56 protein-coding genes and 2 pseudogenes (2 of these 58 cut by a window edge) are annotated in these 56183 nt (G+C 64.0%); 22 read left to right on the forward strand and 36 right to left on the reverse strand.

Annotated elements, in window-relative coordinates; all coding sequences use genetic code 11:
* Together VDP74_RS04190 and VDP74_RS04195 are read left to right on the forward strand one after the other, a co-directional pair.
* Nucleotides 1-85: the final stretch of a flagellar hook-length control protein FliK gene (locus VDP74_RS04190; RefSeq protein ID WP_322998374.1), read on the forward strand. 1241 nt of this gene lie to the left of the window's left edge; the window shows 85 of its 1326 coding nt (coding positions 1242-1326); its start codon lies off the left edge, out of view; its stop codon occupies nucleotides 83-85.
* The gene (locus VDP74_RS04195; RefSeq protein WP_322998375.1) at nucleotides 66-365 is read left to right on the forward strand and encodes an EscU/YscU/HrcU family type III secretion system export apparatus switch protein; all 300 of its coding nucleotides are present in this window, start codon (nucleotides 66-68) and stop codon (nucleotides 363-365) included. Before VDP74_RS04190 ends, VDP74_RS04195 begins: the two co-directional genes overlap by 20 nt.
* 9 nt (nucleotides 366-374) lie before the next feature.
* Here VDP74_RS04195 and fliE read toward each other — a convergent pair whose 3' ends face one another.
* Entirely contained in the window at nucleotides 375-710 is a 336-nt protein-coding gene (gene fliE / locus VDP74_RS04200) for a flagellar hook-basal body complex protein FliE (RefSeq protein WP_416232928.1), read from the reverse strand.
* Nucleotides 711-1045: 335 nt separating this feature from the next.
* On the opposite strand from fliE, the gene fliF reads away from it, so the two are divergent.
* The 13 genes from fliF (at nucleotide 1046) to fliR (ending at nucleotide 11922) form a co-directional block, all read left to right on the forward strand.
* Nucleotides 1046-2710: a flagellar basal-body MS-ring/collar protein FliF gene (gene fliF, locus VDP74_RS04205; protein ID WP_322998377.1), complete on the forward strand. Its 1665-nt coding sequence runs from the start codon at nucleotides 1046-1048 to the stop codon at nucleotides 2708-2710.
* On the forward strand, nucleotides 2697-3698 hold the full coding sequence (fliG, locus tag VDP74_RS04210; RefSeq protein ID WP_322998378.1) for a flagellar motor switch protein FliG: 1002 nt from the start codon (nucleotides 2697-2699) through the stop codon (nucleotides 3696-3698). The genes fliF and fliG overlap by 14 nt, the downstream gene beginning before the upstream one ends.
* Entirely contained in the window at nucleotides 3691-4485 is a 795-nt protein-coding gene (locus VDP74_RS04215; protein WP_322998379.1) for a flagellar assembly protein FliH, read from the forward strand. The genes fliG and VDP74_RS04215 overlap by 8 nt, the downstream gene beginning before the upstream one ends.
* Nucleotides 4472-5938 (forward strand): flagellar protein export ATPase FliI, encoded by a 1467-nt coding sequence (fliI, locus tag VDP74_RS04220; RefSeq protein WP_416232925.1) that lies wholly within the window; start codon nucleotides 4472-4474, stop codon nucleotides 5936-5938. The genes VDP74_RS04215 and fliI overlap by 14 nt, the downstream gene beginning before the upstream one ends.
* Nucleotides 5928-6377, forward strand: coding sequence for a flagellar export protein FliJ (gene fliJ, locus VDP74_RS04225; RefSeq protein ID WP_322998380.1), 450 nt, complete (start codon nucleotides 5928-5930; stop codon nucleotides 6375-6377). The genes fliI and fliJ overlap by 11 nt, the downstream gene beginning before the upstream one ends.
* A gap of 19 nt (nucleotides 6378-6396) precedes the next feature.
* Nucleotides 6397-7632: a flagellar hook-length control protein FliK gene (locus VDP74_RS04230; protein WP_322998381.1), complete on the forward strand. Its 1236-nt coding sequence runs from the start codon at nucleotides 6397-6399 to the stop codon at nucleotides 7630-7632.
* Nucleotides 7633-7708: 76 nt separating this feature from the next.
* Nucleotides 7709-8173, forward strand: coding sequence for a flagellar basal body-associated FliL family protein (locus VDP74_RS04235; protein WP_322998382.1), 465 nt, complete (start codon nucleotides 7709-7711; stop codon nucleotides 8171-8173).
* Entirely contained in the window at nucleotides 8173-9189 is a 1017-nt protein-coding gene (fliM, locus tag VDP74_RS04240) for a flagellar motor switch protein FliM (protein WP_322998383.1), read from the forward strand. Before VDP74_RS04235 ends, fliM begins: the two co-directional genes overlap by 1 nt.
* Complete coding sequence (gene fliN / locus VDP74_RS04245) at nucleotides 9186-9719, forward strand: flagellar motor switch protein FliN (protein WP_322998384.1); 534 nt, start codon at nucleotides 9186-9188, stop codon at nucleotides 9717-9719. The genes fliM and fliN overlap by 4 nt, the downstream gene beginning before the upstream one ends.
* Nucleotides 9720-9725: 6 nt before the next feature.
* Nucleotides 9726-10052 (forward strand): flagellar biosynthetic protein FliO, encoded by a 327-nt coding sequence (gene fliO, locus VDP74_RS04250; protein WP_322998385.1) that lies wholly within the window; start codon nucleotides 9726-9728, stop codon nucleotides 10050-10052.
* Nucleotides 10052-10846, forward strand: a complete 795-nt coding sequence (gene fliP, locus VDP74_RS04255; RefSeq protein WP_416232926.1) for a flagellar type III secretion system pore protein FliP — start codon at nucleotides 10052-10054, stop codon at nucleotides 10844-10846. Before fliO ends, fliP begins: the two co-directional genes overlap by 1 nt.
* Before the next feature lie 11 nt (nucleotides 10847-10857).
* On the forward strand, nucleotides 10858-11127 hold the full coding sequence (gene fliQ, locus VDP74_RS04260; RefSeq protein ID WP_298017633.1) for a flagellar biosynthesis protein FliQ: 270 nt from the start codon (nucleotides 10858-10860) through the stop codon (nucleotides 11125-11127).
* 9 nt (nucleotides 11128-11136) lie between these two features.
* A complete protein-coding gene (fliR, locus tag VDP74_RS04265) occupies nucleotides 11137-11922 on the forward strand; it encodes a flagellar biosynthetic protein FliR (protein ID WP_322998386.1) in 786 nt (261 codons plus the stop codon).
* A gap of 9 nt (nucleotides 11923-11931) precedes the next feature.
* Here the strand turns inward: fliR and VDP74_RS04270 are convergent, their stop codons facing one another.
* From VDP74_RS04270 to flgB, 13 genes and pseudogenes are all read right to left on the reverse strand, one after another.
* Nucleotides 11932-12642 carry a hypothetical protein gene (locus VDP74_RS04270; protein WP_322998387.1) on the reverse strand — a complete coding sequence of 237 codons (711 nt, stop codon included), beginning with the start codon at nucleotides 12640-12642 and terminating at the stop codon, nucleotides 11932-11934.
* A gap of 17 nt (nucleotides 12643-12659) precedes the next feature.
* A complete protein-coding gene (locus tag VDP74_RS04275) occupies nucleotides 12660-14381 on the reverse strand; it encodes a methyl-accepting chemotaxis protein (protein WP_322998388.1) in 1722 nt (573 codons plus the stop codon).
* Nucleotides 14382-14523: 142 nt separating this feature from the next.
* Nucleotides 14524-15750, reverse strand: coding sequence for a flagellar hook-associated protein FlgL (gene flgL, locus VDP74_RS04280; RefSeq protein ID WP_322998389.1), 1227 nt, complete (start codon nucleotides 15748-15750; stop codon nucleotides 14524-14526).
* Nucleotides 15751-15776: 26 nt separating this feature from the next.
* Nucleotides 15777-17459, reverse strand: a complete 1683-nt coding sequence (gene flgK / locus VDP74_RS04285; RefSeq protein ID WP_322998390.1) for a flagellar hook-associated protein FlgK — start codon at nucleotides 17457-17459, stop codon at nucleotides 15777-15779.
* 118 nt (nucleotides 17460-17577) lie between these two features.
* Nucleotides 17578-18546, reverse strand: coding sequence for a flagellar assembly peptidoglycan hydrolase FlgJ (flgJ, locus tag VDP74_RS04290; RefSeq protein ID WP_322998391.1), 969 nt, complete (start codon nucleotides 18544-18546; stop codon nucleotides 17578-17580).
* Nucleotides 18547-18550: 4 nt separating this feature from the next.
* Nucleotides 18551-19711, reverse strand: coding sequence for a flagellar basal body P-ring protein FlgI (locus VDP74_RS04295; RefSeq protein WP_322998392.1), 1161 nt, complete (start codon nucleotides 19709-19711; stop codon nucleotides 18551-18553).
* A gap of 4 nt (nucleotides 19712-19715) precedes the next feature.
* Complete coding sequence (locus tag VDP74_RS04300; RefSeq protein ID WP_416232927.1) at nucleotides 19716-20408, reverse strand: flagellar basal body L-ring protein FlgH; 693 nt, start codon at nucleotides 20406-20408, stop codon at nucleotides 19716-19718.
* Between the two features lie 11 nt (nucleotides 20409-20419).
* A complete protein-coding gene (flgG, locus tag VDP74_RS04305) occupies nucleotides 20420-21205 on the reverse strand; it encodes a flagellar basal-body rod protein FlgG (RefSeq protein ID WP_322998394.1) in 786 nt (261 codons plus the stop codon).
* A gap of 30 nt (nucleotides 21206-21235) precedes the next feature.
* Nucleotides 21236-21985: a flagellar basal-body rod protein FlgF gene (flgF, locus tag VDP74_RS04310; RefSeq protein WP_322998395.1), complete on the reverse strand. Its 750-nt coding sequence runs from the start codon at nucleotides 21983-21985 to the stop codon at nucleotides 21236-21238.
* A gap of 15 nt (nucleotides 21986-22000) precedes the next feature.
* A pseudogene (locus VDP74_RS04315) lies at nucleotides 22001-23458 on the reverse strand (flagellar hook-basal body complex protein).
* A 79-nt stretch (nucleotides 23459-23537) separates the two neighbouring features.
* Nucleotides 23538-24209 carry a flagellar hook capping FlgD N-terminal domain-containing protein gene (locus VDP74_RS04320; protein ID WP_322998396.1) on the reverse strand — a complete coding sequence of 224 codons (672 nt, stop codon included), beginning with the start codon at nucleotides 24207-24209 and terminating at the stop codon, nucleotides 23538-23540.
* A gap of 11 nt (nucleotides 24210-24220) precedes the next feature.
* Nucleotides 24221-24628: a flagellar basal body rod protein FlgC gene (flgC, locus tag VDP74_RS04325; protein WP_322998397.1), complete on the reverse strand. Its 408-nt coding sequence runs from the start codon at nucleotides 24626-24628 to the stop codon at nucleotides 24221-24223.
* A 23-nt stretch (nucleotides 24629-24651) separates the two neighbouring features.
* On the reverse strand, nucleotides 24652-25068 hold the full coding sequence (flgB, locus tag VDP74_RS04330) for a flagellar basal body rod protein FlgB (protein ID WP_322998398.1): 417 nt from the start codon (nucleotides 25066-25068) through the stop codon (nucleotides 24652-24654).
* Between the two features lie 244 nt (nucleotides 25069-25312).
* Here flgB and flgA point away from each other — a divergent pair, with 244 nt between their 5' ends.
* The 3 genes from flgA (at nucleotide 25313) to VDP74_RS04345 (ending at nucleotide 26920) form a co-directional block, all read left to right on the forward strand.
* On the forward strand, nucleotides 25313-26062 hold the full coding sequence (gene flgA / locus VDP74_RS04335; protein ID WP_322998399.1) for a flagellar basal body P-ring formation chaperone FlgA: 750 nt from the start codon (nucleotides 25313-25315) through the stop codon (nucleotides 26060-26062).
* 93 nt (nucleotides 26063-26155) lie between these two features.
* Complete coding sequence (flgM, locus tag VDP74_RS04340) at nucleotides 26156-26440, forward strand: flagellar biosynthesis anti-sigma factor FlgM (RefSeq protein WP_322998400.1); 285 nt, start codon at nucleotides 26156-26158, stop codon at nucleotides 26438-26440.
* 42 nt (nucleotides 26441-26482) lie between these two features.
* On the forward strand, nucleotides 26483-26920 hold the full coding sequence (locus VDP74_RS04345; RefSeq protein WP_322998401.1) for a flagellar protein FlgN: 438 nt from the start codon (nucleotides 26483-26485) through the stop codon (nucleotides 26918-26920).
* A gap of 25 nt (nucleotides 26921-26945) precedes the next feature.
* Here VDP74_RS04345 and flhF read toward each other — a convergent pair whose 3' ends face one another.
* The 22 genes and pseudogenes from flhF to VDP74_RS04455 form a co-directional block, all read right to left on the reverse strand.
* Complete coding sequence (gene flhF / locus VDP74_RS04350; protein WP_322998402.1) at nucleotides 26946-29312, reverse strand: flagellar biosynthesis protein FlhF; 2367 nt, start codon at nucleotides 29310-29312, stop codon at nucleotides 26946-26948.
* Nucleotides 29309-31423: a flagellar biosynthesis protein FlhA gene (gene flhA, locus VDP74_RS04355; protein WP_322998403.1), complete on the reverse strand. Its 2115-nt coding sequence runs from the start codon at nucleotides 31421-31423 to the stop codon at nucleotides 29309-29311. Before flhA ends, flhF begins: the two co-directional genes overlap by 4 nt.
* A complete protein-coding gene (gene flhB / locus VDP74_RS04360; protein ID WP_322998404.1) occupies nucleotides 31420-32583 on the reverse strand; it encodes a flagellar biosynthesis protein FlhB in 1164 nt (387 codons plus the stop codon). The genes flhA and flhB overlap by 4 nt, the downstream gene beginning before the upstream one ends.
* A gap of 94 nt (nucleotides 32584-32677) precedes the next feature.
* Nucleotides 32678-34228: a methyl-accepting chemotaxis protein gene (locus VDP74_RS04365; protein WP_322998405.1), complete on the reverse strand. Its 1551-nt coding sequence runs from the start codon at nucleotides 34226-34228 to the stop codon at nucleotides 32678-32680.
* 247 nt (nucleotides 34229-34475) lie between these two features.
* A complete protein-coding gene (cheZ, locus tag VDP74_RS04370) occupies nucleotides 34476-35123 on the reverse strand; it encodes a protein phosphatase CheZ (protein ID WP_322998406.1) in 648 nt (215 codons plus the stop codon).
* 10 nt (nucleotides 35124-35133) lie between these two features.
* A complete protein-coding gene (gene cheY, locus VDP74_RS04375) occupies nucleotides 35134-35517 on the reverse strand; it encodes a chemotaxis response regulator CheY (RefSeq protein WP_298017690.1) in 384 nt (127 codons plus the stop codon).
* Between the two features lie 58 nt (nucleotides 35518-35575).
* A complete protein-coding gene (locus tag VDP74_RS04380) occupies nucleotides 35576-36643 on the reverse strand; it encodes a chemotaxis response regulator protein-glutamate methylesterase (protein WP_322998407.1) in 1068 nt (355 codons plus the stop codon).
* 20 nt (nucleotides 36644-36663) lie between these two features.
* Nucleotides 36664-37509: a CheR family methyltransferase gene (locus VDP74_RS04385; protein WP_322998408.1), complete on the reverse strand. Its 846-nt coding sequence runs from the start codon at nucleotides 37507-37509 to the stop codon at nucleotides 36664-36666.
* Nucleotides 37510-37523: 14 nt separating this feature from the next.
* The gene (locus VDP74_RS04390; RefSeq protein WP_322998409.1) at nucleotides 37524-39254 is read right to left on the reverse strand and encodes a methyl-accepting chemotaxis protein; all 1731 of its coding nucleotides are present in this window, start codon (nucleotides 39252-39254) and stop codon (nucleotides 37524-37526) included.
* Nucleotides 39255-39310: 56 nt separating this feature from the next.
* Entirely contained in the window at nucleotides 39311-39811 is a 501-nt protein-coding gene (locus tag VDP74_RS04395; RefSeq protein ID WP_322998410.1) for a chemotaxis protein CheW, read from the reverse strand.
* Between the two features lie 28 nt (nucleotides 39812-39839).
* Complete coding sequence (gene cheA / locus VDP74_RS04400; RefSeq protein ID WP_322998411.1) at nucleotides 39840-41918, reverse strand: chemotaxis protein CheA; 2079 nt, start codon at nucleotides 41916-41918, stop codon at nucleotides 39840-39842.
* Nucleotides 41919-42187: 269 nt separating this feature from the next.
* Nucleotides 42188-43036: pseudogene (gene motB, locus VDP74_RS04405) on the reverse strand (flagellar motor protein MotB); the annotation flags it as partial.
* 17 nt (nucleotides 43037-43053) lie between these two features.
* Entirely contained in the window at nucleotides 43054-43923 is an 870-nt protein-coding gene (motA, locus tag VDP74_RS04410) for a flagellar motor stator protein MotA (RefSeq protein WP_322998413.1), read from the reverse strand.
* Nucleotides 43924-44036: 113 nt separating this feature from the next.
* On the reverse strand, nucleotides 44037-44600 hold the full coding sequence (gene flhC, locus VDP74_RS04415) for a flagellar transcriptional regulator FlhC (RefSeq protein WP_322998414.1): 564 nt from the start codon (nucleotides 44598-44600) through the stop codon (nucleotides 44037-44039).
* 3 nt (nucleotides 44601-44603) lie between these two features.
* Entirely contained in the window at nucleotides 44604-44924 is a 321-nt protein-coding gene (gene flhD / locus VDP74_RS04420) for a flagellar transcriptional regulator FlhD (RefSeq protein ID WP_322998415.1), read from the reverse strand.
* Between the two features lie 276 nt (nucleotides 44925-45200).
* Nucleotides 45201-46814, reverse strand: a complete 1614-nt coding sequence (locus VDP74_RS04425) for a glycerol-3-phosphate dehydrogenase/oxidase (RefSeq protein ID WP_322998416.1) — start codon at nucleotides 46812-46814, stop codon at nucleotides 45201-45203.
* Nucleotides 46815-46833: 19 nt separating this feature from the next.
* A complete protein-coding gene (locus VDP74_RS04430; protein WP_322998417.1) occupies nucleotides 46834-48567 on the reverse strand; it encodes an ABC transporter substrate-binding protein in 1734 nt (577 codons plus the stop codon).
* 76 nt (nucleotides 48568-48643) lie between these two features.
* Nucleotides 48644-48952: a DUF2160 domain-containing protein gene (locus VDP74_RS04435; RefSeq protein WP_322998418.1), complete on the reverse strand. Its 309-nt coding sequence runs from the start codon at nucleotides 48950-48952 to the stop codon at nucleotides 48644-48646.
* A gap of 12 nt (nucleotides 48953-48964) precedes the next feature.
* On the reverse strand, nucleotides 48965-49783 hold the full coding sequence (locus tag VDP74_RS04440; RefSeq protein WP_322998419.1) for a carbohydrate ABC transporter permease: 819 nt from the start codon (nucleotides 49781-49783) through the stop codon (nucleotides 48965-48967).
* The gene (locus VDP74_RS04445) at nucleotides 49776-50669 is read right to left on the reverse strand and encodes a sugar ABC transporter permease (RefSeq protein WP_322998420.1); all 894 of its coding nucleotides are present in this window, start codon (nucleotides 50667-50669) and stop codon (nucleotides 49776-49778) included. Before VDP74_RS04445 ends, VDP74_RS04440 begins: the two co-directional genes overlap by 8 nt.
* Nucleotides 50666-51745 carry an ABC transporter ATP-binding protein gene (locus VDP74_RS04450; RefSeq protein ID WP_322998421.1) on the reverse strand — a complete coding sequence of 360 codons (1080 nt, stop codon included), beginning with the start codon at nucleotides 51743-51745 and terminating at the stop codon, nucleotides 50666-50668. The genes VDP74_RS04445 and VDP74_RS04450 overlap by 4 nt, the downstream gene beginning before the upstream one ends.
* Complete coding sequence (locus VDP74_RS04455; protein ID WP_322998422.1) at nucleotides 51732-52814, reverse strand: ABC transporter ATP-binding protein; 1083 nt, start codon at nucleotides 52812-52814, stop codon at nucleotides 51732-51734. Before VDP74_RS04455 ends, VDP74_RS04450 begins: the two co-directional genes overlap by 14 nt.
* A gap of 133 nt (nucleotides 52815-52947) precedes the next feature.
* Between VDP74_RS04455 and VDP74_RS04460 the strand changes: the two genes are divergently transcribed.
* The 4 genes from VDP74_RS04460 to VDP74_RS04475 all read left to right on the forward strand — a co-directional run.
* Nucleotides 52948-53724, forward strand: coding sequence for a DeoR/GlpR family DNA-binding transcription regulator (locus tag VDP74_RS04460; protein ID WP_322998423.1), 777 nt, complete (start codon nucleotides 52948-52950; stop codon nucleotides 53722-53724).
* Nucleotides 53721-55214 (forward strand): glycerol kinase GlpK, encoded by a 1494-nt coding sequence (glpK, locus tag VDP74_RS04465; RefSeq protein ID WP_322998424.1) that lies wholly within the window; start codon nucleotides 53721-53723, stop codon nucleotides 55212-55214. The genes VDP74_RS04460 and glpK overlap by 4 nt, the downstream gene beginning before the upstream one ends.
* Before the next feature lie 86 nt (nucleotides 55215-55300).
* Nucleotides 55301-55771 carry a TM2 domain-containing protein gene (locus VDP74_RS04470; RefSeq protein ID WP_322998425.1) on the forward strand — a complete coding sequence of 157 codons (471 nt, stop codon included), beginning with the start codon at nucleotides 55301-55303 and terminating at the stop codon, nucleotides 55769-55771.
* On the forward strand, nucleotides 55771-56183 hold the 5' portion of the coding sequence (locus VDP74_RS04475; protein WP_322998426.1) for a lipoyl protein ligase domain-containing protein. Its footprint extends 343 nt past the window's final position; the window shows 413 of its 756 coding nt (coding positions 1-413); it begins with the start codon at nucleotides 55771-55773; its stop codon lies beyond the right edge, outside the window. The genes VDP74_RS04470 and VDP74_RS04475 overlap by 1 nt, the downstream gene beginning before the upstream one ends.

The following is a 56183-nucleotide window of genomic DNA, read 5'->3' on the forward strand; positions in this document are numbered from 1 at the left end:
GGAACGCAACCCGGAAGACCCGGACGCCGCCATCACCCCCATCACAGACTCGGATCCTGCGGAACATGAAATCGCGGCCGGCTGACCTCCACCGCCCCAGCGCGGTTGCCATCACCTACGATCAGGATGATCGCGCCCCCCGCGTGGTGGCCAAAGGCTATGGCAACCTGGCGGAAACGATCATCCGCACAGCGCGCGAACACGGGCTGTACATTCATGAATCGCCGGAACTGGTAGGGCTTTTGATGCAGGTGGATCTGGATGCGCACATCCCGCCCAAACTGTACGTCGCCATCGCCGAACTGCTGGCGTGGCTGTACGCGCTGGATACCGAAGGCGAGGGCGTCGTGAGGAAATCGTCCTAGACGCAGCCGTCAAACCGCCATGTTGGCGATTTCCTTATAGGCCTCGACCATGCGGTTGCGTACCTGCACAGTGGCCTGGAACGACAAACCGGCCTTTTGCAGATCGATCATGACGTTGCTGAGCGATACATTGGGATCGCCCATCTCGAAGGCCCGCGCCTGCGCATTGGCGGCGTTCTGGGCATGCGACACCCGATTCAGGGTCCGCGCCAGCTCGGAAGCAAAACCGCCCGCCTGATCCGCCTGCCCCACCGACGGCTGATCCGTCAGTCCCTGGGACGCGCGCGTGACCGCCCGCATCTGGGAAAGCAGGTTTTCAACACTGGTCAGGGCCTGGGAATTGATCATGTCGGAGCCATCGAAAAAAATTGCCGGCGGATGCCGACCCACGGCAATGCGGGTCAGCGTTGTACTATACGCGCTGCATCCCGGCAGCTAGACAATCAATAGCAGCGACAAGTCCCGGCAATTCGGGCAATTCGCGATATCAACCTAACTAAGCCCCAAAAACAGGGCTTTTCAGGGCTTGCCGGAACTGCAATCCCCGCCATAATGGCGGCCATCCATCTTCCATACTGCCGCATCAGCATGCACATCATCCAGACCCACGGTTTCTGGCCCGGGCGCAGCCTGGCGGCCCCCTCTGTATCTCCCGCTCGATGAACCCAATTGCCGACTGGATGAATAAAAATCCCGCCTTGGCGCGGCTGGCTGCACTGCCACGCCCCGTGCTGCTCGGCCTGGCCGCTGCTGTCGTCGCCCTGCTGGTCGTCGCGTCCATGTGGATGCGCGAACCCGACTACAAAACCCTGTTCTCCAACGTTGAGTCCCGCGACGGCGGCGCCATCGTGTCGGTTCTGAACCAGCGCAACGTTCCCTATAAATTCGCCGACAACGGTGCCACCATTCTGGTGCCCGCCGATCAGGTCTATGCGCTGCGACTGCAACTGGCCGAACAGGGCCTGCCGCGCGGCGGCAGCGTGGGTTTCGAACTGCTGGACAAACCCCAGTTCGGGGCCAGCCAGTTCACGGAACAGATCACCTATCAACGCGCCCTGGAAGGCGAACTGGCACGTTCCATCGAAGCCCTGCATCCGGTCAAATCCGCGCGAGTGCACCTCGCCATCCCCCGCCAATCGCTGTTCGTGCGCGACCGGGAAGCCCCCACCGCATCGGTCCTGGTCACTCTGTTCCCCGCGCGCAGCCTCAGCGAGGCCCAGGTCTCGGCCATCACCTGGCTGGTATCGTCCAGCGTGCCGAAGCTCAATGCCGAGAACGTGTCCATCGTCGACCAAGATGGCCACCTGCTGTCCAAACCAGGCGGCGAAGCCGGTATGGACAGCACTCGGCGCAATTTCGTCACAGACATCGAACAGCGCACCACCCAGCGCATCCTGACCCTGCTGACCCCCATCGTCGGGCCGGGCAACGTCCGCGCCCAGGTCAGCGCCGACGTTGATTTCTCCCAACGCGAGCAGACCTCCGAGACCTACCGTCCCAACGAGACTCCGGGCACGGCGGCAGTGCGCAGCAAGCAGACCAGCGATTCCATGCAAAACGGCGTATCTTCGCCCGAAGGCGTGCCCGGCGCTCTGACCAATCAGCCTCCGGCCAATGCCACAGCCCCCATCCAGACGGCTGCCGCCGCCGCACCGGCCCAGGCCGGCGCCAATGCGCAGAATCCGGCCCAGGGCACGGCTGCCCAGGCCCAGCAGAACACAGTCAACGGCGTGCCCGTGCCTGCGCCCGCCAACCGGGGATCGGCGCGCAACGACGCAACCGTCAACTACGAAGTCGACCGCACGATCAGTCACGTCAAACACGAGCTGGGCGCGATTCAGCGCTTGTCAGTGGCCGTCGTCGTCAACTATCGTGACAAGGCAGGCGAGCCCGCGCCGCTGGATCAGTCCGAAATGGACAACATCAACGCGCTGGTCAAACAGGCCATGGGCTACTCGATGGATCGGGGCGACACCCTCAGCGTGGTGAACAGCGAATTCACCAACCAGGAACCAACATTCAAGCCGTGGGAAAACCCGGCATACCAGAGCCTGGCCCTGCAGATCGGCAAAGTACTCCTGATCCTGGTGGTGCTGTTCTTCCTGTGGCGTTCGGTCGTGCGCCCTATCGTGCAGGGCTTCGCCAATGCCCAGGTCGAACGCGTCAAGAACGAGGCCCACCTGGAAACCATGCGCGAACAGCGCCGCCAGGACGAACTGAGGGCCTCCGAAATGAACCGCTACGAGGAAAACCTGGACACCGCCCGCGAGCTGGCTCAGCGCGACCCGCGCGCCGTCGCCATGGTGTTGCGATCCTGGATGGACTCCAAAAATGCCAAATCCTGAACCCGACCTGACTCGCTGCGCCATCCTCATGATGTCCCTGGGTGAGGATGCCGCCGCCGAAGTCTTCAAATACCTGTCCTCGCGCGAGGTCCAGCAGATCGGCTCGGCCATGGCCAACCTGAAACAGGTCACACGCGCCGATGTCGACCAGGTCCTGGAAGACTTCCGCCGCGAAGCCGACCAGTTCATGGCTGTGACCCTGGGGTCGGACGACTACATCCGCTCGGTGCTGACCAAAGCGCTGGGTACCGACCGCGCCGCCAGTCTGATCGAAGACATCCTGGAAGCCGGCGAAGGCACGGGTTCAGGCATCGACGCCCTGAATTGGCTGGAGCCCTCCAACGTTGCCGAACTGATCGCCGACGAGCACCCGCAGATCATCGCCACGATCCTGGTCCACCTGGAACGCGACAGGGCCTCTGCGGTGCTGGCCCTGCTCAACGAACGCTCACGCAACGACGTGATGATGCGTATCGCCACCTTCGGCGGCGTACAGCCGGCCGCCCTGCACGAACTGACCGACGTCCTGAACGAAGTCCTGTCCGGCCAGGGTGCCAAGCGCTCGAAGATGGGCGGCGTGCGCACGGCGGCGGAAATCCTGAACTTCATGAACACCACGGAAGAAGAAGCCGTGGTCAGCAGCCTGCGCGAGGTCGACGCCGACCTGGCGCAGCGCATCGTGGACGAAATGTTCGTCTTCGACAACCTGGCCGACGTCGAAGACGCGGCCATCCAGCTGATCCTGAAGGAAATCGACACGGCCTCGCTGACCATCGCACTGAAGGGTGCCAGCGAGGAACTCTGCGCCAAATTCTTCAAGAACATGTCCAACCGCGCCGCCGAGATCCTGCGCGACGACCTCGAAGCCCAAGGCCCGGTGCGCATGTCCCGCGTCGAAACGGAACAGAAAGCCATCCTCATGGTGGCCCGCAAACTGGCCGATGCGGGCCAGATCAACCTGAGCATGGGCAACGATCAGTATGTCTGACGACAAGCCTTCCATGGACCTCCAGATGCGCGCCCGCTGGCAGCGCTGGGAGATGGACTCCCTGGAATCCTTGCGGACTCAATACAAACGCCGGGCTACCGACACCGAAACCGCCCAGGCCGAAGTGCTGCGCCGCCGCGCCCAGGCTCTGTCCCAGGCACGCCAGGAAGGCCTGGACAAGGGCTACCGGGAAGGCTACGACAAAGGCCAGTCCGAGGGTCACGCCCAAGGCCTGGAGATCGGCCGCGCCGAGGGTCACGCCCAAGGGCTGGCCGCAGGGCGGGCCGAGGGCTACGCCCAGGGGCTGGAATCGGGGCATGCTGAAGGCACTGCGCAGATTCACGAGCAGGCTGCCCGGCTGGATGCCCTGGCCCAGGCCTGCGCGGGCGCGCTGAACGATCTGGAAGCAGAAGTCGGCCAATCCCTGATCCAGCTGGCCATCCGCATCGCAGAGCAGGTGCTGCACGACCAGCTGCGCGAGCACCCCGACCACATCCTCGCCGTGGTCCGGGACGTGCTGCAGTCCCGCCCGGAACCCGGGTCCCCCCTGAATCTGCGCCTGAATCCCGACGATCTTGGCATGGTCAATACCGTCCTGCAACAGAGCCCCGATCACGCCAGCTACCGCCTGATCGCCGACGAACGCATCACGCGGGGCGGCTGTCTGGCGGAAACCGTGCTGGGGTCCGTGGACGCTACGCTGGAAACCCGCTGGCAGCGCATCGTATCCGCCCTGGGCCGGAAAACCGAGGCCCCCTCGAACCCTCATCGCCATGACAGCCTCTGATTCCACTCTGGACAGTGCCGGCGCCCGCTGGCGCGCCCAGATGGAGGCCTGCGAGCAGCGTATCGAGGTCCGCCAATCCACCCGCCGCCAGGGCCGCGTCACGCGTGCCACCGGCCTGGTCCTGGAAGCCACAGGGCTGCAATTGCCAGTGGGCGCGGCATGTCAGGTGCAGGTCTCACCCGAACACGATCTGTGGGCTGATGCCGAGGTCGTGGGCTTTCACGCCGACACCCTGTACCTGATGCCGCAAAGCGACACGACCGGTCTGCGCCCCGGGGCGCGCGTGGTGCCAGCGGAAACCTTGCTGCTGGACCCCGTTCCCCTGCCCACCCGATTCCGCACGCCCCCCCTCCTGCCGATCGGCACGGACCAGGCGAGGCATCTGCCTGTCGGCATGGCCCTGTTGGGCCGGGTGCTGGATGGCGCTGGCCGGCCACTGGACGGCAAACCGCTACCCACTGATCTGGACACCGCGCCCCTGATGGCCACACAGATCAATCCGCTGACCCGCGCTCCGGTCGATACGGTGCTGGACGTCGGGGTTCGTGCCATCAACGGCCTGCTGACGGTAGGCCGGGGCCAACGCATGGGCCTGTTCGCCGGCTCGGGCGTGGGAAAAAGCGTGCTGCTGGGCATGATGGCCCGCTACACCCGCGCCGACGTGATCGTGGTCGGCCTGATCGGCGAACGGGGCCGCGAAGTCAAGGAATTCATCGAGCTGAACCTGGGCCCCGACGGCCTGGCCCGTTCGGTCGTGGTGGCGGCCCCGGCCGACGTCTCCCCCCTGCTGCGCCTGCAGGGCGCGGTCTATGCCACCCGCCTGGCCGAGTTCTTCCGCGACCAGGGCAAGCACGTGCTGCTGATCATGGATTCCCTGACGCGCTACGCCATGGCGCAGCGCGAGATTGCCCTGGCCATCGGCGAACCCCCCGCGACCAAGGGCTATCCTCCCTCGGTCTTCGCCAAGCTGCCGGCCCTGGTCGAACGTGCCGGCAACGGGGCGCCGCAAGGCGACCGCCCAGCCGGATCCATCACGGCGTTCTACACGGTGCTGACCGAAGGCGACGACCAGCAGGACCCGATTGCCGATTCCGCCCGCGCCATCCTGGACGGGCACATCGTGCTGTCGCGCGCCCTGGCGGAATCCGGCCACTACCCGGCCATCGACATCGAGGCCTCGATCTCCCGGGTCATGTCGGCCATCGTGCCGGCCAGCCAGTTCCGCTGTGTCCACCAGTTCAAACGCATGGTCTCGCGCTACCAGCGCAACCGCGATCTGATCGCCGTGGGGGCCTATACTGCGGGGAACGACCCTGAAATCGATCAGGCCATCGAGCGTTACCCATGGCTCGAGGGCTATCTGCAGCAAGGTATCGACGTGCAAGTAGGCTACCCGGATGCCGTCGCGGCCCTGGCGGGCGTCCTGGGCCAGGAGATCACCCATGAACCCTGAAACCCCCTTGGACGTCCTGATCAATCTGACCCAGGACAAACTGGACGAAGCCGGGCGCGCTCTGGCCGAACTCGGCACCCAGCGCCGCGAAGCGCAGGGCCAGCTCACTACCCTGGATGGCTACCGCAACGATTACACGCTGCGCCTGCAGAACACGACTGAAAGTGGTGTAACGGCCTCGAATTACCATAACTTTAGGCACTTTATCGCCACATTGGACGAGGCCATTTCCCAGCAAAATAGAATCCTCGCCCAGATCGACACGCGAATCGTCGCCGGCCGCCAGCAGTGGCGTGACGAAAAGCGCCGTCTGAGCTCGTACGAAACCCTGAAGTCCCGTCAGCTGAACCAGTTGCAAGCCCGGGAACAACGCCGCGAACAGCGCGCCAGCGACGAAGCCGCTGCCAGTCTGTACCGACGCCTGCGACAGCCTCACTGAGCCCGACCGAGCCATGAACATGCCCGTTCTTCCTGCCGTCCACGCCACCCCGCCAGCCGCCGATACGCCGGCGCGCGCGACCGACGCTGGCTCGCCTCAGGACACCCCTGCATTTTCAAACGTGCTGTCCAGCCAGCGCAACGCCACGACGAGCGACAAAACCCCGGCAGCCCCCTCGAAAGACCGCGCCGATACGGCGCGCTCCGATGCGAAAAAGCAAGACCCTCTGGGCCCCGACGAAACCCTGGCGCTGATCCTGGACAGCACCGCGCTGCCGCTGATGCAGCCCGTCGCTCAGATACCGGCCACGCTGCGGCACCAGGCCGGTGCCGCCCGGTCCGGCAACGACACCGCAACCGATGCGCCAGCGGCTTCGCGGCGCGGCGCCGACGCCACCGCCTTGCTGGCCGATGCCGCCGATACCACAGACACCCTGGCGGCCGCAGACGCCACACGATCCCGATCCATGCGCACGGGTTCCGTTTCCGCACAGGTGGTCCTGGCCTCGGCCACTCGGGCTCCGCTCCAGGCTGCGGAAACCGCTGCTCCCGCAGCCGGCCGGGCTGCCGCGACCAATCGCGCCGGCGCCCTGCCGCCCACCATCGCCGACGGCAAGACCGCGCTGGCCAATACGCTGGACACTGCCCTCGCCACCACGTCTGCCACTTCGTCGCATCCGCACGCAGCACGCTCGGCGGCCGCACCCGATGCGCTGGCCGGCACGCAGGGCACCCCGCTGGGTGCCACGATGCTGCCTGCCACCGCCAGCGCCACGCTGCAGGCACCGCTCCAGCCCTCCGTGTCCACGCCTCTGGGCAACCCCCAGTGGCCCCAGGATTTCAGCCGTCAGGTGCTGAATCTGGTGCAGTCGGGCACGGCATCCGGCCATACCGTGACGATGCACGTCAATCCGCCGGAACTGGGCCCGATCCATATAACCCTGCATCTGGGCGATTCGCTGACTCAGGCCTCATTCGTCTCGCCTCACGCCAACGTGCGTCAGGCCCTGGAAAACGCGCTGCCGCATCTGGAGCAGCAACTGGCTCAGGCCGGACTGTCGCTGGGCCAGGCCAACGTCAGTGATCAACAGGCCGGTCAGCAGCAGTTCGCCCAGGCCGATCAGGGCTCGGCGGCGTCCGACGGCTCGGCCTTCAGCCTGGACGGCAGCACCACCACGACAAGTGGCCCTGCGGCGCTGGCAGCCGCCCCTCGCCCGCCCAGCCGCCCAGACGCTCTGGTGGACACCTTTGTGTGAAACCTTTCTGTTACATCGGGCAGCCCAGGCATTACAATGCAGCCTCCCGATCCTCGTGACACATTGAACCGGAACCATGCTCAGGCTACTCAAATTCATCCTTCTGCTCATCGTCATCATCGGCGCTTCCGTCGGCGGCACGATGCTGTTCCTGAACAGAACGGGCATGACCAGTCCCGCCGCGCAAACCGCCAATACCCCGCCAGCCGCGCCGCCTGTGGTGCCGGCCCCGATCTTTGCCGAGCTCGAACCCTTCACCGTCACGCTGTATGGTGAAACGCGCAACCGGATCCTGTACACGGCGATCACTCTGCGCCTGGCCGACGAGCCCTCGCGCAAACAGATCCAGGACTACATGCCGGAAGTCCGCGACCGCATCCTCAAGGTCCTGTCCGCCCAGGAACTCGCCAGAATCCAGACCCCTGACGGCCGCCTGGCGCTCAGCACCGCCATCAAGAACGAACTCTCCCGCCCCTTTGCGACCCAACTGCCGGGTCCCCAGGTGTCTGACGTGCTGTTCACTGCCTTCGTGGTGCAGTAATGCCCTACCAGAGCATGCTTTCCCAGGATGAAGTCGACGCCCTGATCGCCGGGGTCACCGGCGAGGAATCCTCGGCGCCTACTCCTGCCGCTACGCCGCAAGACGGCGTGCGGCCCTACGACCTGGGTTCGCCTGACCGGGTGGTGCGCCACCGGATGCAGACGCTGGAACTGATCAACGAACGGTTCGCCCGACGCCTGCGGTCCATGTTCTTCGGCTTCATGCGCCGCAACGCGGACATCACGGTCAATGCCATCAAGATCCAGAAATACTCGGACTTCGAACGCAACCTGCCGGTTCCCAGCAATCTGAACATGGTGGCCCTGAAGCCCCTGCGCGGCACGGGCCTGTTCACCTTCGACCCCAACCTGGTCTTTCTGGTCATCGACAGCCTGTTCGGCGGCCATGGCCGCTACAACACCCGGGTCGAAGGCCGCGACTTCACCAATACCGAACAGCGCATCATCCGCCGTCTGCTCAACCTGACGCTGGAATGCTACGGCCAGGCCTGGGACAACGTCTACCCGATCGAATTCGAATACATGCGATCGGAGATGCACACCAAGTTCGCCAACATCGGCTCGGGCAACGACGTGGTGGTGCTGTCAACCTTCAACATCGAACTGGGCGCCTCGGGCGGCAAACTGAACGTCTGCCTGCCCTATTCGATGCTGGAACCCATCCGCGATATCCTGACGCGCCCCCTGCAGCAGTCCGCCGCCGACTCCATCGACCAGCGCTGGACCCAGCAACTGTCGCGTGAAGTCCGCAGCGCGGAAGTCGAACTCGGCGTCGAGTTCGCGCGGATCGAGACATCCATCGCCGAGCTGCTGCGCCTGAACGTCGGCGACGTGCTGCCGGTGGAGGTCCAACCCAATGTCACGGCCCGCGTCGGAGGCGTGCCTGTGCTGGATTGCAGCTACGGGACCTTCAACGGCCGTTATGCCCTGCGCGTCCACAAGATCCTGGCCACGCCCGGGGATTCCGACCAACTGCTAGCCCGCACAAAGAAATGAGCGACATCAAAGACGACGACACCCAGGATCCCAGCCAACCGGATCCCGCTTCGACCCCAAAAATCGAGGACGACTGGGCTGCTGCCCTGGCAGAACAGCAACAGACCGCGCACGATCAACCCACCCAGGCCGCCGGCCTGGGCGCCGAAGACGATTGGGCCGCCGCACTGGCGGAACAGACCGCCGCAGCGCCCGCAGCTGCGGCGCAACCGGCCGTGGCGCAAGTGTTCCAGCCTCTCGTCGGCCAGGCTGCCGATGCCGACAGCGACATCGACATGATCATGGACATCCCCGTCCAGCTGTCGGTCGAACTCGGCCGCACCCGCCTGACCATCAAAAACATCCTGCAACTGGGCCAGGGCTCGGTCGTCGAACTCGACGGCCTGGCCGGGGAACCCATGGACATCTACGTGAACGGCTACCTGATCGCCCAGGGCGAAGTCGTGGTCGTGGACGAGAAATACGGCATCCGGGTCACGGACATCATCACTCCTTCAGACCGGATCGCCCGGCTGAACAACCGCCGCTGATCGCCGATGGACCAGGCTCAGATCCTGCGCGTCATTCTGGCGCTGCTGTTCATCCTGGTCCTGCTGATGGCGCTGGCCTGGATGGCCCGCCGGGGAGGCTGGATCCGCAACCCGAGCCGCGCCTCCAACCTGCGCGTGCTGGGAAGCCATAGCCTGGGCGCCCGCTGTTCCCTGACCGTCGTCCAGATCGACGACGTCCGCCTGGTGCTCGGGGTGACTTCCCAGCAGATCACGCTGCTGCATACCTTGCCGGCCGCGCCCGACACACCTGCTGCTCCGTCCGCACCCGCCAGTTTTGCCGAATCGCTGGGCAAGACCCTGTCGAGGTCCTGATGTCCCCCCGGATTTTCCGCACGCACGCCCTGTCTCCCGCCGGCGCCCTGGCGCTGCGCTGCCTGTCGATCGGCCTGCTGGCGCTGCTGATCTGGCCCGGCAGTACCCTGGCCCAGGCGACGCTGCCCGCCCTGACCGCAACCCCCGGCCCCAACGGCACGGAAACCTGGTCGCTCAGCGTACAGACGCTGGTCATGCTGACCATGCTGTCGTTCCTGCCGGCGGCCCTGCTGATGATGACCAGCTTCACCCGCATCATCATCGTGCTGGGGCTGCTGCGCAACGCTCTGGGCACGGGCGTTTCGCCCCCCAATGCCGTCCTGGTCGGGCTGGCGCTGTTCCTGACATTTTTCACCATGTCGCCGGTGTTCGACCAGATCTACACCCAGGCCTACCAGCCGCTGGCCAGCGATCAGATCAGCTTCGAGGAAGCGCTGGACCGGGGTGCCCAGCCGCTCAAGACCTTCATGCTGCACCAGACCCGCGAAGCCGATCTCAGCATGTTCGCCGACATGGCCAAGGTCGGTCCGCTGGACGGTCCGGAGGCCACACCGCTGCGGGTGCTGGTCCCGGCCTACGTCACCAGCGAACTGAAGACCGCCTTCCAGATCGGCTTCACGATTTTCATTCCCTTCCTGATCATCGACCTGGTGGTGGCCAGCCTGCTGATGGCTCTGGGGATGATGATGGTGCCTCCCGTCACCATCTCCCTGCCGTTTAAACTGATGCTGTTCGTGCTGGCCGACGGCTGGCATCTGCTGCTGGGGTCCCTGGCCCGCAGTTTCTATCAATAAGGGGTATTCCCATGACACCCGAAGCCGTCATGTCCATGACCTACCAGGCCCTGCGGGTCGCCTTGGTCATGGCCGGCCCCTTGTTGCTGGTGACCTTGCTGGTCGGTCTGCTGATCAGCATTTTCCAGGCGGCCACGCAGATCAACGAAATGACGCTGTCCTTCATCCCCAAGCTGCTGGCCGTCGGTGCCGCGCTGGTGCTGCTGGGGCCGTGGCTGATCACCACCATGGTCGATTACATCCGCACCCTGCTGGATTCCATCCCTGGCCTGGCCAGTTGACTGCGATCCATGATCGATTTCCAGATCGACCAGCTCTACGCCTGGATCAGCGGCCTGCTATGGCCGCTGTTTCGCATCGCCGGTCTGGTGGCTCTGGCGCCCATCCTGGGAGAATCGTCCATCCCCGCCCGGGTCAAGATCGGCCTGTCCGTGGTGCTGGCCGTCATTATTTCGCCCCTGATCGGCCCCCTTCCCCCGATCGCACCTGCATCCTATGCAGGCCTGCTGATCGCAGCGCAGCAGGTGCTGATCGGCATGGCTCTGGGCCTGTGCATGCGACTGATCTTCACGGCCACCATGATGGCCGGGGAATTCGTCGGCCTGCCCATGGGGCTGGCCTTTGCATCCTTCTTTGATCCCGCCACGGGCGCCAACACCGCAGTGCTTTCACGCCTGATCAATCTGGTCGCCATGCTGATGTTCCTGGCGGTCAACGGCCATCTGTTGATGATCGACGGCCTGATGCGCACATTTGAACTGTTTCCCATCGGCGCCCAACTGCACGCCGATGGCTGGGGCGCCCTGCTGGACTGGAGCGCCCAGATCTGGGTCTCGGGCATACTGCTGGCCCTGCCCATCATCATCGTGCTGCTGACCATCAACCTGTCGCTGGGCATCCTGAACCGTACGGCGCAGCAGCTATCGGTGTTCGCCGTGGGCTTTCCGATCTCGCTGACGACCGGCCTGATCATGCTGGCAATCGTCATCCCGCAAAGCGGCGATTTCATGACCCGGCTGTTCGAAGACGGCTACCAGGCCATGGCGAGGATTGCCCGCAGCCTGGCAGGCCTGTAGGCCGGGTCTTCAGCGATTCTTCGACGGCAGCGGGTAGGTCACGCCTGGCACGACCTTGGAACCCGCCGGCAAGAGCGGTTGCGGGTTTGCCGCACCGGCAGGCGCCGCTTTGCCGGTCGACAACGGCGGGGGCGGCGGCACGGGAATCGGCCCCGCCTGCGAGGCGGATGCCGCCTGGCCGGCCGGTTGCTCGCCATTGCCGGGGATCACGATCATACCTTCGTCCGCAGCCTGGCTCCCCGCAGCAGGGGCGGATGCGGCAACCCCCTGCGTTCCGGGCCCGCCAGCAGCCGCCGCCCTGGCACGCTGCTGCGCCGCTTCGCGGTCGGCCTCAGCCGCAGTTCTCGGGTGGCGTAACGCTGGCACGTTCACGCTGTTTTCCATGCGCTGGAAGGTACCGTCCGGCCCGAACCTCAGCCAGACTTCCTGGCGGACGTAGAAGGCGTCGGTCGCTGCAGTACCTTTGTAGGCCCAGCGGGCCAACACCGTCTCGCCCTGCTGCCAGATGTCGGTGGGCTGGGCGCCCAGATCTTCAGATGCCTGCGCCAGGGTCGTGCGCCCCACGACGATGCGGTCCAATCCCGACGTATTCAGGCCATTGCCGGTGAAAGAGCACCCCGCCAGCACGAGGGCAGCCGCAAGCGATGCGACCGATCGCCTGATGCGGCGGACCGCCGCACCGCACCGCGCATCCGCGCGCCCTGGTTCATGATGATTCATGCTCAGAATTCCTCTCATTATTTCGTATTCGATATAGTGCGGGCAGCCGGGCGTGCGGGCCGTGCGGCAGGTGCCGGCAGGCGGGCGGGGGCAGCTGGCGTCTCGAGCTCTGCGACAGACATCGCGCCAAAGTCGAGCTGCGACGCAGCCGCCGCATCGGCTGCCTGCTGGCTAAGCTGGAACACGGCCAGCGACTGGCCGATCTCTGCCGCCAGCGTTTCCAGGGATCCGGCGGCCGTTGCCGCCTGCTGCACCAGCTGCGCATTCTGCTGTGTGACGGCATCCATCTGCGTGATCGCCAGGTTGACCTGATCGATGCCCGAGGACTGTTCCACCGTGGCTGCCGAGATCTCGCTCATGATGTCCGACACCCGGGTCACGGCCTGGACGATTTCCTGCATGGTCTCGCCGGCGCGATTGACCTGGGCCGAACCTGCTTGCACCCGGCCCACGGAATCCTCGATCAGTTCCTTGATTTCCTTTGCAGCGCCCGCGCTGCGCTGGGCCAGGGCACGGACTTCGGCCGCCACCACGGCGAAGCCGCGTCCCTGCTCTCCGGCGCGCGCGGCCTCGACGGCCGCATTCAGGGCCAGGATATTGGTCTGGAAAGCGATGCTGTCGATCACGCCCACGATGTCGGCGATCTTTTGTGAACTGCCCGAAATGCCCTGCATGGTCTGCACGGCTTCATTCACGACCTGGCCGCCGCGCGATGCGACCTGGGATGCGGTGCCGGCCAGTTGATTCGCCTGCCGGGCATGTTCGGCGTTCTGTTTGACGGTGCTGGCCAGCTCTTCCATGCTGGCGGCAGTCTGCTGCAGAGCGGCAGCCTGCTGATCGGTGCGGCTGCTCAGGTCCTGGTTGCCGATGGCGATCCGCTGGGCTCCCGCAGTCATCTGCCCCATACGCGTCCTGACGCCCAGAATCAGGGATTCCAGGCCCTCGCGCATGTCCTTCAGCCCGAACAGCAGCTGCCCGATTTCATCGTGCGACTTGGGGTGAATGAGCAGATCCAGATTGCCACCCGCCATTTTCTGCAAATGCCGCCCCACTCCCTGCAAAGGCCGCAATACGGTGCGAATCAGAGTGCGATACGCCAGCAGGGCCAAGATGACAGCCACCGCCAGCAGGCCGATGAAACCATAGTTGGCCCATTCGAACTGTTGCGCCAGGGCCTGGCGCGATGCATTGCTGCTGTTCTGAATGTACTGGTCGAACTGCCCGAAGGCTCGGTCCATGCCCCGGGCGGCGCCGCGCAGGCGACCACGCTTGACGGCCTCGAAGCCCTTGGCATCCTGCTGAGCGGCAAAGCCGCGCAGCTGATCGACCTGAGCCCAATAGTCCTTGAAGGTCGTAGCCAGGATATGCTGCAGGGATTCCCCCTGGGATCCGGTCAGGGCCTTGCTGTCCGATAGGGATTGCATGTGTTCACGGGAACGCTTCAGCAGTTGATCGGCCTGGCCCAGTTCCCATAGGCGTTGTTTTTCATTGGCGATGCCCAGGGCGCCCTCGATCTGAGTCGTCGCCTGCTGTGCGTAGATCAGCGCGTTCTTCACGTCCGAATTCGCCTGCACTCCTACAGAGGACAGCTGCCCGATCGTCCGCTGGCTTTGCTGCTGCACGACCCAGGCGCTGCCCACGGCGGCAAACGTCAACAAAGACAGAAAACCCACCACCAGTGTCAGCCGGGTCTTCAGGGACAAAGCAATCGCGCGCCCTTTCCAGAAACGAAACTTCATGTCACCTCACCTTTGTGATTATCGTCAGCATGCCATACGCACGCTGCTGTCCTTCCTAAGAAAATAGGGCCTTGTAGGCCCCATTCATCGGAAATGCGCCTGACCCGTGGTCAACGGATCAGGTCCTGAAAATCGCATGTGATCAGCTGCGGCCCAGGTTGAACAGGCTCAACCCCTGGATTGTCTGGAAGGCCAGGCCCGCACCCTCCAGGGCGATCTTCCGCAGACTGAGCTGGGTGCTGGCCTCGTAGTAATCCAGGTCTTCCAGGCCGGACAAGGCCTTCGTGAAACCCAGGTTGCGCTGTGAGCCGCTGCCATCCAGCGCCTGCAATTCGTTCATGCGGGCGCCGATGGAAGCACGTACCGTCAGAACGTTGTCGTAGTTGGACGCCAGCTGCTGCATGCTGGTGTTCAGGACGTTGCGCATCTGGGCCGTAGCCTGGGCATCGCCCTGGGACGGGGCCTCCAGGGCCGCGACCAGGGTATCGAGCGTCTTGAAGATGTTGGGGTTCTGGGTCTTCAGCGGTTCGACCGAGAACGTATCCCCTGCTGCCGGAGCGCCAGAAATCTGTACCGTGGTGCCGTTGCCCAGGTCGATTTCCGTGGCGCCGGCTGCCAGGGTCATGCCCGCATTGGTTGTCGTGGTGCCGTTCGTATTGTCCGTGATGGCAACGTCGTAGGTATTGGGCCCGGTAAACGTCACCGCATAGGAATACTTGGCATCGGGATTCTGGGCTCGATCCGAGATATACGGCCCTGTGACGATCGCCGTTCCGGCATTGCCGGCCCCCGCCGCACTGGCGTAGGCCAAGGTGCCTGGCTGCGAGCGCGCGAAAATCTCGGAACCGACGTCGCTGCCGGCGATCTGGCGGGTGGCGTCGGCCTGGATCAGACGCTGCAAGCCGTCGCCGTTGTAGTCGCCATTCGCCGTGAAGGCGGGGGCGTTGCCCTTGGAGCCGGAAAACAGGTACTGCCCATTGCCGTCGGTGGTGTTGGCAATGCCCAGGGCCGTGTCGCGAGCGTTCTTCAGGACGTTGGCCAAGGTCTGGCGATCGGCGTCCGACAGCGTGCCGTTGCCGACTTCGACCAGGCGGGTGCGTACGTCCTGCAGCAGCAGCGTCAGGGAATTGAGCGCGTCTTCTTCCGTGGCCAGATTCTGGTTGGCCACAGAGCGGTTGTCCGCATGGCGTGCGTTCTGCGCCTGCGACTGAGACAGATTGATGGCCTGGGAAGCCGCCAGTGGGTCGTCGGCCGGCGTGACCATTCTCTGGCCCGAACCGATCTGCTGGTACAGGTGCATCAGATCGGACTGCTGAGCATTGATGGTGTTCAGACCGGTCTGGAACATGAGGCTGGAACTGATACGCATGATGTATTCCTAGTGATGCGGCGCGATCAATTGCGCAGGCTGAGCAAGGTATCGAACATGGTCGAGGCCGTGTCGATCAGGCGAGCGGCGGCGCGGTACTGTTCCTGATATTGCTGCAGATTGATGTATTCCTCGTCCATATTGACGCCGGAGACAGCCTGCTGCGCGGCAAAATTCTGCTGGATCAGGGATTCCTGGGCCTTTTGCGCCGTGGAGTTGGATTGGGTCTTGACGGCCACGTTGTTGACCAGCTGGGAATAGGCCTCGTTCAGTCCCGTGGTGCCGTTGCCCAGGATCTTTTCCGAACGCAGGGCTGCCATCTTCAGGGCATTGTCGCCATTGGCGGAGCCCGCCGGGCCGCCTGCGCCGCCGTTCGCATCAGGATCCCATCCCGCCGCAGCGATCTTGGCCGGATCGGTGAGGGCGACGTTCATGCCGGCGGCCGCATCGCGCGTGGGCTGAATCAGCCAGGAATCGCCGGCAGCGGCGCCGGTGATGGTGCTCATGTCGAATTCCACGCCATCGATGGTCGCGGCCGCGCCCGGGGCAATCGACCCCATCACGGTACCTTCCGGCATGCGGGTCACGGAATAATTGGTGCCGTCGAAATCCAGACGGTAGTCCTGGGTCGTCAGCTGGGACACGTTCGTAATGTTCGCGGTCGGGCCAGCTGTCGCAGCATTTCCGGCATTGCCGATGATCTTCGGGGAGGACACCGTAAAGAAATCCGTGCCGGGCGCGCCGGACGGATCATAGCCCTGGGTGTGCTGGGCATTCATGGACATAGAAATGCCCAGGGCCAGGCGGCCCAGTTCATTCTGTGTGGAATCCAGCACATCGGTCCGGAAGGTCAGCAGGCCGCCCAGCTTGCCGCCGGTGATCAGGCTGTCCTTCATTTCGACGGGGCGCGGGTTCCCGCTGGCGTCGGTCACCGTGTAATTCACTGCCAGGCGGCTGGGGTCTGCGGCTGCGGGGTGGACCTGCAGGTAGTAGACCGAATCGCCGCCCAGCACCGTCTGGCCGTTGCCGATGGTGATGTTGAAACGATCGTCCTGTTCGTAGACCTTGATGTCCACCAGTTGCCCCAGATCGGCGGCCAACTGGTCGCGCTGGTCGAGCAGGTCGTTGGGCGGCTGGCCGGGGTTGGTGGCCTTGGCCGTGGTGATCTGGCGATTCAGGTCGTGGATGCGATCCAGATAGCTGTTGACCTGGGTGACGGTCGTCTCGATCTGGGTATTGACGTTCTGCCGCTGGCCGTCCAGAAACGCGTTGGCGTCGCGAATCTGCGAGGACAGGCTGTTGGCCCGGCCCAGCAGCTCCTGACGGGCCGCAACGTCGGCCGGCGAGGTCGCGATGGCATCCAGGCCATCGAAGAATTTCTGGATGCCGGGCGAAATGCCCACTGTGCGATCGGCTACCAGGTTGTTGATCTGGCTGACCTGGTCGCCGTAGGTCTTCAGGGAAGCGCCGCGCGTGACGGACGTGGTCAGCTGGTTGTACAGGAAATTGTCGTAGGACCGCTGCACGCTGACGGCCTGCACCCCGCGACCGATCCAGCCCCCCGACGTCGGCGTGGCACCTGCCGTCTGGGACAGCACGGTCTGACGGTTATAGCCAGCCGTGGCGGCGTTGTTGATGTTGTGCCCGGCGGTCGCCAAACGGTTTTGTGCGACCAGCAGGCCAGCCTTGCCCAGATTCGCCAGATTCATATACTGCAATCCTGTCTGTGATGCCAGCGCCCGATCAGCGCCCGCGAGAATTCGTCTTACCTGATAACGGCAGTCGGACGGGAAAATTTAGCGCCCGGCGAATCGCCGCCGCCCACCGCTAGCGGGCGTTGAAATACCCCATGATGCTGATCAGCTTGTCGGCATACGACGGGTCAGTGGCGTAGCCGGCGGCTTGCACCTTGCGGGCGGCGTCCTCGGCGTTGCGGGCCGTCATCACGTCGCTGTAGCGATCGCTCTGGCTGATCAGATTGGCGTAATCCGTGAAGGAATCCGCATAGGAATCATAGGCGCGGAAGGGCTGCAGCATCTTGCGCGGCTCACCGTCCACGTATTCGGTCGTCATGACGCGCACCACGTCGCCATCCCAATTACGCCCCGCCTTGATGCCGAACAGATTATGGCTTGTGCTGCCATCCGGGCGCAGGATCTCGCGCTGGCCCCAGCCCGATTCCAGGGCGGCCTGGCTCAGGATCAGTTTGGCCGGCACTCCGCTGCGCTGGGCCGCCACGTCGGCGGCCACCGCCATCTGGTCCACAAAGGAGCGGATGTGGTCCGGCGCCCCTTGAATGGCGCTGCGCACCTTCTGTCCCAGGTTGCGTTGGGCCAGCAGATCGATCAGGGACGAAATCGAATCAGCCACCTGCCGCCGGCCTTCGCCGATACGCGACTGCAGGCCGGGCAGGCGCGAACGGGCGGCTTCGGGCGGATTGGCCAGGGGATCCAGCGGCTGGCTCAACACGCCACCGCGCATCTGCGCCATCAGCGCATCGGCCAGGCCGATGCCAGGATTGGCCAAGGCCAGGGCCGTCTGCTCGTCGCTCAGGCTGCGCGCCATGCGCGTGGCCTGCGAATCGAACAGCGACGGCATCTGGTCCGCAGTCTGGCGGGCCTGCTTCATCAGCATCTGGATGAACATGGCTTCGAACTGCCGGGCGACCTCGCGCTGCTTTTCTTCGGAGTCCGGATTCGTCTGCACGCCGCGTTTCAAGGCGTTCAGGTTGCTGAAGTCCAGCGCCGAAGGCGTGCTGCCCGAGCCGGGCAGCGGGGTATTGGCGACGAATGCCATGGCGCTAGATGACCTCCAGATCCGCCCGCAAGGCGCCGGCGCTCTTCAGGTTCTGCAGAATGGACAGCAGATCCTGCGGCGTGGCGCCCAGGGCATTCAGGGCTCGCACGACATCGGCCAGATTGGCGCTGGTGCTCACACGCTTCAAAGAGCCGTTGTCGCTGCGCATCTCGATCTGGGTATTGTTCGTGACCACGGTCTGCCCGCCGCCAAACGGCGTGGTGGGCTGACTGACCTGCTGCTGCGGGCTGATGGTCACGGACAGATTGCCGTAGGCGATGGCGGCCTCGTCGATCATGACGGTGCGGTTCATCACCACCGACCCGGTGCGGGCATTGATCACGACCCGGGCGCGGGCCGGCGGCAGCGTCACGTTGAGGTTTTCCACCTGCGACAGAAACGCCAGCTGTCCCTGTGGATCCGTGGGCGCGCGCAGTTCGATGGTACGTCCGTTCAACGCGGTGGCCGTCTGCCCGCCAAAGCGGCGGTTCAGGGCCGACACGACGTTCTGCGCCACCGCAAAATCGTTGGTGTTCAGTTCCAGCCGTACCATGCCGTTCTGGGCATAGGTGGTCGGCACGCCGCGTTCGACGATGGCGCCATCGGGGACGATGCCGCCGTTCAGCTGGTTGACCTGGACGCTGGCGCCGCCCTGGGAGGCACCCGCCCCGCCCACCAGCAGATTGCCCTGTGCCAGGGCATAGACCTGGCCATTGGCGCCCTTCAGGGGGGTCATCAGCAGCGTGCCGCCGCGCAGGCTTTTCGCATTGCCCATGGACGAGACCACGACGTCCAGGCTCTGACCCGGCTGTGCAAAGGCCGGCAACCGGGTGGTCACCATGACGGCGGCCACGTTCTTCACCTGCATATTGGTGCCCTGGGGCACTGTCACACCCAGTTGCGACAGCATGTTGGTCAGGCTTTGCTGGGTGAACGGCGTCTGGCGCACCTGGTCGCCGCTGCCGTCCAGCCCCACCACCAGGCCGTAACCGATCAGCTGGTTCTCGCGCACACCGGTAAAGGACGCCAGGTCCTTGATGCGTTCGGCCTGGGCCGCCGCCAGGGGCAGGACCAGACCTACGCAACCCAGCAGCACGGCCGCCAGCCCACGCCGGGCGCGGGAATCACGACACAAGGCTGAAAGTGAAAACATGAATTCGGTCATCGGATCAGAACGGGGCGATATTCAGGAAGAAGCGCTGCAGCCAGCCCATGGTCTGGACCTCGTCCATCACGCCCTTGCTGCGGTATTCGATGCGGGCATCGGCCACCTGGGTGGACGACACGGTATTGCTGCCGGTGATGGAACGCGGGTCCACCACGCCGGAAAAGCGCACATATTCGCTGCCCCGGTTGATGGCGATCTGCTTTTCGCCGGCAATCTGCAGATTGCCGTTGGGCAGGACGCCGATCACGGTGGTGGTCAGCGTGCCGCTGAAGACGTTGGTCGCGCTGCTGGATCCCTTGCCATCGGACTTGTTGCCGCTGCCGACCTGGAAATTCTGCTTGGCGCCCAGATCCGTGGGCAAGATGGCCGGTTCCAGCCCGATGTTCATGCTGGCGCTGCCATTACGATCGGTACTGGTGCCCACGCTTTTCGCCGCGTTGGTCTTTTCCTGGATCACAATGGTGACGATGTCGCCGACATTGCGCGGGCGACGGTCTTCGAACAAGGGATAGTTGCCGTAGGCCGTAGGCTGGTAGATGGACCCGTTGGCTTCGGCGGAAGGCATTGCCGGCGGCGGCGGGGGCGCCGTCAAGGGGCCGGTGACGACCGGCTCGGGCGGCACCAGGGCGCACCCGGACATCATCAGGGCCGCGATGGCCACCCACGATCCTGCAAGACGACGCAAACCCTTCATGGACATCCTGATTACAGCTGTGTCAGACGCGCCAGCATCTGGTCCGACGTCTGCACGGCCTTGCTGTTCATTTCAAAGGCGCGCTGCGTCGTGATCATGTTGACCAGTTCCTCGGCCACATTGACGTTGGAGGTTTCCACGTAATTCTGCAACAGCACCCCGGCGCCATCCAGGCCCGGCTGCAGCTGATTGGCGGGCCCCGAGGCATCGGTTTCCGCGTACAGGTTCTCGCCCAGGCTCTGCAGGCCCGTGGGGTTGATGAAAGTCGACAACTGCAGCTGACCGACCTCGACGTTGGTGCCGGCCGCGCCGGGCTGCGTCACGGACACCGTGCCATCGCGGGAAATCGTAATGGACATCGCGTTGTCGGGGATATTGATGCCCGGCTGGATGGTATAGCCGCCGGCCGTGACCAGCATGCCGTTCTGATCGCGCTGGATGCTGCCGTCACGGGTATAGGCGAACGAGCCGTCCGGCATTTCGACTTGCAGGAAGCCCTTGCCCTGGATGGCGACGTCCAGCGTGTTGCCGGTCTGCTTCAGGTCGCCCTGGGTGTGGATGCGTTCGGTCGCGACGACGCGGGCGCCCGTACCCAGTTGCAGGCCGGAGGGCAGTTGATTGGCGGCTCCGACGCTGGCGCCGGGCTGGCGCATGGTCTGGTACATCAGGTCCTCGAACACGGCGCGGCCGCGCTTGAAGCCCGTCGTGTTGACGTTGGCCAGGTTGTTGGAAATCACGTCCATGGCGGTCTGCTGGGTTTCCAGACCGGTCTTGGCGATCCACAGGGAACGTATCATCTTGAGGTGTCCTGTTCAGGGCGCCGGGCGTCAGCCCACTGCCGAAAGTACGGAATTGCCGCGTTCTTCGTTGGTGCTGGCGTTCTTGATCACCTGCATCTGCAACTCGAACTGTCGGGCGTTGGAAATCATGGCCACCATGGCGCTGGCGGGGTTGACGTTGCTCTTTTCGACGAAACCGGGAGCGATCCGCACGGCCTCGTCGGCCTGGGCCGGCTGCCCGCCCGCCAGGCGGAACAGGCCATCGTCGCCGCGCACCAACTGGTCGGTGGGCGGGTTCACCAGCTTCAGTTGGGCCAGCATCTGGATGTCACGCGGATTGTCACCCGCGCCCAGGGCGCTCATCTGCCCATCGGTAGCAAAGGTAACGCTGCCGCGTTCCGGGATTTCGATGGGGCGGCCGTCGTTGGAGAGCACCGGCAGGCCACCCAGCGTGACCAGCTGGTTTTCCTGGTTGACGGCGAATTCCCCCGAACGCGTATAGGCTTCGCCCTGCGGTGTCTGCACGGCGAACCAGCCCTCGCCCGCAATGGCGGTGTCCAGGGAATGGCCGGTCTCGACCATGGCGCCCTGGCCGAAGCGGCTGCCGGGCGTGGAAGCCACCGTGCTGACGCGGGTGGGCAGTTCGCCCGCCTGCGGCACCACCGGCACGGACCGGTAAATGGCCAGCTGTTCCCGGAAACCCGTCGTCGACACATTGGCCATATTGTTGGCAATGGCCGACTGTTGTTCCAGGATGCGGGCGGCGCCGTTGGACGCCGTGTACAGGATGCGATCCATGCCGTCCTACCGTGCTTAGCGCATCGTGATCAGGGTCTGCAGGATCTGGTCCTGCGTCTTGATGGTCTGGGCATTGGCCTGGTAGGTACGCTGGGCAATGATCATATTGACCAGTTCCTGGGACATGTCCACGTTGGATTCTTCCACCGCCTGGCCCTTGATGGTGGCCAGGCCATTGCTGCCGGGCGTGCCGACGATGGGCTGGCCGGAGTTAGCCGTTTCCGCCCAGGCATTGCCGCCCACGGGCTGCAGGCCCTGCAGGTTGGCGAAGTCGGCCAGTGCGATGGTGCCCATGGTCTGTTTTGCGCCATTGGTGTAGTTGGCGATCAGTTCGCCATTGGTACCGATGGACATGCTGGCGTATTCGCCGGTGGCGTAGCCGTTCTGGACGAAGTCCTGGGAATAGCTATTGCCGAACTGGGTGGAGCCGTCATAGGCCACCTGAATCGACACAGGATCGGCCGGCGAGGTCGTGCCGCCAGGGTTGAAGGTGATCGTCGTCGGCGAACCGGATGCGAGACGGCCGGCGCTGTCGAACTGAAGTGTCGCCTGATTGGCAGGGGGAACAGGAGGAACGCCGTCGATGACGTAGTTGACTTCCCAAACACTGTTGCCGCCCACGGGTTCACGCTTGGTGTAGTACTACTCGATGCGATGCGAGTTCCCCAACGAGTCATAGACCGTCAGCGGGACCATGTTGGAGTAGGAGTCGGAATTGGTGGGGTCGAAAGCAACTGCCGTCACGGGTGCGACATAGGCGACGTTGCCCCCCGTCGTCGGAATGGCGCTATCGGGCGCGCCGCCGGTAAAAGTAATGCCGCTGGCCGGCGTACCCGTTGTATATGAGGTTCCATCTACAGGAGCACCGCCTGGCGTTGTACCGGCTGCATCACTGAACCAAGTGTAGGTGCCGCCATTGACCTCATAGTAATGAGGGGCCGGTCCGGTGCCGTCATCCAGATTGACCACACCAACGACTCTATTGACCGTCGTGCCGGGCACCACCTTTGCATTCGCATCCAGGTTCACTTTGTTGGTGAGCGTGCTGGTCGCCTGGGGCGCGATGTTCCCCACCGGAACAGTCATGCCGATCAGGTTGGTGCCGCCCGGCGCATAGCCCATCAGCTGCTGGCCCTGGGCGTTGACGATCTTGTGATCCTTGTCGGCCAGGAACTGGCCGTTGCGGGTGTAGAGCGTGGCGCCGTTGGGCTGGGTCACCACGAACAGGCCCTTGGCCCCGTCGATGGCCATGTCGAACTGGTTGCCCGAGGTGGACACGATGCCGGTCGTGAAACGCTGGTTGATCGACGCAACCTGCACGCCCAGGCCCACGCGAGAGCTGGCGTAGACGTCGGCGAAGGTGGCCGAGCCGGACTTGAAGCCCACGGTGCCGGAGTTGGCGATGTTGTTGCCGATGACATCCAGGTTTTGCGAGGCGGCGTTCAGACCGCTGAGACCTTGACCGAAACCCATGAGTAACCTCTTTCAGTGCGTACTGCGTTGAATCGTTGATGTGGAACCCGGGACGGCGCCAGTGGCTGCCCCATCGGAATTACATGACCTGCCGGATATCCAGCAGGGAAATTTTTTCACCCATGGCCAGGTTGAGCTTCAGACCTTCGGTGGTGTAGGCGATACTGTTGATGTGACCCGATGTCAGGGTCTCGGCCGAGACCGGCTTGCCATTGGAGTCGGATGCCTCGACCGACACGGCATAGGCCCCTGTGGGAACAACGGCGCCTGCGGCGTCCTTGCCGTCCCATTCCAGGGGATAGACGCCAGCCTTCTGGGCATCCATTTCCTTGGTGTAGACGACCTTGCCGGCCTCGTCGCGGATCGTGACCGTGACCTTTGCGGCCTCGGACATCAGATCGATGCCGAACGTGGTGGCAGCACCGTCTGCGCCGACCTTGATCTTTTCGCCCGGATACAGGACGCTCTTGCCGATCAGGCCGGCGGCCTGCAGGGACTGGGACATGTCCATCTGCCCAGACAGGGCCAGCAGGGTGTTGTTCAACTGCTGGATGCCCTGGACCGTGGACAGCTGCGCGATCTGCGAGGTGACTTCCGCGTTGTCCATGGGATTGAGCGGGTCCTGGTTCTGCAGCTGCGTGACCAGCAAGGTCAGGAAGCGGTCCTGGGTGTCGCCCATCAAGGAATTGGTCTGGGCGTTGGCCATGGCGCCTGCGGCATTGGCCCCGTAGACTTCGTTCACGGTACTCATGGCGGGAATCCTTATTGGCCGATGGTCAGGGTCTTGGCCATCAGCGATTTGGCGGTGTTGATGACTTCGACATTGGCCTGATAGGAACGCGAAGCGGAAATCATGTTGACCGTTTCGGCCACCACGTCGACGTTGGGCAGGGTGACGTAGCCGCGAGCGTCGGCCAGCGGGTTGGAAGGGTCATACTGGATGCGGGCCGGCGCGTTGCTTTCCTGGACGGCCGCCACGCGCACACCGCCGACGGCTTCGGATTGCGCAGATGGCGTCATCTGGAAGACGACCTGGCGCGCCCGGTAAGGCTGGCCGTCCGGACCGACGGCGCTGTCGGCGTTGGCGATGTTGCTGGCCGTGACGTTCATGCGCTCGGACTGGGCAGCCAAGGCGGAACCGGCGATCTGGAATATGCTGAGAGTGGACATAAGCGTGCGTTCCCGGAGCCGGATTACTGCTGCATGGCAGTCAGCAAGGATTTGATGCGGCCGTTCAACACCTGCAGATCAGCCTGGTATTTGGCGGTGTTGTCGGCGAACTGGACACGCTCGACGTTCATGTCCACCGTATTGCCATCCAGGCTGGGCTGCAGGGGAACGCGATAGAGTTCCTGGGCCGGGCCGGTAGAATGCGCCTGGGCCGGAATGTGGCGGGACGACGTCAGTGTCAGGGATGTATCCGGCAAACGGGGCAAGCCCGAGCCCTCGCCCATCGCCTCGCGCAGCGTGGCGTTGAAGTCAACGTCGCGCGCCTTGTAGTTGGGCGTGTCGGAATTGGCGATGTTGGTCGCCAGAATTTCCTGTCGCTGCTGACGCAGGGCCAGGGCTTTCTGGTAGAACTCGAAGTCCTTGCCGATTCGATCGATCATGGCATCAATGCATTCAGGTGAATTGAAGTGCGCATCCACCGGGCACCAAATGATCCCTGACCATTCGCGGCTTGAGCGCACAATGGCATAGTACGGCCCCCTCAGGCGCGATAAAGGCCGGAACAAACCGGGGTTTGAAGGGCTATTCAGGCAATGTCGCCGGCACTGCGTTCCGAGCCGGGTGCAGGCGCCGACACCTGGCCCCTGTCTTCATTCCCTGCCGGGCATCTTCTACAATGCGCACATGGCCACCCACCCCGCCCCGCTCTCTCCCCCCCTGCCTGGGGCCGCCGCGCGCCGCTGGCTGGCTGTCGGCGCCTGCCTGATCGCCGGCGTCCTGCCCGGCGCGGCGTCGGCGCAGGCCGCCAGCACGACCACCCAGGATCCGGCAGCCATCGTCAGCCAGGTGGAATCCCTGCTGAAGGAACGTGCGGCATCCTATCCCGGCACGGCGACGATCGTCGTCGATCCGCCGCGCATCACCAATCAGACGGCCTGCAGTCGGATGGACACCTTCCTGGCAGGATCGGGCGGTCTGCGGTCGCGGACTTCGGTCGGGGTTCGCTGCCTGGCGCCCCAGCCCTGGACGCTCTACGTGCAGGCCAGCATCCAGATCACAGGCAGCTATTTCGTGGCCAACCGCACGCTGGATCGCGGGGTGGTCGTCAGCCTGGACGACCTGGATACCCGGGAAGGCGACCTGCTGCGCATGCGCCGGGCGATCAGCGACCCAGCGCACGTGGTCGGCTGGATCACTACGCGCCGCATCCGGGCCGGCGGACCGATCGAGGACAGCGCCCTGCGCGACCCGAATTCCATCGAACGCGGCCAACAGGTACGCACCGTGGCGCGCGGCGCTGGCTTCGTCGCGTCGGGCGAAGGCCAGGCCCTGGAATCCGGCAGCCCGGGCACCCAGATCCAGGTCCGGACCCCCAATGGCCAGATCATCACCGGCACCGTGCTGGATGCCCATACGGTTCAGGTTATGATGTAACCCAGGCCTTCCATGGAAGGCTAAAGATCCGCGTTGCGCTGCCGTAACCAGGGATGCACCATTTGACCCTGTCCTTTCACCCGGAGACGAGCCTTGAAAGTCAATTCCACTTCGTCCAACCCCCTGATCAGCGGGGTTACCGGGGGCACGCGCAGCGATAACGCCGGTCATGCTTCGGCCCACTCGGCCAGCAACCGCTCTGAAGTCGACCTCAGTCCGGCGGCCCGGCAGTTGGCCGCCCTGAACAACAGCGATGCCGACGTCCAGACGGCGCGGGTACAGCAGATTCGCGATGCTCTGGCTTCGGGCGAACTGAAGATCGATGCCAGCCGCATCGCCGACAGCCTGCTGGCCAGCGTGCGCGAACTGCTGAAGTAAATCCAGTACACTGGTTGCCTGTCCCGACACAATTTGCCCACCATGAGCCACATCGACGCGCTGCTGCAGTGCGTGGACGAACAATCCGAACTGCTGAACGATTTCATCCAGGTCCTGGAAGCCGAAGGCGCCCTGCTGCTGGAAACGCCGTCGAACGAGGCCCTGGGCGCACTCACCGTGCGCAAGAACGACTACGCCCGCCGGCTGGGCGAACTGGATCAGGCTCGCGCTGCCACTCTGGCAGACATGGGCCAGGCAGATGACCGCGCCGGCATCGATGCCGTGTGCGCCCTGCACCCCGATCTGCGCATTGCCTTTGACATGCTGTTCGAACGGGCAGCCCAGGCCAGCACTCTGAACCAGGACAATGGCCAGATCCTGAAGACCTTCATGGATCACAATCAACAGGCGCTGGACACCTTGCGCGGCCTGATGGGCCAGGACCTGTACGACGCCCGCGGGCGCCTGTCCAAGAAATAAACCCGCCAGGCAACCGAAGCGGACTTCAGGCCAGCAATTCCTTCAAGGCATGCAACTTCAGCAAACCCGCAGGCGATTGGCGGGCGGACAGACGTTCGCTGCCCAGCATGCGGGCCACGACATGGGCCGCCGGGGACAGGGCCGGGTCCTGCGCCAGACGCCAGGCAGCCAGCCCCATCTGCGCGGCCAGGACGGCGCGATCCAACAGGGGTTCGCGGTCCTTTGCATCGGCCAGCCACGGCGTCGCCAGCCGCCAGGCAGCATGGCATTCCTGGCGCAGCACCAGCGCCGCCGCGACGCGGGCCGGATCGGGATCGGCCACGCCACCCACCAGGGCATGCCAGGCCCGCAGCACACGGCCATCCAGCGGATCGACCGCCCGCAGGCAGACCAGGCGCGCAAACAGCGGCGATTCACCCCGAGCCTGCAACTGCACTTGATCTGAACCAGCCCACCAGGCTGCCTGTGCGCCATCCAGGCCTCCCGGCGCCAGCAGATGGGCAAACAGACCGGCGTCCAGAGGTTGGAACGGCAGTCGCTGGGCCGCTGCCGACACCACACAGGCCTCGCCATCCTGATGAACCCGCGCCCGGGCGCTGCAGGCGGAAATCCAGACACGCCCCTGGGAGTCAAGCGCACGCAGCAGCGCCTGGCTGCCGCCTTCAAAGACATGCCAGGGCGCCGGCATGCCGATCCCCTGGGATTCGAGTTCGATCTGGGCAGACAGGGCTTCGGCCGCCGAAGGCGCCAGGGCCGAGGCCCCCTGAGGCGCATACCAGCCATCTGCCAAACCTGCCTGCTGGGTCGCGGCCGCCAGCGGCCTGCATCGATCATCGAACCAGGCAGCCCCCGACCAAGCGCCTCGCCGTCCTTGCCAGGACAGAGGCTGGCGATCATGAACGACCAGCGCCGCGCGCGATTCACCAGCGGCAGCCTGCGCCACCCGGCGCAAATGATCGATGGCATCGGCGGCGGCAGGCAGGTCGCCCGCCGCGCGACTGCGCCACAGGTCGTAAGCCTCGGACAGCACGGGATCCTGGTCCATCAGCGTCACGGCCGCCTGCAGATCGTCCAGCCCCAGGGAGTCCCCGCGCGCCGACTGCGTAAGCAACTGCGGCAACAGCACTTGCTGGCGGCGACGTTCCGCTGCGAAATCCACGCTGGGTTCGGGCTGCGTGACCGACAACAACGCGGCCAGATCAGCTTCGGTGGGAGCGAACTGCGGTCGGGCGGACTGCAGGGGCACCAGGGCCCGGTCCACCAGTTCTGCCGCCGCCAGGAAAAGCAGGTTTTCAGGGACTTTCTGCCCGTTGGAGACATAGTGGATGGGCAGCCGGTAGCGGATGGCGGTATCCAGCGACGCCCCCAGGCAGGCGGCCTCGTCGATTTTGGTGATGACGCAGCCGCGCAAGGGCGTGCCGCCATCGTGGACGTAGGACCGAGCGACTTCATCCAGGGTGTCCCCATGGCTGGATGCATTCAAGGCCAGCAGGCGTTCCACCCGCCGACCAGCGCCGGCCAGCAGGGCGGCCTGATCGGCGACGTAGCGGTCTCGCTGGCTGATGCCCACGTTGTCGATCAGCACGGTCTGGTCGGGGCGCACGGTCTGCAGCACGCGCCGCAATTCATGCACATCCTGCACCACGTGCACCGGCACCCGCATCATCTGGCCGTAGATCTTCAGCTGTTCATGCGCCCCGATCCGATAGGTATCGGTCGTCAGCAGCACCAGACTGCCCGGGCCGCTGCGCCGCACACAGCGTGCGGCCAGCTTGGCGATCGTGGTGGTCTTGCCTACTCCGGTCGGCCCCACCAGGGCCAACGCCAGGCCGGGCTGCCAAAGATCGTCTTCCGAGGCCAGGACGGGCAAGTGCTTGACCAATTCGGCGCGAGCCCACTGGATGGCGGCCCGATCGCCGGAGAGTTCCGGCAGGGTCTTGATCATGGCCCGCAGCAGAGTCGTGCTGAATCCGAAACGCAGCAGATTCTGGAACAGCGTGACAGCCTGGGGCGAGCGGCGCAGCTGATTGCCCCACAGCAATTCATCGATGCGGCTTTCCAGGGATCCCTTCAGTTCGCCAATGGCGCCAGCCAGGTCTTCCCTCGGCGGCGCGACGTGTTGCGCAGCCCGGTCCGGCGCAGAAGGCGGCAGGGAATCGGACGCGGGCGATGGCATCGGGACCTGCCCGAGGGAGGCATTCGACGCACCGGCGGCAGGATCCGTTGCTGCTGCCTGGTCGTGCTCGGGCAGCGAGGTTTCGTCGGTAGCCAGGATCTCGACCCCGCCATTGACCCGCTTGTTGGAGATGATGAGGGCCTCGGACCCCAGCGCCAGGCGCACCTGGCGCATGGCTTCCCGGTTCGTGGCACCAAAGAAACGACTGATGTTCACGCAGATCCCCCACCGATGACCGCAGTGATCCGAATCATACGCTCCTCAGGGATCTCGGCACTGGACAGCACGGCCATGTGCGGCAAGTGGTGGCGCAGGAATCGCGACAGCGAGGCCCGCAGTACCGGGGGCACGACCAGCACCGGCGCATTGCCTCGGTCTTCCTGTTCCTGTGCCAACCGCTGGGTCTCGGTCAGCAGGTTCTCGGCCAGGCCCGGTTCCAACGCCCCATTGGCGCCCAATGCCTGCGTCAGCACGCGCTCCAGACGGGCATCCAGGCCCATGACGCGCAGTTCTTCTTCGCCAGCGAACCAATGCTGGACGATGGCGCGACCCAGCCCGACCCGCACCTGGGCCAGCAGCTCGTCCAGATTCGGGCCTGCCCCGGCAGGGTTGACGCCGGCCAGGCGCGGCGCATGATCCGTAATGACTTCGAGAATGGTGCGCATGTCGCGGATGGGCACGTCCTCGTCCAGAAGATTGCGCAGCAGGCTTTGCAGCTGCGGCAGCGCAATGGTCTTGGGCACCAGGTCTTCGATGAGTTTCGGCACATCGCGGGCGACGTGATCCAGCAACTGCTGGGTCTCCTGGCGGCCCAGCAGCTTGGCCCCGTAGCGATGCATCAGGTGGTTGAGGTGCGTGGCGACGACGGTGGCTGCGTCCACCACGGTATAGCCGGCAATCTGCGCCTGTTCACGCAGGGATGGATCGATCCAGACGGCAGGCAGGCCGAAGGCCGGGTCCTTGGTCGGGATGCCCTGGATCGGGTTGGTGACACCGCCCGGATCAATGGCCAGCCACTGGCCAGTCTGCGCCACGCCTCGACCGATTTCCACGCCGAACAGCAGGATGCGGTAGTCGGTAGGCTTGATTTCCAGATTGTCGCGGATATGCACGACCGGCGGCAGAAAGCCCATTTCCTGGGCGAATTTCTTGCGCAGGCTGCGGATGCGATGCAGCAATTCGCCGCTCTGCTGGTGATCGACCAGGGAAATCAGGCGGTAGCCGACTTCCAGGCCCAGGGGGTCGACAGGCGACACGTCATCCCAGCTGGCCTCGGCAGCGGCAGCCACGGCAGCCGCCTGCTCCTGATCCGGGCGGCCGGACGCGGCCTGCTGATCGCGCTGCTGGCGCTTGAGGATCGCCCAGCCGCTGCCCCCGATGGTGGCGGCCAGCAGCAGGAACGCCACGTGCGGCATATTGGGAATCAAGCCCATCAGGGTCAGGATGCCGGCCGTGATGAACATCACATTGGGATTGGAGAACAACTGCCCCAGCATCTGCTGGCCGACGTCCTCGTCGGTCGCCACACGCGACACCACGACACCGGCCGCCGTGGAGATCACCAGCGCCGGGATCTGCGCTACCAGGCCGTCGCCGATGGTCAGCAAGGTATAGACCGTGCCGGCATCGCCCACGGACATGTCGTGCTGGGCCACCCCGACGACCAGGCCGCCCAGGATATTGATCACCATGATCAGCAGGCCGGCCACGGCGTCGCCGCGCACGAACTTGCTGGCGCCGTCCATGGCGCCGTAGAACTCGGCTTCCTGACTGACTTCCGAGCGGCGGCGGCGGGCGTCATCCTCGCCGATCAGACCGGCGTTCAGATCGGCATCGATGGCCATCTGCTTGCCGGGCATGGCATCCAGGGTAAAGCGGGCGCCGACCTCGGCGATACGCCCCGCGCCCTTGGTGATGACGATGAAGTTGATGATCACCAGGATGATGAACACCACGATCCCGACGGCGAAATTGCCACCGACCAGGAAATGCCCAAAAGCCTCGATCACTTGGCCGGCAGCATCCGGGCCTTTGTGGCCGTTCAGCAGCACTACCCGGGTGGAGGCGACGTTCAGCGACAGGCGCAGCAATGTAGCGAACAGCAGCACCGACGGGAACGCGGCGAAATCCAGGGGTTTGCGGGTGAACATCGCCACCAGCAGGATCATCACCGACAAGGAAATATTGAACGTGAACAGCAAATCCAGGATGAACGGCGGCAGCGGCAGAATCATCATGGCCAGGACCATGAGGATCAGCACCGGCCCTGCTAGCAGGCGGGCATGCCCGAAGCCTTGGTTCTTGAGAAAATCCAGGAAACTGTTCATGTGAGAAATGCGTGAGCCTGTTCAGGGCGCTGTTGCGGATCGAGTTCGGGCGGGACCTGCAGGGCCTGCGGCGCCTGCGGCAGTGTACCCGAGCCCTGCTGCCAGGTGCGGACCTGGAAGACCCAGGCCAGGACTTCCGCCACAGCGGCATACAGGGCCGAGGGAATTTCCTGGTCCAGGTCGACGTGGTGGTACAGGGCGCGCGCCAGCGGCGGGGCTTCCAGCTGGGCCACCTGATGTTCCTGCGCCAGACGACGGATCTGGGCGGCGATCAGCCCGGCGCCCTTGGCCACCACCACCGGCGCCCCGCCCTGCCCCTCGCGATAGCGCAAGGCTACGGCGTAGTGGGTCGGGTTGGTGACGACGACATCGGCCTCGGGTACTGCGCTCATCATGCGCCGCCGGGCCATGGCCCGCTGCTGCTGGCGGATGCGGCCCTTCACATGAGGGTCGCCTTCGCTTTCCTTGTGTTCCTGCTTGAGGTCGTCGCGGGACATGCGCAATTGCTTGGCGTGATTCCACAGTTGCCAGGGCACGTCGATCAGCACCAGGATGATCAGGGCCGAGGCGACCAGCAGGCAGCACAACGCCACCAGGCTGAGCCCGCGCGCCAGAGCCTCGCTGAGCGACATGTGCGTCAGGGCAAGCATGTCGCTCAGGTAGGCCCAGATGACCTTGACGGCGACGAAGCCGATCAGCACTGCCTTGGCCAGCGTCTTGAGCAGTTCGACCAGGGTCTGGGCCTGGACGAAGCGCTTCATGCCCTTCAGGGGATTGAGACGCTCGAATTTGGGTTCCAGGGCCTTGGGCGACAGCAGAAATCCCCCCAATGCCACCGAGGAAAAAATCGCCACGACCATCAGCAAGGCGAAGATCGGCAGCAGGATCAGCAAACCCTGCCAGGCCGACATGCCTGCGACGTTGAGCATGACCTGCGTATCGCGCACGATGCGGGTGTCGAACCACAGGCCGTTGCGCAACACGCCTTCCAGGGTCTGGTACACATTGCCACCGACGAACCAGAGCGCCCCGATCCCGCAAATCAGGGCCAGGAAGGTGCCGAGTTCCCGCGAACGCGCAACCTGGCCTTCCTCGCGCGCCTTTTCAAGGCGCCGGGGCGAGGCTGGTTCGGTTTTTTCGAGATCGCTGTCCTCGGCCATGCGAGCGGCTATCCGGCAGTGTTAAGACAGCCTGGATTGTAGTCTGCCAGCTGCGGGCGGGAACAGCGGATAAAAGTGCAATACCCGCGACAATTCAAGGGCTTGCCAGCTGGGCAACAGGCCCATCGACGTCAGCGGGCTGACCGGCCTGCTCGAAGCGCTGGTAATCCAGGCCGATACGCACCGCTCCCCAGCGGGTGCCGTTCAGTTCCACGGGCATGGACACGTCCGTGATGATCTCGCCCGTATCGCGCATGTAGGTCTGGCACAGCACGCCGCCCCGGTTGCGGATGGCCCCTTGACTGATCTGATCGTCGAACAGCCGCTTGTCGCGGCAGTGCGCCGTATCGTGCGCCACATCGCCCGTCGGCGGCTGGGAATAACGACGGTTGTGCGTGGGCGCATAGCCGTTCGCGTCGATCAAGATGGCATAGGATCCATGCGGAATGCGGTCCAGCACGCCATCCAGAATCTGCTGCAGGGCCCGGTCGATCTTCTGGTCGTACCCCACGTGATAGCGCGGCGGCTGGCTGCCGGGAATCTGCCGATAGGCCTGATCGAAGATGTCGGCGCCATCTGCCTGCCCCTGGCGCAGGAGCGCGGCCGCCTGATCGCGCAGCTGTCCCAGGCAGGATTCCAGATGATCGAAGGGAGTCGCCCCCGTGCGCCAGGCCGCCAGCATTTCCTGCAGGCTTTCCGTCTGGTTGCGCACGCCATGCACCTGTTCCCGCATGGACTGCATGCGCTGACGCAGCACGGCGCTATGGTCGGCGATGAGCTCGATCGAACTGCTCATGGCCTGATTGGTGTCGTTGACCTGAACCACCTGGGCGGTCACGCCGTCCAGCTGCGCGCCCACCGCCCCCAACTCGCGGACCAGCGAGCCGAACTGACCCGCAAAATCCCCCACCAGGCCGTCCGAGGCCTGCATGTCGGTATAGATGGCGCGGCTCTGTTGTTCGGAATCGGACACCAGCCCCAGGATCTCGCCCGTCTGCTGCACGATATCGCCGGTGGCGGCATTGACGCGCTCGGCCAGCTTGCCGACCTCCGTCGCCACGACCGCGAAACCCTGGCCCGCCTTGCCGGCGCGCGCGGCCTCGACCCCCGCATTGAGCGCCAGCAGATGGGTCTGCAGGGCGATGTCCTTGATCAGGCGGCTGGTGTCCTCTACGGACCGGGCGCGATGGCTGAGCTGCGTGACGACCTGGGAAAAGGCCTGCATGCGGGCCGTGACCCGGGCCACGCGCTGCTGCAGATCAGCCAGCTGTGCCTGCGTGGCCTGCAGCCCGTCGAGCTGGGTGCGAAACACCCCGGTGGCCTGCGAAACGGTCTCGCTGGTCTGCTGCGACAGCCCGGCAATCTGCACACCCTGCGCCGCCAGGTGTTCCGCCTCGGCGGCCTGAGCCTGGGCCATGGTTTCGCATTCCTGGGTATGGGTCTGTAGCCGGGCCGCATTGATGGCGATGCGGATGCTGGACTGGCGCATGACCACCAGCCGGTCACGCAGCGCCGCCAGGAACGGACCCAGCGCCCAGGCCAGCGGATTGAACGTCCAGGCCCGGTCATTCAAGGTCGCTCGGCCTCGGCGCAATTGCCGCAGCAGTCGTCCCAACCCCAGAAAGCGTGTACGTGCCCGGCCCATGTCTTGTCTCCGTCAAAGCAGCCTGTTGACCGGCTGTCATGATTGTTGTGCAGGAAACTCCGATTCCCACTTCGCCCCTTGCAGGGGGCTCAGATTCCCACCTCGCCGCCTGCAGGCGGCTCCGATTCTGTCGGCTATGGACAGTCCGCAGGGACTGTCCATAGTCCGTCAGTGTCCCACTTCGCCCCTTGCAGGGGGCTCAGATTCTGTCGGCTATGGACAGTCCGCAGGGACTGTCCATAGTCCGTCAGAATCCCAAGCTTGCGAGGAGGTCGTCTACTTGATCCTGGTTGGTGATCACGTCGTTCTTGCCCTGGGCGTTGACCACGGGACCGTTGAGCAGCTTCTGGGTTTCCTCGCGGCGTTCGACGGGCGCATTGTCGATCAGCACCTGCACCAGTTCGCTTTCGATGGCGCCGATCACCCCCAGCATCTTCATGATCACCTGGCCGGTCAGGTCCTGGAAATCCTGGGCCATGATGATGTCCAGCAGATTGTTCTGCGATGCCTGGGTCTTTTCCGGGACGCCCTTGATGAAGGCGCGGGTGTCGTCCACCAGGGAACGGGCCTGGTCGAGTTCGACCGGATGGTCGAACCAGTCCTGCCAGCGGGCATCCAGGGCCTTGGCGTCCTTTTGCATGGACTCCTGCCAGGGCTGTGTCTGTTCGGCTGCGTTGAGCACCCGGTTGGCGGCCTGTTCCGTCATCTGCGCCACATAGTGCAGACGGTCACGGGCATCGGGGATGGCATGCGCGGCGTCCTTGATGGCCTGGTCCAGACCAAGTTCGCGCATGTTCTCGCGCAGGGATCGCGTCAGCTGCGCGATCCGGTGGATCAGATCGACCGGAGGCGCCTGCAGACCGGAATTTTCCATGGGGGATTGTTCTTCAGCCATGATGCGCCCCTCAGAGTTTCTCGAAGATCTTGTTCAGTTTTTCTTCGAGCGTGGCGGCCGTGAAGGGCTTGACCACATAGCCGCTGGCCCCGGCCTGGGCCGCTGCGATGATGTTTTCCTTTTTGGCCTCGGCCGTCACCATGAGAACCGGCAGGTTGGCCAGGTTCGGATCGGCACGGATATTCTGCAGCATGGTCAGGCCGTCCATGTTGGGCATGTTCCAGTCCGACACGACGAACTCGAAACCGCCGTTGCGCAGTTTTTCCAGGCCTTGGGCGCCGTCTTCAGCCTCGTCGACGTTTTCATAGCCCAGGTCTTTGAGCAGGTTTTTGATGATCCTGCGCATCGTCGGGAAATCGTCGACGACCAGGATTTTCAAGGTTTTTTGGACCACAGATCGTTCTCCAGTCAATAAATCGGGCAGGGGGAAGGAGCAAATGCCTGCCGTTTGTTCACACACGGTGCCCGTAGGCACCCGCACTTTTCAAAATCAGTTCGCTGATGTCGTCCAGCGCGACGGCCTGTTCGGCAGCTCCGATCAGCAGGGCTTCGCGGGGCATGCCGAACACCACGCAACTGGCCTCGTCCTGGGCGAAGGTCCGCGCGCCCGCCTGGCGCATGGCCAGCAGGCCTTGGGCGCCGTCCTTGCCCATGCCCGTCAGGATGACACCCACCGCGTTCGAGCCCGCCACCTGGGCGGCCGAATGAAACAGGACATCCACCGAAGGGCGATGACGGTTGACGGGATCAGTGTATTCGAGCTTGACGACATAATTGGCCCCGGAACGCGCCAGCTTCATGTGCGCAACGCCCCCCGGAGCCAGGTAGACGTGCCCGGGCAGCACGCGCTGGCCGTCCTCGGCCTCGTGCACATGCACGGCGCACAGGCCGTCCAGGCGTTGCACGAAGGACTTGGTGAAACCCGCTGGCATGTGCTGGGTGATCATGATCGCCGGACTGTTGGCCGGCAGGGGTTCCAGCACGTGACGGATGGCCTCCGTGCCGCCCGTGGAAGAGCCGATCATGATGAGCTTTTCCGTCGTGGAGAACGTCCCCGCCAGGCGGGGTCGCGCTGCAACCTCGGCGCCCTGCGCTGCACGCGGCCGCAGCCGGGCATGAGAGGCCGCGCGGATCTTGTCGGCGATCATGTCGCCGTATTCCATCAGGCCGTCGCGCAGGCCGAGCTTGGGCTTGGTGACGAAATCGACCGCCCCCAGTTCCAGCGCCCGCAGCGTGACTTCGGAATTGCGTTCCGTCAGGGACGACACCATGACGACGGGCATGGGGCGCAGACGCATCAGGCGTTCCAGGAAGTCCAGGCCATCCATGCGCGGCATTTCGACATCCAGGGTCAGGACGTCAGGATTGTGCTGCTTGATGAGTTCGCGAGCGATCAGGGGATCAGGCGCGGTGGCGACGACTTCGAGGTCAGGCTGCGCGTTGATGATCTCCGTCATCAGACTGCGCACCAATGCCGAGTCGTCCACGCACAGAACACGAATTTTCTTTGATTCAGCCATATCAGCAAGGTTTCCCGGAATCAGGCAAGGGCATAGACCGTCTGCCCCTGCAAGCGCAGGGATTTCGTCAGATAAGTAAAGTTTTCGGAATGGCCCGCGAACATCAGACCGCCCGGCTTCAACAGGGGCACGAACCGTTCCAGAATTCGTGTCTGGGTGGGCTTGTCGAAGTAGATCATGGTGTTGCGGCAGAAGATCGCGTCGAACTTCTGGTTTATCGGCCAACCGGGCGCAACCAGGTTCAATTCATCAAACGTCACCATATTGCGGATCACGGGCTTGACCATGGCCATGCCGGACTGGCGCCCCGTGCCACGTAGAAAATACCGACGCAGGAATTCCGGCGGGATGGGCTTGATGCGATCCAGGGTATAGACGCCCTTGCGTGCCTGCGCCAATACCTGCCGATCGATATCGGTGGCCAGCACGGACAGCCCGGCATCGGACTGGCCACAGGCGTCGTGCAGCGTCATGGCCAGCGTATAGGGTTCTTCGCCGGAGGACGACGCACAGCACCAGACGGAAATGGGCTTTTGCCGGGTGCGCACGAAGTCCGCCAGGATCTGGAAATGGTGTTGTTCGCGAAAAAACGCCGTGTGGTTGATGGTGAAGGCGCTGATGAAGCGATCCCATTCGTCGGCCTGGGGATTGTGTTCCAGATAATTCAGATAGTCGCGTACCGAATTCAGGCCGGAATGATGCGCGCGCAGCCCCAGCGTGCGCGCCGCCATGTCTTTCTTGTGATCGCCCAGCACGATGCCCGCACGCCGGTGCAGGAGATCGGCTGTCCGCCCCAGGTCCTGCGCGTCGGCCTTGGGCAAGGCCGGCTGCGAGAAGTAGGAAACGGATGCGGCATCATTGATCATGGCGGGACCTGAATTCAACCCTGGCCCAGCGCCAGCGGCGGATGGGCTGCCGACGGGGTGTATCCCAGCTGCCCGCCATGCACGTCGATGACCGGGCCACCTTCCTGGATCCGGAAGGCCGCAACCGCCTCGCTGAGATGCTCGGCCTGATCCTGAAGCGAGCCGGCTGCGCTGGCGGCTTCCTGGACCAGGGCCGCGTTCTGCTGCACGACCTGATCCATGTCGGTGACGGCGGCATTGATCTGGTTGATGCCTTCGGCCTGTTCCCGGGACGCGGAGGAAATCTCGTTCATGATGGCCGTCACCCCCTGCACCGATTGGACAATGTCCTCCATGATACGGCCCGCGTCCTGGACGCGCTCGGACCCCTCGCGGATGCGGACCACTGAATCCTCGATCAGGCCCTTGATTTCCTTGGCGGCCTGGGCGCTGCGCTGCGCCAGCGAGCGCACTTCGCCCGCCACGACGGCAAAGCCCTTGCCCTGCTCACCTGCGCGCGCAGCCTCGACGGCGGCATTCAAGGCCAGGATATTGGTCTGGAAGGCAATGCCGTCGATCACACTGACGATCTCGGCGATTTTGTTCGAGCTGCCGGTGATGCCGGTCATGGTTTCAGCCACGCTGGAGACGGCCGCACCGCCCCGCTGAGCGACTTCGGCGGCGCCCTTGGCCAACTGGTCGGCCTGCGCGGCGTTGTCGGAATTCTGGCGCACGGTGCCAGCCAGCTGTTCCATGCTGGCGGCGGTTTGCTGCAAGGACGCAGCCTGCTGTTCCGTGCGGCCGCTCAGGTCGGTGTTGCCCGCAAAAATTTCCTGCGAACCCAGATGGATCTCGCCCACGCCGCTGCGCACCTGGGCCACCATGCGCACCAGGCCGTCCTGCATGCGCTGCATGGCCAGGTACAGCACGCCGATTTCATTGCGCGAAGGCACCTGGATCGTGGCCGTCAGATCGCCGGCTGCGATGCGATCGAAATGCTCGCCCGCGCGACGCAGGGGCCGCAGCACCACCCGTTGCAGAAACAAATAGGCCGCCACCGCTGCCAGCAACGCGATCACCATGGACACGCCGACGATGATGACCACCCATTCCAGGTGGGTGTCTTCGGCCGCCACGGCCTGCTGCGTCAATTCGGTCTGGTGTGCCTTCAGAGACTGATAAGCCTCGTTCAGCTTCTGTTCGACCGGATCGACGCGGCTCTTTTGCAGAGCTTCGTACTGATCGATGCGGCCTGCCTTCAGCTGCTCCAGCACGGCGGGCACGGCATCGCCGACCAGCCCGGCATACAGCTGACCGACCCGGTCCGCCCCGCTGCCGGCCGGCAAGGACGCGGCTGCCGCCCGATTGAAATGATCGATGACCTGGCCGGCGCGTTCCAGCGCTGCATGCGCCTGATCGATCAGCGCACGGGTATCGTCGCTGAGTGCCGACGCGGACGCATCGTCGCTGGCCGCATTCCAGTTGGCCGAGATCGAATTGTTCAACAGATCGCTATTGACGACGATACTGGCCAGGGCCCGGCCCATCAGGACCTGGACGTTCTCATACTGATACACCGCGTCGTCCAGCAGAGACACGGTTTCCTGTTCGCCAGCGATGCGCTTGAGCGCGTCATTGTTCATCTTCAGGGACAGCACCCCCAGCAGGGCTCCCGAAATGAGCATGACGAAGAAAAAAACAAGCACCAGGACCAGACTGGTGCGGACCTTGAGCGCACTGAAAAGACGCTTTTGACCTGCCTGCATGAATCAGAACCTCGTGGGCATGAATGTGTCTGCGGGAAGACGGACGACCGCCTGGATCAGGCCGCCGCCGCGCTTTCGACCAGCGCCATTTCCTCGCTGGTCATGAGTTTCTCGATATCCACCAGGATCAGCATGCGATCGCCCACGGTGCCGATGCCGGTCAGGTGTTCGGTGGAAAACGCCGAGCCAAACTGCGGTGCCGAACTGATCTGCGACGTCTGCAGGATCAGCACATCGGATACGCCGTCGACGACCACACCCACCACGCGCGAATTGACGGTGAGGATCACCACCACGGTCTGGGCGGTGTACTCCACATTGTCCATGTTGAACTTCATGCGCAGGTCGACGATGGGGACGATGACCCCGCGCAGATTGGTCACGCCCTTGATGAAGGACGGGACGTTGGCGATACGCGTCACGGTCTGGCTGTCATAGCCTCGGATTTCCTGCACCTTCAGGATATCGATGCCGTATTCCTGATTGGCCAGGGTGAAGATCAGAAATTCCTTGCCTTGGGTTTCGGCCTGATCCTTTTGGACGTCGGTAGAATTCATGGTGGCTCCGTGGAGGAAAGGATGGGGATCAGACGGCCGCAGCGGCCTGGCGCAGCGACGTCGTGCGGCGCAGAGCGAAGACGTCGACGATCAGCGCCACGCTGCCGTCGCCCAGAATGGTGGCGGCGGAAATCCCCGGGACTTTGCGGTAGTTGGTTTCCAGGTTCTTGACGACAACCTGATGCTGGCCGATCAAATGATCGACCATCAAGGCAAAACGCTGGTCCTCCGCCTGGAGGATGACGGCGATCGCCTTGGTCAGATCGGTTTCTGCATTGCCCACATTGAAGACTTCGTGCAGGGCCACGACCGGCAGATATTCGCCACGCACGTGCAGCATCTGCTCGGTTTCGGAGATGCGGTGGATCTGTTCAGCGCTGGCCTGCATGGATTCGGTGACGTGCGACAGGGGCAGGATGAAGGTCTCCTCGCCTACCTTGACCGACATGCCGTCCAGAATGGCCAAAGTCAGCGGCAACACGATGCGCGTGGTCGTGCCCTGCCCCTTGCGAGACGAAAGCTGCACGTGCCCGCCCATGCTCTGGATATTGCGGCGCACGACGTCCATGCCCACGCCTCGCCCGGAAATGTCCGTGACCTTGTCGGCTGTGGAAAAGCCCGGCGCAAAGATCAGCTGCCAGATTTCGTCGTCGGGCGTGGCATCGCTCACAGGGAAACCCAATGCGATGGCTTTCTTCATGATTTTTTCGCGGTTCAGCCCTGCCCCGTCGTCGATCACGTCGATGATGATCTGCCCGCCATTGTGCTGGGCGGACAGGATGAGCGTGCCTTCGGGGTCCTTGTCCTGAGAAATGCGGGCCTCGGGCATTTCGATGCCATGGTCCAGACTGTTGCGCACCAGGTGGGTCAGGGGATCGATGATGCGCTCGATCAGGCTCTTGTCCAGCTCAGTGGCCTGGCCCTTGGTGACCAGCTTGATCTGCTTGCCCAGCTTGTGGGCGTTTTCGCGCACCACCCGGGGGAAGCGGCTGAAGACGTAGTCCATGGGCATCATGCGAATGGACATGACGGCTTCCTGCAGATCGCGAGCGTTGCGTTCCAGTTGCTCGATGCCGTTGAGCAAGCGGTCATGCAGGACCGGATCCAGGGACTGCGAAGTCTGCACCAGCATGGCCTGGGTGATGACCAACTCGCCCACCAGATTGATGATCTGGTCGACCTTTTCCACCCCGACCCGAATGGTGCCGCTTTCCTTTTTTGCCTTGTGCGCAGTGGACTTGTCGCCACTGTCGGCGGGGTGATCCACCGAAGCGGGCTGGGAAGCTGCATCGGGTTCGGGTTCAACCGCAGCCGGCTCGGCGGCAGCCGGCGCGCCGGACGGGTTGACTGCGGCAGGACTCGCCGCCGGGGCAACAGTCGCCGGCTCGGTGCCGGGCAGGATCTCGTGGGTCACGTCCACCTGATCGGCATTGACGATGAAGCAGCAGACCGCCTCGAGATCGGCGGCCGACGTGCCGGTCTGCAGCCACAGGGACAGGTTGCCGTCTCGGTGATCCCGATGCAGGATGGTGCCCATCAGCGCCATCTCGGCGCACAGCGGTTCGACGTCCTTGTCCTGGATGCGGTTGATGCGCACCCGCACGGGCAAGGCGCCGTTGGCCGCAGCCGGCACGGGCGCGCCGGCAGGCGCCGCAACGGCGGGCACCACCGGTGCCGGTGTGGCCTCGGCGGCCGGGTCGCCTTGCTGATGTTCGAGGGCCAGCTGGCGCAATTGGGCGCAGATGCGCTCGTAGACCTGCTGGTCAGGCTTTTCCGAGCCGCGATACGCGGCGACTTGATCGGTCAACACGTCCTTGGTTTCCAGAAAGATGTCGATCATATCCTGACGCAAGGCCAACTCGCCATGGCGGATCAGGTCCAGAAGGTTTTCCAGTAGATGGGTCGTCTTGGCGAGTTCTTCGAAACAGCCGAACGTGCCGGCGCCTCCCTTGATGGAATGCGCCGCCCGGAAGATCCCGTTGAGTTCGTCGGAATCGGGATTCGCCAGATCCAGGTTCAACAGCAGCTGTTCCATGTTGGCCAACAGCTCGTCAGCCTCGTCAAAGAACGTATCGTAGAATTCGCTGAGGTCCACACCTGCGCTCATGATTAGCCTCGCCCTTAATTGCTGGGCGCCGGGGCGGGTGCTGCCGCCGGCGCGTCGGATGGTTGGTCTGCCGCAGGCTGCGTCGAGCCTGCCGGTGATGGTGCCGCCCCCGCAGGCACTGCTGCCGGGGCGGAAGGTTGTGCGGAACCCGGCACTGCGGGTGCGGCAGGAGCGGCAGCCGGCGCGTTGGCGCCGAGGCCCCCGCCATTCACCCGATCGGGATGGCTGAGCTCTTCCAGCAACTGCTGCACCTGCTTGCCAGTGGTGCCCGCCGAGTTCTGGGCATCAATGCGCCTTTCAGCCCGACGGTTCAGTACCAGAATGCTGATGCGGCGATTCACGGCCGCCATGGGATCGTCCTCGATCAGATTGACGGTTTCGCCCAGACCCAGGATGCGCTTGACCTTTCTTTCGACCAGGCCGCCGGCCACCAGTTCGCGGCGGGCAGAATTGGCCCGATCCGCCGACAGTTCCCAATTGCTGTAGCTGCGGTCGCCCGCAGCGTATCGCATGGCATCCGTGTGGCCGGAAATGGTAATGGAATTGGGCAACTGATTGATGGGCGGCGCCAGTTCGCGCAGGATATCGCGCATATAGGACTGCACCCGTGCGCTGCCGGTGGCGAACATGGGACGGTTCTGCTGATCCAGAATCTGGATGCGCAGGCCGTCAGGCGTCATGTCCAGCAGCAGCTGCGGCCGGAACTGCCTCAGGACGGGGTTGTTCTCGATCAGGCTTTCCAGCTGCTGTTTCAGGTTTTCCAGGCTTTCCTGGTCGAACTGATCTTCCTGATTTTCCTGATTGTCCCGATCCATCATCTGGGGCGGCGTCGGGTTCTGATTGGGGACGATGCTGGGCTCGCCTCCCGGAATCACCGACCGGCTGCTGTCGACCTTGGGGCCACCGGTGACGGCAGTGATCAGCGGCATGCGGAAATACTCGGCGATGCCTTCCAGTTCGGTCTTCGGTACCAGCAGCAACAGCCACATGACCAGGAAAAACGCCATCATCGCAGTCATGAAGTCGGCGTAAGCGATCTTCCAGCTGCCCCCATGATGCCCTTCGCCGTAAGCACGCTTACGGCGAACGACCACCCGGCCGGTATCCTGTTTGGCCATAACCCCTGTCCCCTACCTTATTTGGCAGCCTGGCTCTTGGCCTGGCGGACGTGAGCTTCCAGTTCGGCAAACGAGGGCCGGACCGTGGAGAACAGGACCTTGCGACCGAACTCCACCGCCAAAGGCGGTGGATAGCCATTCATGCTGGCCAGCAACGTGACCTTGATGCATTCCAGGACCTTGATGGCGGCTACCGACTGTCGTTCGACTGCTGCGGCAAACGGCGCGGCAAACCCGTAAGACAACAGGATACCCAGGAACGTGCCCACCATGGCCTTGGCGATCAGATCCGCCAGAATGGCCGGCGGCTGGTCGACAGCGGCCAGGGCGTGCACCACCCCCAGCACCGCAGCCACGATACCGAAGGCCGGCAGGCTGTCGGCCACGGCGCGTACCGCATTGATGGGCGTGTTGTGCTCGCTGTGCAACGCCTCGATCTCCTGGTCCATCAGGGTCTCGATTTCAAAGGGGTTCATGTTGCCGCTGATCATGATGCGCAGGTAATCCGTCAGGAATTCCATCAGCTTGGCGTCTTTCTGAACCTGGGGGTATTGCGCAAAGATGGCGCTGGCCTTGGGGTCTTCGATATCGGATTCGATGGACATCAGCCCGTCGCGGCGGGCTTTGTTCAGCAGGGTGTACAGCAGGGCCAGCAATTCCATGTACAGCGGCTTGCCGTAGGGGTTGCGCTTGATGGCCTTCGGGATGGCTTCGATCAGCAGCTTGATGGAAGCACCATTGCTGCCGCCGATGTACGCACCCAGGGCGCAGCCGCCGATCAGCAGAAATTCAAAAGGCTGGTACAAGGCCCCCATGTGCCCGCCCACTCCGATGAAGCTGGCAAACACCCCGACCAAGACAATCAGATACCCCAGGATGATAAACACGTGCGCGCGCCTTCGTTAGTCGTCAGAATGCTGTCAATGTTCGCCTGTTTTCCTGCTTTTAAAAGCATGGTTCAACAGGTCTTTTTGTCCACAAATCAGGTATCTGCCGATATTCAGGCGGTGGTGGGCGCGTGCGCCTTGCGCCGCGCCCGGGTCTTGCCTGCCCGGGGGGGCGGCTTGCAGATGGCGCAGACGAAGTCGGATTCCGGATCGTGGGCATGCGCCACGAATTGGCCATGGCACTGCTGGCAGCAGGACAATTGCACCAGACCGCTATCGAAGAACCGCACCAGCATCCAGGCCCGTGTGAAGCTGAGCACGGGCTCGCCCTGCGGTTCCCCTGGCTGCAGCCCGGCGCCCGATTGCTCCAGATACAGGCGATACGCCTGAACCAGCGCCTGCGATTTTTTGGCGGAGGTGAAGGTATCCAGGTAGCGGTAGATGTTGTAGAACAGGCTGGAATGAATGTTCGGCAGCCAGGTCATGAACCAATCCACCGAAAACGGCAGCATGCCCTTGGGCGGCGAAGCGCCCTTGACTTCCCGATACAGGCGGGCCAGACGATCATAGCTGAGCGACGTTTCCGCCTGCAGCACCTGCAGGCGGGCCCCCAGGCGGATCATGTCGGTAGCCAACAGGATGTCGTCGGCCTCGCGGGAGACGCTTTTGGTGGTCATGAATCAGGCGGTGACGGCTTCTTGACGGCTCATCAGGATGGTGGAGTGGGCCTGTTGCAGCACCCCTCCCAGGACTTCATGGGTCAGGGAATTCAGCAGCTGGGCGTCATTCAGGCGGAAGGCGCACAGCACGGAATTGGAACTGGCCAGCTTGACGATCTGGGCGGGCGAAAGATTCAGAATGATCTCCGCAACATCTGCGCCAAACCCCAGCCGGAACATGCCAGCTGCCAGGTTGTCACGCAGCAGGCGCTGCGCCAGCATCAGATAGGAAAGATTGACTTCGCGAATGTCATCCAACAACGCAGAATCAATATCAGACATGGGATCCCTTTTGAGAATGGTTGCTTTCGGGTGTGTGGGCTTGGATCTGACCTTTCGGCATCAAGCGGTCACACCAGAAGATCTTTGTCACGTTTTAGATCACTACGATAATCAAATTCAGACATCAAAGATACATTTCCATGCAGATTTGACATGAACAGGCGAAGTATATCCCTAACTGGCGACAAAATTGACGCTACTCATCAATTTAAGGGAAATTGAATTGTTTCTAAATATTATTAATTCACAACAATTATTGACGCGTCGGTAACGTCTTCAGCCCGGAACGAAACAATATTGCTCCGTCAGCGCCAAAAAGTCGTCCAACTGCCCCTCGACGCCGAGCTCGTCCTGCAATATGCAGGATACGGCAGGGGCTGCCTGACGCGCCAGCGCCGCATCCAGGAACAGCATTCTGTGGCGTCGAGCCAACACATCCTCGACGCACAGTGCATATTCATAGCGCGCAGCGTAGCGCACCATGGCCTCGGTCAAGCCCAGTCCCAGTGACACATCGGCCCCAGGCAGCGCCTGGACGACAGGCGCCTCGGTCCCGTAACCCTGCAGTCCAGGCGGCGCACTCAGGCGCGTCGCAGCCTGCTCCGGAGTCGGCGCGCCCACCAGCGGGAAGCGGGCAGTCCGGCAGGCGGGCAAGGCACCCAGCTGCCCCACCTGCACGCATTGGCGCAGGACGTCTTCAGCCATGGAACGGTAGGTCGTCCATTTTCCGCCCGTCACGGTCACCAGGCCGGATGGGCTGATCCGCACGGTATGTTCGCGGCTGATGGACTTGGTATTGCCGCCATCCTGATCGTCAGGGCGCACCAGGGGCCGCAGGCCGACCCAGACGCTCAGCACGTCGCTGGCCTTGGGGGCCCGCGCCAGGACATGGGCGGATTCCTTCAGAATGAAGCCGGCTTCTTCGGCCAGCGCATGGGGTTCGCGCTCGACCTTGTCCCTGGGGGTGTCCGTGGTGCCCAGAATCACGTGCCCCAGCCAGGGCACGGCAAACAGGACCCGGCCATCACGGGTATGCGGCACCAGCAGCGCGTGATCCGCCGGCAGAAAGGACCGATCGACCACCAGATGCACCCCCTGGCTGGGAGCCACCATGGGGCGCATCGTCTGCCCTCGGGCGGCATCGTCCAGGCGACGCACATCGTCTACCCAGACCCCCGTGGCATTGATGACGCAGCGCGCTCTCACCTGCCCGGTGCGGGGCGCATCGGCCGGCGCCAGCGCATCCTGCCAGCGTACGCCGCAGACCCGGCCGCCCTCGTGCAGAATGTCGATCACCGGGCAGTAGTTCATGACCAGCGCGCCCTGTGCGGCAGCGGTGCGTGCCAACGTCAGGGCCAGGCGGGCATCGTCGAATTGGCCATCCCAGTATTTGACGCCGCCATACAGATGGCGACTGTTGACCCCAGGCAGTTCCCGAAGCGTACTGTCGCGCCCCAGCCAACGCGTCTTGCCCAGGCTGGCCGCACCGGCCAGGGCATCGTAGATCTTCAGGCCGGCGCCGTAGAACGGCACCTCCCAGGGCCGGTAGGCTGGCATGATAAAGGCCAGGGGCTGCGCCAGGTGCGGCGCATTGTTCAGCAGGGCCCGCCGTTCATGCAGGGCCTCGCGCACCAGGCTGATGTTGCCCTGGGCCAGGTAGCGAACCCCGCCATGCACCAGTTTGGTGGCGCGCGAGGAGGTGCCGCCCGCAAAATCGCGGGATTCCAGCAGCAGGACCGACAGGCCCCGCAGCCGGGCATCCAGAGCGACCCCCAAGCCACTGGCTCCTCCCCCGATCACGACCAGGTCCACCTCGCGCAAGGCGGCGAGGGATTGCAGCAATTGGGCCCGATCCGTCGGGGCCGGAGCGTGTTCAGAGGCTTGGGACATCATGTAACACCATTAGAGCTTAACGAACGCGGCCTTCCTTCCAGGCCTGCAACAGGGAATCATACGAAACCGTTTCCGGCTTCGGATTTTCGTTGGCCAGTTTCTTCCAGGGAGCATGTTCGTCGCTGAGCCACTTGGACGGATCGCTCTGGGGATTGAGCTTGGGCGCGCAACGCATCATACCCGCCCGTTCCAGCCGGGCCATGACCTTGTCCATATCGGCAGCCAGGTTGTCCATGGCCTGCTGCGGCGTCTTTTCCCCGGCGATGGCCTGGGAAACACTGCGCCACCACAGCTGCGCCAGCTTGGGGTAGTCCGGCACATTGGTGCCAGTCGGGGTCCAGGCGACCCGGGCCGGGCTGCGATAGAACTCGATCAGGCCGCCGTACTTGTCGGCGTTCTTGGTGAAGTAATCGCTGTGAATGTCGCTGTCGCGGATGAAGGTCAGGCCCTTGATGGACTTTTTCAGGGATGTGGTCTTGGACGTAACGAACTGTGCATACAGCCAGGCCGCCGCCACCTTGTTGGCATCGTGGTTCTTGAAGAAGGTCCACGAACCCACGTCCTGGTAGCCGTTCTGCATGCCGTCCTTCCAGTAGGGGCCGTGCGGCGCCGGAGCCATGCGCCATTTCGGCGTGCCGTCGTCGTTGACGACCGGCAGGCCCGGCTTGGTCATATCGGCTGTAAAAGCGGTATACCAGAAGATCTGCTGGGCGATCTCACCCTGGGCCGGCACAGGGCCGGATTCGGAAAAGGTCATGCCTTGCGCAACTTTCGGCGCGTATTTCTTCATCCAGTCGATGTACTTGGTCAGTGCGTAGACCGCAGCGGGCGAGTTGGTAGCCCCGCCCCGGGACACGGAAGCACCCACGGGCGTGCACTTGTCGTCAGCCACCCGGATGCCCCATTCGTCAACGGGCATGCCGTTGGGGGTGCCCTTGTCGGCCGAACCCGCCATCGACAGCCAGGCATCCGTGAAGCGCCAGCCCAGCGACGGGTCTTTCTTGCCGTAGTCCATGTGGCCATAGATGGGCTTGCCGTCGAGGGTCTTGATATCGTCGGTGAAGAACTTGGCGATGTCTTCGTAAGCCGACCAGGTGACGGGCACGCCCAGTTCATAGCCGTACTTGGCCTTGAATTTTTCCTTCAGATCGGGGCGATTGAACAGGTCGTAGCGGAACCAGTACAGATTGGCGAACTGCTGGTCCGGCAACTGGTACATCTGACCATCGGGCGCTGTAGTGAACGATGTCCCGATGAAGTCCTTCAGGTCCAACCCGGGGTTGGTGTATTCCTTGCCCGCGCCTTTCATGTAATCGGTCAGCGACAGGACTTCGCCATAACGATAGTGCATGCCGATGAGGTCGGAATCGGAAATCCAGCCGTCGTAGATGGACTTCCCCGACAGCATCGACGTCTGCAGCTTCTCGACGACGTCTCCTTCCTGGATCAGGTCATGGGTGACCTTGATCCCGGTGATTTCGGAAAAGGCCTTGGCCAGGACCTTGGACTCGTATTCGTGGGTGGTGATGGTCTCGGACACCACGGAAATCTCGTTGACACCCTGGGCCTTGAGTTTCGCGGCGGCATCGATGAACCACTGCATTTCGGCCTTTTGCTGGTCCTTGTTCAGGGTCGAGGGCTGGAACTCGGTGTTGATCCATTGTTCGGCCTCGGCCATGCCGGCCCAGGCCGCCTGGCTGCCCATGGCGCAGGCGATTGCCAGCGCCATGGCGGTATAGCGGAATTTCATGATGCTCTCCTCTCGTTTGGAAATCCCCGGGTGCTTCTTGAAGGGCAACGCCGCGGGGTACGGCCATGCCCTTGTCCTAACCTTTGCGCATGACGAATATCAGGGCGCCCATGGACAGCACGAAGCTGACCCATATCGAGGGTTCCTCTTGCAGCGAAAACCAGCCCATGATCTGTTCGCCCAGCCCCAGAAAGCCCAGATTGATATATGCCGCCACCAGCAGGCCGATGAACAAGCGGTCCCCACGCGTGGTCCGCATGGGCAGAAAGCCTTTGCGCAGCACGGTGGGAGATCGAATCTCCCAGGCCGTCATGCCGGCCAGCAGCAAGGCTACACAGATGAAGAACACGGCCGTCGGCACGGTCCAGACCATCCAATCGAACATGATGTGATCTCCCTAGACCCGCCCCATGGCGAAGCCCTTGGCTATATAGTGACGGACGAACCAGATGACGATGGCGCCAGGCACGATGGTCAGCGTACCGGCCGCCGCCAGAGTCGCCCAATCCATGCCCGAGGCCGACACCGTGCGCGTCATGATGGCTGCGATGGGCTTGGCATCGACGCTGGTCAGGGTGCGCGCCAGCAGCAATTCGACCCAGCTGAACATGAAGCAGAAAAAGGCCGCCACTCCGACCCCGGATTTGATCAGGGGCAGGAAGATCGTCAGGAAGAATCGCGGGAAGCTGTAGCCGTCTATATAGGCGGTCTCGTCGATTTCGCGGGGAATGCCGCTCATGAAGCCTTCCAGGATCCAGACCGCCAGCGGCACGTTGAACAGCAGATGGGCCAGTGCCACCGCCCAGTAGGTATCCAGCAACCCCAGCGTCGAATACAGCTGGAAGAACGGCAGCAGGAAGACGGCGGGCGGGGTCATGCGATTGGTCAGCAGCCAGAAGAAGACGTGCTTGTCACCCAGGAAGGAATAACGCGAGAAGGCGTAGGCCGCAGGCAGGGCCACCGCGATGGCCATGACCATGTTCAGGCAGACATAGGCCAGGCTGTTGACGTAGCCCATGTACCAGGACGGGTCGGTCAGGATCAGGCGGTAGCTGTCCAGCGTGAATTCGCGGGGAAACACCGAGAATTCGGCCAGGATGCCCTGATTGGTCTTGAAGCTCATGACCACCATCCAGTAGATGGGCGCCAGAGCGAACAGCAGGTACAGCACCAGAAAGACCGTGCGCTTGCGCGGCAGCCAGTTGCGTTCAGTCATGACGGGCCTCCGTCGTGCTCGTACCGACCCGCAGCATCCAGTTATAGAGGACGAAACACAGCAGCAGGATGATCAGGAAATACACCAGGGAGAACGCCGCAGCCGGCCCCATGTCGAACTGCCCGATGGCCTTCTGCGTCAGGTATTGGCTCAGGAACGTCGTAGAACTGCCCGGCCCGCCCCCCGTCAGCACGAACGGCTCGGTATAGATCATGAAGCTGTCCATGAAGCGCAGCAGCACGGCAATCATCAGGACGCCACGCAGCTTTGGCAGCTGGATGTAGCGAAAGACCGCCCATTTGCTGGCGCCATCGATGCTGGCCGCCTGATAATAGGCTTGGGGGATGGCCTGCAGGCCGGCATAGGCCAACAGCGCCACCAGGGGAGTCCAGTGCCAGACATCCATCAACAGCACGGTCAGCCAAGCCTGTGCCGGATTGCCCACGTAGCTGTAATTGATGCCCAGCTGCGTCAGCGTCCAGCCGAACAGGCCGATGTCGGTGCGCCCGAAGATCTGCCAGATGGTGCCCACGACGTTCCAGGGGATCAGCAGGGACAGCGACACGATGACAAGGACCGCCGAGGCCCGCCAGCCCTTGGCCGGCATGGACAGCGCCAGCATCACGCCCAGGGGGATCTCGATGGCCAGCACCGCGCCAGAGAACATCAGCTGACGCCACAGGGCGGCATGCAGGTCTTCGTCGCGCATGACGCTGGCAAACCATTCGGTGCCGACGAACACGGCCTGGTTGGGGCCGAGAATGTCCTGGACCGAGTAATTCACGACGGTCATCAGCGGGATGATGGCGGAAAAGGCCACGCACAGGACGACCGGCAGGATCAGCCACCAGGCCTTCTGATTGACGGGTTTGACGGCTGCGCTCATGCGATGAGCTCCTCGTTCTGGTAGAAGCAGGTGTGGGGATCGAGCAGCGCCAGATGAACCTGGGCGCCGGGCGCAGGCGCCGGCGCGTCCGGTGCGATGTGGGCCTTGAGTTCCCGGTCACCCGCCTGGGCGCTGATCAACTGGCTGGTACCCACGTGCTGGACACGCTGCACGACGGCCGTGACGACGCCCGGCCCGGGCTGCGCCAGCACGCGCAGGTATTCGGGGCGGATACCCAGGATCAGGGGTCCCTCGGGCAGCGCCAGGGATTCGCCCCCGGGCAGCACGTGTTCGCCCAACCACAGAGACCGATCAGCTCGCCGTTCGACCGGCAGCAGGTTCATCCCGGGCGAACCGATGAAATGACCCACGAAAGTGTGACGCGGCCGTTCGAACAATTCAGCAGGCGTGCCCTGCTGCACCACCCGGCCGCGCGCCATCACCAGCACCTGATCGGCAAAGGTCATGGCCTCGACCTGATCGTGGGTGACGTAGATCAGTGTCAGGCCCAGTTCATGGTGGATCTGCTTGAGCTTGCGGCGCAGTTCCCATTTCAGGTGGGGATCGATGACCGTCAGGGGTTCGTCGAACAGCACCGCCGACACGTCCGGGCGCACCAGTCCGCGCCCCAGCGAGATTTTCTGTTTGGCGTCCGCCGCCAGATTGGCGGCCCGCTGGTCCAGCACGGCGGACAGATCCAGCATTTCCGCAATGCGCCCCACGCGTTCACGCACCTGAGCCGACGGCACCTTGCGGTTGCGCAAGGGAAAGGCCAGGTTCTCGCCCACCGTCATGGTGTCGTAGATCACGGGAAACTGGAACACCTGGGCGATATTGCGCTGCTGCGGCGTGTCCCGGGTGCGATCCACGCCATCGAAGCACACCGACCCGTGCGACGCCTGGACCAGGCCGGAAATGATGTTCAGCATGGTCGTCTTGCCACAGCCCGACGGCCCCAGCAAGGCATACGCGCCGCCGTCCTCGAAGGTGATCTTCAGCGGCAGCAGGGCGTAATCCGCATCGGAGCGCGCCACGCGCTGGTAGCTGTGCGCCAGATCCAGATCAATGCGCGCCATGGTGGGCCTCCTGCGGCGCGCGCACCAGGGATTCGTCTGCGCCGAACACATAAGCCCGGCGGCTGGCAAAGTGCAGCGTGATGGCCTCGCCCAGGCTGTGATGACTGACACCCGGCACCTGGGCAATCAAATTGCCCACCGGGGTCTGTGCGTGAACATAGGTGGCCGAGCCCGAGATTTCCGCCAGTTGCACCTGCCCGTCGATCCGGCAATCCTCGCCCTGATCCCGAAGCGACAGATCGGCGGCCCGCAGGCCAATCGTGACGGCTCCGGCCGGCACCACCGCACCGCCCGGCAGCAGCGGCGCATCCATGCCCTGGACATGCAGCGCCACGCCGTCGGCCCGGGCCTGGAGGAAGTTCATGGGCGGATCGCTGAACGCCCGCGCCACCCGCATGGAACTCGGCCGCCGGAAGACATCGATGGTGGGGCCATACTGCAGCAATTCGCCGCGATCGAGCACGGCCGCATATCCGCCCAGCAGCAGGGCTTCCGCCGGTTCGGTCGTGGCATACACCACGGTCGAGCGGCCCTGGGAAAACATGACCCCGAGTTCTTCGCGCAGATCTTCACGCAATTTGTAGTCCAGATTGACCAGCGGTTCGTCCAGCAACATCAGGGGCGCGTCCTTTGCCAGCGCCCGAGCGAGCGCGACCCGCTGCTGCTGGCCGCCGGACAGTTCGGCTGGCAGGCGATCCAGGAATTCCTCGATGTGCAGGGTGCGGGCGATGTCCAGCACCCTGGATCGGACGTCGCGCTGCCCGCGCAGGCGCATGGGAGACGCAATGTTGTCGGCCACTGTCATGGAGGGGTAGTTGATGAACTGCTGATACACCATGGCGACGTTGCGGCGGCGCACCGGCACGCCGGTCACGTCCTGCCCATCCACGCACACACGCCCGTTCGAGGGGGCGTCCAGGCCTGCCATGATGCGCATCAGGCTGGTCTTGCCTGCGCGCGTAGCCCCCAGCAGCACGGTGACGGCGGATTCCTGCAGTGCCAGATCCAACGGGTACAGCCAGGTATCCGCGCCCACCTGCTTATCGATCCCTGCCAATTCAAGCAGCATGGAACGGTTCTCCTCAAGGTTCTATTTTGAGCATTATTGTTCGCTTTTGATCTATTTGTCGTCCATATAAACCCTAGGATCGGTTCTCTTTGTTTCGTTGTACAGTCATTTTGTTCGAACTCCCGTCGAGATCATGAGTCCCAATCCGCGTCAGATCCGGCTGCTCAAGCACCTGCACATCGCAGGCTCGTCCAGCCTGGATGACCTGGCCAACCACCTGCAGGTCACGGTCCAGACCGTGCGGCGCGACGTGCAGCGCCTGGCCGAGGCCAACCAGCTGATCCGCTTTCATGGCGGGGCGCGGCTGCCGGCCTCGACCACGGAAAACATCGCCTACCGCCAACGTGCCCAGCTGCATGCCAACGAAAAACGGCGCATCGCGCAGGCCATCGCACGGGCGATCCCCAACGACTGTTCGCTGATGATCAACATCGGCACGACTGCCGAAGCCATCGCCCAGGCCCTGACGGGCCACACGGGGCTGCGCATCATCACCAACAACATCAACGTCGCCTATACATTGGGGCATCAGCCCGGTTGCGAGGTCATCCTGGCGGGCGGCAACGTGCGCCCCCGGGACCTGGCCATCGTCGGCGAGGCCACCGTCGAGTTCATCCGCCAGTTTCGCGTCGACATCGCGCTGATGGGCATCTCCGGCATCGAAGAAGACGGCACGCTGCGCGATTACGACTACCGGGAAGTGAAGGTGTCGCAGGCCATCATGCAATCGGCCCGCGAGGTCTGGATGGCGACCGACGCCAGCAAATTCCATCGGCCGGCGATGGTGCGAGTGGGCGATCTGGCGCAGATCGATCGCCTGTTCACCGACACCCGCCCCCCCGAGCCCTTTCCCGGCCTGCTGAAGGCCGCCGAAGTCGATTGCGTGATTGCACCCGAGGACCCCTCATGACGTACCTGCTCGCCCTGGACCAGGGCACTTCCAGCACCCGCAGCATCGTGTTCGACCGCCAGGGCCGCATCGTCGGGCTGGCGCAGCGCGAATTCACCCAGCACTACCCGCAGCCGGGCTGGGTGGAACACGATGCCATGGAGATCTGGCGCACCCAGCAGGACACGATGCACGAGGCCCTGCATCGGGCGGGGGTATCCGCCCGCGACATCCGCGCCATCGGCATCACCAACCAGCGCGAAACCACGGTGGTCTGGGACCGCCGCACCGGCGAACCCATCCATCACGCCATCGTCTGGCAGGACCGGCGCGCCGAGCCCACCTGCGCCGAATTGCGCAACCAGGGCCTGGAGGCCACGATCCTGCAGCGCACGGGACTGCGCATCGATGCCTATTTCTCGGCGACCAAGCTGAAATGGATCCTGGACCAGGTGCCGGGCGCCCGCGCGCGCGCCCGGGCAGGCGAACTGCTGTTCGGCACAGTCGACAGCTGGCTGATCTGGCAACTGACGGGGGGCCGATGCCACCTGACCGACGTCAGCAATGCGGCCCGTACCATGCTGATGGACGTGCACCGCAACGCCTGGGATGCCGATCTGCTGGACCGCCTGGACATTCCAGCCGCCATGATGCCGCAGATTCAGCCCTCGGCCGCCGATTTCGGCCAGACTGCGCCCGGCATCCTGGACCAGGCCGTGCCCATCTGCGGCGTGGCCGGTGACCAGCAAAGCGCCCTGTTCGGCCAAGCCTGCTTTCGTCCCGGCATGGCGAAGAACACCTACGGCACGGGCTGTTTCATGCTGATGCACACGGGGGAACACTTCCAGGTCTCGCAAAACGGCCTGGTGACGACCAGTGCCGCGCAGGTTGACGCCCGGCCCGCCTACGCCCTGGAAGGCAGCGTGTTCGTCGGCGGTGCCGTGGTCCAGTGGCTGCGCGATGGTCTGCGCGCCTTCACCCGCAGCAGCGACATCGAGGAAATGGCCCGCAGCGTGCCCGATTCGGCCGGCGTCATGTTCGTGCCGGCCTTCACGGGGCTGGGCGCCCCCTGGTGGGACCCGCAGGCGCGCGGCACGATCACCGGCCTGACACGGGGCACGACGATGGCGCACATCGCTCGCGCCGCACTGGAGAGCATCGCCTACCAGAGCGCCGCCCTGCTGCAGGCCATGAGCCGTGACGCGCAGGCGGCCGGCGCCGCCGAACTACAGGCGCTGCGGGTCGATGGGGGTGCCTGCGTGAACGACCTGCTGATGCAATTTCAGGCCGATCTGCTGGGCATCCCGGTGCTGCGCCCCACCATGGTGGAAACCACGGCCCTGGGGGCGGCCTTCCTGGCCGGCCTGCAGGCCGGCGTCTACGCTGACCTGCAGGAACTGGAATCCCTGTGGCGCGTCGAGCGCCAGTTCGATCCGGCCATGCCCCGAGACCAGGCGACCGAACGCCTGGCGCAGTGGGATCACGCCATCCGCCAGGCTACGGCGCGCTGACCGCGCCAATCCCGATAGAATGATGGTTCAAGCCGCCGCGCACTGCTGGGGCGCAGCGGATTTTTCCAGGCTACCGACCGCCCTCCATGTTCAAGAAAATCATTCTGATCGTCGCTGTCTTCATCGTCATCCTGCTGGCGCTCAGCTTCGGCGAGCTGGCCTTCGGCCAGGTCTTCGCCTGGATCTCCAGCCTGACCGGTGTACTGATCCGCAACCTCGACGAGCTCTTCACCGTCGTCAGCGCCTACCTGCAGGCGCACACCGGCAAAGTCCTGCTGGCGCTGCTGCTGACCGTACCGGCCAGCCTATGGATCCTCGGGTCCCGCCGCGAGTCCCTTGGCCGGCCGACATCCCAGCGGCGCATCGCCATCGTGCTGGCCATCTTCCTGGGCTGGCTGGGCGCACACCGATTCTTCCTGGGGCAGATCGGCTGGGGCCTGGGCTTTCTGGTGATGGCCTGGATCTTCATACCCCTGGCCGTGGTGCTGGGGCTGATTGACGCCATCCGCTATCTGTTCATGGACGACGAGACCTTCGCCGCCACGCAATTGCACTGATGCCGGTCACCGCACCCGCGCACTACCGGCTGCTGGATCTCGGCCTCGACCCGCTCGGCGGGCCGCTGGCTGACGAGGCGCTGCTGGCGCAGGCTGTCGACTGCCCGGTCGCCTGCCTCTGGCAGGCCCATCAGGGACTGGTCGTGCCGCGCACCTACGCCGCCCGCCCAGGATTCGCCGAGGCGCAGGCCGCCTTTGCTGCCCAGGGCTGGCCCATCCATGTCCGACAGTCGGGCGGCGGCGTTGTGCCGCAAGGAACCGGCATCCTGAACTTCAGCCTGGCGCAGGCCTTCGAGGGCCGGCCGCTGGACCATTCCGACCGACTCTACCAGCACCTGTGCAGCCTGATGGCCACCGCTCTGCTGTTTTTCGGCATCGACGCCCAGGCGCGCGCGGTGGAAGGGTCCTTCTG

This window comes from Castellaniella sp., assembly GCF_034674885.1.
GTDB lineage: Bacteria > Pseudomonadota > Gammaproteobacteria > Burkholderiales > Burkholderiaceae_B > Castellaniella.

What these genes read in the sequence shown, in the direction of transcription:
- VDP74_RS04195 (WP_322998375.1), top strand. Translation starts at nt 66, where the DNA reads ATGAAATCGCGGCCGGCTGACCTCCACCGCCCCAGCGCGGTTGCCATC.
- fliF (WP_322998377.1), top strand. Translation starts at nt 1,046, where the DNA reads ATGAATAAAAATCCCGCCTTGGCGCGGCTGGCTGCACTGCCACGCCCC.
- fliG (WP_322998378.1), top strand. Translation starts at nt 2,697, where the DNA reads ATGCCAAATCCTGAACCCGACCTGACTCGCTGCGCCATCCTCATGATG.
- VDP74_RS04215 (WP_322998379.1), top strand. Translation starts at nt 3,691, where the DNA reads ATGTCTGACGACAAGCCTTCCATGGACCTCCAGATGCGCGCCCGCTGG.
- fliI (WP_416232925.1), top strand. Translation starts at nt 4,472, where the DNA reads ATGACAGCCTCTGATTCCACTCTGGACAGTGCCGGCGCCCGCTGGCGC.
- fliJ (WP_322998380.1), top strand. Translation starts at nt 5,928, where the DNA reads ATGAACCCTGAAACCCCCTTGGACGTCCTGATCAATCTGACCCAGGAC.
- VDP74_RS04230 (WP_322998381.1), top strand. Translation starts at nt 6,397, where the DNA reads ATGCCCGTTCTTCCTGCCGTCCACGCCACCCCGCCAGCCGCCGATACG.
- VDP74_RS04235 (WP_322998382.1), top strand. Translation starts at nt 7,709, where the DNA reads ATGCTCAGGCTACTCAAATTCATCCTTCTGCTCATCGTCATCATCGGC.
- fliM (WP_322998383.1), top strand. Translation starts at nt 8,173, where the DNA reads ATGCCCTACCAGAGCATGCTTTCCCAGGATGAAGTCGACGCCCTGATC.
- fliN (WP_322998384.1), top strand. Translation starts at nt 9,186, where the DNA reads ATGAGCGACATCAAAGACGACGACACCCAGGATCCCAGCCAACCGGAT.
- fliO (WP_322998385.1), top strand. Translation starts at nt 9,726, where the DNA reads ATGGACCAGGCTCAGATCCTGCGCGTCATTCTGGCGCTGCTGTTCATC.
- fliP (WP_416232926.1), top strand. Translation starts at nt 10,052, where the DNA reads ATGTCCCCCCGGATTTTCCGCACGCACGCCCTGTCTCCCGCCGGCGCC.
- fliQ (WP_298017633.1), top strand. Translation starts at nt 10,858, where the DNA reads ATGACACCCGAAGCCGTCATGTCCATGACCTACCAGGCCCTGCGGGTC.
- fliR (WP_322998386.1), top strand. Translation starts at nt 11,137, where the DNA reads ATGATCGATTTCCAGATCGACCAGCTCTACGCCTGGATCAGCGGCCTG.
- VDP74_RS04270 (WP_322998387.1), bottom strand. Translation starts at nt 12,642, where the DNA reads ATGAATCATCATGAACCAGGGCGCGCGGATGCGCGGTGCGGTGCGGCG.
- VDP74_RS04275 (WP_322998388.1), bottom strand. Translation starts at nt 14,381, where the DNA reads ATGAAGTTTCGTTTCTGGAAAGGGCGCGCGATTGCTTTGTCCCTGAAG.
- flgL (WP_322998389.1), bottom strand. Translation starts at nt 15,750, where the DNA reads ATGCGTATCAGTTCCAGCCTCATGTTCCAGACCGGTCTGAACACCATC.
- flgK (WP_322998390.1), bottom strand. Translation starts at nt 17,459, where the DNA reads ATGAATCTGGCGAATCTGGGCAAGGCTGGCCTGCTGGTCGCACAAAAC.
- flgJ (WP_322998391.1), bottom strand. Translation starts at nt 18,546, where the DNA reads ATGGCATTCGTCGCCAATACCCCGCTGCCCGGCTCGGGCAGCACGCCT.
- VDP74_RS04295 (WP_322998392.1), bottom strand. Translation starts at nt 19,711, where the DNA reads ATGACCGAATTCATGTTTTCACTTTCAGCCTTGTGTCGTGATTCCCGC.
- VDP74_RS04300 (WP_416232927.1), bottom strand. Translation starts at nt 20,408, where the DNA reads ATGAAGGGTTTGCGTCGTCTTGCAGGATCGTGGGTGGCCATCGCGGCC.
- flgG (WP_322998394.1), bottom strand. Translation starts at nt 21,205, where the DNA reads ATGATACGTTCCCTGTGGATCGCCAAGACCGGTCTGGAAACCCAGCAG.
- flgF (WP_322998395.1), bottom strand. Translation starts at nt 21,985, where the DNA reads ATGGATCGCATCCTGTACACGGCGTCCAACGGCGCCGCCCGCATCCTG.
- VDP74_RS04320 (WP_322998396.1), bottom strand. Translation starts at nt 24,209, where the DNA reads ATGAGTACCGTGAACGAAGTCTACGGGGCCAATGCCGCAGGCGCCATG.
- flgC (WP_322998397.1), bottom strand. Translation starts at nt 24,628, where the DNA reads ATGTCCACTCTCAGCATATTCCAGATCGCCGGTTCCGCCTTGGCTGCC.
- flgB (WP_322998398.1), bottom strand. Translation starts at nt 25,068, where the DNA reads ATGATCGATCGAATCGGCAAGGACTTCGAGTTCTACCAGAAAGCCCTG.
- flgA (WP_322998399.1), top strand. Translation starts at nt 25,313, where the DNA reads ATGGCCACCCACCCCGCCCCGCTCTCTCCCCCCCTGCCTGGGGCCGCC.
- VDP74_RS04345 (WP_322998401.1), top strand. Translation starts at nt 26,483, where the DNA reads ATGAGCCACATCGACGCGCTGCTGCAGTGCGTGGACGAACAATCCGAA.
- flhA (WP_322998403.1), bottom strand. Translation starts at nt 31,423, where the DNA reads ATGAACAGTTTCCTGGATTTTCTCAAGAACCAAGGCTTCGGGCATGCC.
- flhB (WP_322998404.1), bottom strand. Translation starts at nt 32,583, where the DNA reads ATGGCCGAGGACAGCGATCTCGAAAAAACCGAACCAGCCTCGCCCCGG.
- VDP74_RS04365 (WP_322998405.1), bottom strand. Translation starts at nt 34,228, where the DNA reads ATGGGCCGGGCACGTACACGCTTTCTGGGGTTGGGACGACTGCTGCGG.
- cheZ (WP_322998406.1), bottom strand. Translation starts at nt 35,123, where the DNA reads ATGGCTGAAGAACAATCCCCCATGGAAAATTCCGGTCTGCAGGCGCCT.
- VDP74_RS04380 (WP_322998407.1), bottom strand. Translation starts at nt 36,643, where the DNA reads ATGGCTGAATCAAAGAAAATTCGTGTTCTGTGCGTGGACGACTCGGCA.
- VDP74_RS04385 (WP_322998408.1), bottom strand. Translation starts at nt 37,509, where the DNA reads ATGATCAATGATGCCGCATCCGTTTCCTACTTCTCGCAGCCGGCCTTG.
- VDP74_RS04390 (WP_322998409.1), bottom strand. Translation starts at nt 39,254, where the DNA reads ATGCAGGCAGGTCAAAAGCGTCTTTTCAGTGCGCTCAAGGTCCGCACC.
- VDP74_RS04395 (WP_322998410.1), bottom strand. Translation starts at nt 39,811, where the DNA reads ATGAATTCTACCGACGTCCAAAAGGATCAGGCCGAAACCCAAGGCAAG.
- cheA (WP_322998411.1), bottom strand. Translation starts at nt 41,918, where the DNA reads ATGAGCGCAGGTGTGGACCTCAGCGAATTCTACGATACGTTCTTTGAC.
- flhC (WP_322998414.1), bottom strand. Translation starts at nt 44,600, where the DNA reads ATGACCACCAAAAGCGTCTCCCGCGAGGCCGACGACATCCTGTTGGCT.
- flhD (WP_322998415.1), bottom strand. Translation starts at nt 44,924, where the DNA reads ATGTCTGATATTGATTCTGCGTTGTTGGATGACATTCGCGAAGTCAAT.
- VDP74_RS04425 (WP_322998416.1), bottom strand. Translation starts at nt 46,814, where the DNA reads ATGTCCCAAGCCTCTGAACACGCTCCGGCCCCGACGGATCGGGCCCAA.
- VDP74_RS04430 (WP_322998417.1), bottom strand. Translation starts at nt 48,567, where the DNA reads ATGAAATTCCGCTATACCGCCATGGCGCTGGCAATCGCCTGCGCCATG.
- VDP74_RS04435 (WP_322998418.1), bottom strand. Translation starts at nt 48,952, where the DNA reads ATGTTCGATTGGATGGTCTGGACCGTGCCGACGGCCGTGTTCTTCATC.
- VDP74_RS04440 (WP_322998419.1), bottom strand. Translation starts at nt 49,783, where the DNA reads ATGACTGAACGCAACTGGCTGCCGCGCAAGCGCACGGTCTTTCTGGTG.
- VDP74_RS04445 (WP_322998420.1), bottom strand. Translation starts at nt 50,669, where the DNA reads ATGAGCGCAGCCGTCAAACCCGTCAATCAGAAGGCCTGGTGGCTGATC.
- VDP74_RS04450 (WP_322998421.1), bottom strand. Translation starts at nt 51,745, where the DNA reads ATGGCGCGCATTGATCTGGATCTGGCGCACAGCTACCAGCGCGTGGCG.
- VDP74_RS04455 (WP_322998422.1), bottom strand. Translation starts at nt 52,814, where the DNA reads ATGCTGCTTGAATTGGCAGGGATCGATAAGCAGGTGGGCGCGGATACC.
- VDP74_RS04460 (WP_322998423.1), top strand. Translation starts at nt 52,948, where the DNA reads ATGAGTCCCAATCCGCGTCAGATCCGGCTGCTCAAGCACCTGCACATC.
- glpK (WP_322998424.1), top strand. Translation starts at nt 53,721, where the DNA reads ATGACGTACCTGCTCGCCCTGGACCAGGGCACTTCCAGCACCCGCAGC.
- VDP74_RS04470 (WP_322998425.1), top strand. Translation starts at nt 55,301, where the DNA reads ATGTTCAAGAAAATCATTCTGATCGTCGCTGTCTTCATCGTCATCCTG.